Genomic DNA, 57,671 nt, shown 5'->3' with positions numbered 1-57,671 from the left:
CGGGGTCGAACCCGGCCGCGCGGATCAGTCGCTCGGCCGCCTTCGAATGCCTGATATGCCCTCACCCAGTCGACCGACTCCCAGTGCTCGACGATCAGCCCGTCCTCGACGCGGAAGAAGTCGAGGGTGGTGAAGTCGGCCGCACGGCCGGTCCCGGCGATGGTGCCGTCCCAGACGCTGCGGGAGGCGAGCCGGTTGTTCTCGGCGACCATGTGCGTCTGCAGGGCCTGCCCGTCGGGCATCGCGCCGCGGCTGATCGCAGCTCCGAGATCCCCGGCCGCGTCCTCGCCGGCGATCTGGACGTCGGAATCGCCCTCTTCCCCGAGCCGATGAAGGGGGTGCGCAGCGCTGTCGTGCGGTCGGAGCCGCTCGCCCTGCTGTGCGGCAAGGACCACCGCCTCGCCGGCACCGACCCCGTCCCGGTCGCAGACCTCGAGAACGAGTCGGTGCTCCTGTTCCCGCGCGAACTCGCGCCCGGCTCCTACGACCGCGTCGTTGCCGCCTGCGAGCAGTCCGGCTTCCAGCCCCGCATCCAGATCTTCGCCGACCCGCCTCCCCAGGCCATGGTCGCCCGGCTGCGGGCCAACCGGGAGATCGGCCTGCCGCCCGCCTCGTTCGCCTACCACACCGCCGCAGCCGATCGCGGCTATGCCGCGTGTCGGCTCGTCCGTCCGGAGATTCGCGTGGAGTGGTCGATCCTGTGGTCCGCGCGCACGCGGCCCGCCGCCGTGACACGCCTGCTGGGAAGCGCCCGGCGATGTGCCGAGGAGCAGGGCTGGCTGCTGTCCACGCCTGACGACACCTGGGACGACAGCCGGACTTCGAACCCTTCTCCGTAGTCGTCGAGGTAGTCGTCGAGGCCGGCGATGCGGATGCGCGCGCGGGCCCGGCGCGTGCGGGGGTGCGTTCCTAGCGCATCACCAGGCCGCCGTCGACGGTGATGACCTGGCCCGTCAGCGCGGCGGCGTCGTCGCCGACCAGCATCGCCACCACGGCCGCGGTGTCGTCGGGGGTGAGCGGCCGGGGCAGCGCCTGCTGCGCTGCGACGTCCTCGAACTCCTCCGCCGGCACCACGCCGGTCGCCGGAGTCCGCGTCAGCCCGGGGGCCACAGCCGTGACGGCGATCCCTTGGCTGCCCAGCCCGACGGCGAGGGTGCGCGTCATGCCGACCAGCGCCCCCTTGGACGCCACGTACGCGAGCATGTGCGCGCCTGACGGACGCCAGAACGTGTTGGACACGATGAAGACCACCCTGCCGAAACCTCGCTCGCGCATCCCCGGCGTGAACGCCTGGGTGAGCAGCAGCGCCGATTCCACATTCACCGCCTGGATCCGACGCCACAGGTCGAGTTCGAAATCCTCGAACGGCCCGAAGGTGGCCATCGCGGCCGAGTGGACCAGCACATCGCACCTGCCATAGCGATCCAGCACCGCCTGCGCCGCCCGGCGCACCTCGTCCGGATCACCCAGATCGACCGGGACGTCACCCGTCCGGTCGAGCACGACCACGGTGTGATCGGCAGCGAGCCGCGAGGCGATCGCACCGCCGATCGCACCGGCGCCCCCGGTCACGACGGCGACCCGACGGCCCCCGGCCACTTCACTAGACGCGGTAGACACTGCTCAGCGCTCCTCTCGGTGTTGTCCTGCGCTCTCAGCGACAAGCTGCCCAGAACCCATGAAGATCGCGATATGCCGCCGGAGTACCAGTGTCCTGCGCCGGAGAATCGTCGGCAGGGCGGGCGGCCGATCAGGATCGCCCGGACCGGGCTCGTCGGGGCGGGATCCCCACGAGCAGGGCTCGGATGCGACCGCATCCCATGTCGTCCTCGCCCTCTGGCGGGAATTGATATAGTCACTTGGTCAATTGCTGAATGGGGGATTCGGTCATGGCAACCGGTGGAGCGGATGACCAGGCGCGGCATCCGGCCGGCCTGGCGGAGCGGCTGGCAACCGGCGTGCTCGACCTGATCGCCGAGCAGGGGCTCGGCCCCGGCGACAGCCTGCCCACGGTGCGGGGCCTGGCCGAGCGGTTCGGGGTGACACCGCCCACGATCCGGGAGGCGCTGCGCAGGCTGCAGGCCACGGATGCCGTCCAACTGCGGCACGGCTCCGGGATCTTCGTCGGTCCCGGAGTGCGGCGGACGGTGCTGCCCAATCCCAACTCCGTGCCCATCCGGGACGAGCAGATCCTCCACCTCGTCGAGGCGCGGCTGGCGATCGAACCGAGCATCGCCGCGCTCGCCGCCCGGAACCGTACCGACGAGCAACTGGCCGAGCTGGCAGCCGCGGTGGAGATCGCGACGCAGTCGCGGGTGCCCCGAGGCCGCAACTTCCACCGGGAACTGGCCGCCGCGTCCGGGAATCCGATGCTGTTCGAGGTCGTCGACTCGCTGCTCGCGGCGCGGCGCGGGGAGCAGCGCACCCTGCGCGGACTCATCCAGGACCGGGTCCACGACCGCGACCAGCACCGGGCGATCTTCGAGGCGGTGCGGGACCGGAAGCCGGTCGCAGCCGAGGAGCTCACCAGGCAGCACCTGCGTGAGCTGTGTGCGAGCACCGCGACGCTGCTGCGCCGGCCGCGAGAAGACCGGCCGTCGACGGATGTCTGACGCACCGTCAACCAAAGAGAGGCGCACACTTTTGCGACACCAGATTCGACCTGAGGCGCGTCGGTACCTCCCGCTGCGCCGGTCGGCGTCCGGCCTGGCCGCCGGGCTCGTCGCCGCGCTGGCGGTCGGCTCGTCGGCGGGCTGCTCAGCCGGCTCGGCGTCCGCCAACTCGGCCTCCGCCGGCCCGTCGTCCGTCAGCCCGTCGTCCGCCGACTCGGCGTCCGCCGGCGCGACCCAGGCCGGCCCGACGGTGGCGGTGAGCGGTGGGTCGGCCTGTGCAGGCGCCCCGAACTCCGCGACCACCCGCACGATCCAAGTCGGCGGGCAGTCAAGGACGTTCATCGAGCACCTGCCGCCCGCCGCCACCGCCGCCACCGCCGCCACCGCCGCCGGCACCGCCGGCGCGAAGCTGCCCGCGATCATCGCCTTCCCCGGCCGGGGCGAGACCGACAGCGAGCTGGAGGCGTACTCGCGGCTCGACGGTGTCAACGCCGTTGTGCTGTATGCCCAGGGCCTGAACGGAGAGGGTGCGAAGTCGACTTGGGAGGCCACGCCCTATCTCGGGGACTCCGCGCACGACTATGAGTTCGCCAATGACCTGGTGCGATGGCTGGCGCAGGCACCTTGCGTCGACGCCACCCGGATCGACCTGACCGGCAAGTCGGACGGCGCCGGCTTCGCCGCGTCGGCCGCCTGCACCATCAGCGGTGTCGCGGCCGTCGCCACCATCTCCGGTGCGTTCTACCAGGACAGCAACCACTGCACCGCCACTGGGCACCCGCTGCCGGTCCTCAACCTGCACGGCAGCAGCGACTGGGTCATTCCCTACGACGGCAACCCGGCCCGCAGGCTGTACGGGACCGACGCGTGGCTCCAGTTGTGGCGCCGGCGCGACAAGTGCACGGGCGCGGGAGCCGAGCAGACCCTCACCGCCGACGTCACCCAGACCACGTGGTCGGGCTGTGCCGACGGGTCGGTGGTCGTCAACGACCGCATCGCCGGCGGCGGACACACCTGGACGGTTGCCACCGCACCGAGCGGTCCTGGCGCCAGCGTCGGCCCGATCGACTCCGCGCAGACGATCGCGGCCTTCTTCACCGCCCACCCCCTGCCCGAGGCCAAGCCGTAGCCGGACCGCCCACCCCCTGCCCGGGCCAGGACGTAGCCGACCGCTCGTCACCGGCCCGCGCAACGGGCCGTCCGGGTGATCCCGGAGCCATGGGCGGGCGTGGCACGGGCGATCGGCAAGGGTGCCGAAGACCGCGTCGGAGTGACAGGGGAGGGGGCGGCCGCGCGGTGGGAGCCGGGGCCGGGACCTGCGAACGCGGTGAGCCGAGACGGCTCTACCGGGCCCACCGTGGTGAACTGAACTGACACGGCGTCAGCTCCGGCGAGCCAAACCCGCAGAGCCGACCCGTGTTGAGGTGAAACATGTCACGGTCCAGACCCCTGCGCCGGCCGCGCCCGGACGTGTAGGTTCCTGCGGCCAAGGGGAGCACTCCCCCGATCGCGGATCCCCGTCAACAGCTCCTGCGACGAAGAGAGAGCCACGAGAGATGTCTGCACACGGCTCTGCACACCACCACTCCCCGCAGCGCATCGGAGTGGTCACCGAGTCCGCCCCGGGCGAGACCCGGGTCGCGGCCACCCCGTCGACCGTGCGCGGCCTGCTCGCCCTCGGCTATGAGGTCGTCGTCGAGTCCGGGGCCGGCTCGGCCTCCGGCTTCACCGACGAGGCCTATGCCGAGGCCGGAGCGAGCATCGGCGACGCCTGGGCGGCCGACACCGTCCTCAAGGTCAACGCGCCGTCAACCGGGGAGATCGCCCGGCTGGGCGATGGCGCGACCGTGGCCGGCCTGCTCGCCCCGGCGCAGCGGCCCGACCTCCTGGAGGAGCTGTCCTCCCGCCCGCTCACGGCACTGGCGCTGGACGCGGTGCCGCGGATCTCGCGGGCGCAGTCGATGGACGTGCTCAGTTCGATGGCGAACATCGCCGGCTACCGGGCGGTGATCGAGGCGGCCCACGTGTTCGGGCGCTTCTTCACCGGCCAGGTGACGGCCGCGGGCAAGGTCCCCCCGGCGAAGGTCCTGGTGGCCGGCGCCGGCGTGGCCGGCCTCGCCGCCATCGGCGCCGCCTCCAGTCTGGGCGCGATCGTCCGCGCGACCGACCCGCGGCCCGAAGCGCCGACCAGGTGCGTTCGTTGGGCGGCGAGTACCTCGCCGTCGACGTCACCCAGGAGGCCAGTACCGACGGCTACGCCAAGGCCACCTCCGCCGACTACGACCGCGCGGCCGCCGAGCTGTACCACGAGCAGGCCCGGGACGTGGACATCGTCGTCACCACCGCGCTGATCCCCGGCCGGCCGGCCCCGCGCCTGCTCACCGCCGCCGACGTGGCGGTGATGAAGCCCGGCAGCGTCATCGTCGACATGGCCGCCGCGCAGGGCGGCAACGTCGAGGGCACCGTGGCGGGCCGCGCGGTGGTCACCGACAACGGCGTCACCATCATCGGCTACACCGATCTCGCGTCCCGGCTGCCCGCCCAGGCCTCGCAGCTGTTCGGCACCAACCTGCTCAACCTGCTGAAGCTGCTGACGCCCGGCAAGGACGGCCGGCTGGTGCTGGACTTCGACGACGTGGTCCAGCGCGCGGTGACCGTGGTCCGGGCGGGGGAGCTCACCTGGCCGCCGCCACCGGTGGCCGTCTCGGCCGCCCCCGCCGCTGGGCCGACCGCCGCCGAGGTGCCGGTGGAGCCGAAACGGTCCCGGCTCACCCCGGTGGCCCGGTTCGGCCTGATCGGTGTGGGCCTGGCGGCGATGTTCGCCGTCGTCGGCCTCGCCCCGGCCCAACTGGCAGAGAACTTCACGGTGTTCGCACTCGCCGTGGTGATCGGCTACTACGTGATCGGCAAGGTCCACCACGCGCTGCACACCCCGCTGATGTCGGTCACCAACGCGATCTCCGGGATCGTGGTGATCGGCGCACTGCTGCAGATCGGGCACGAGAGCGTGGTCGTCACCGTGTTGTCCTTCGCGGCGATCCTGCTGACGAGCGTGAACATCTTCGGTGGCTTCGCCGTCACCCGCCGCATGCTGTCGATGTTCTCGACGTCCCCCGAAAGGCGCTGAGCTCCGATGACTTCCACCACAGCCTCGCACGCCGCGGACCTGGTGGCCGCCCTGCTGTTCATCCTCAGCCTGGCCGGGCTGTCCCAGCACCGCACCTCCCGCGCCGGCGTCGGCTACGGCATCGCCGGCATGGCCCTCGCGCTGGTCGCCACCATCGTGCTGGCCGCCCAGAGCATCACGGCCGGCGCGGTCGCCCTGATCATCATCGCGATGGCGCTGGGCGGCGCGATGGGCCTGTGGCGGGCGCGGCAGGTCGAGATGACGCAGATGCCCGAACTCATCGCCGTGCTGCACAGTTTCGTCGGCCTGGCGGCGGTGCTGGTCGGCTGGGACAGCTACCTGGAGGTCGAGTCGCACGGCTCGGCGCAGACCCGGATCGCCGCCGACCTGCTGGGCATCCACCACGCCGAGGTGTTCATCGGGATCTTCATCGGCGCGGTCACCTTCACCGGGTCCATCGTCGCCTTCCTCAAGCTGTCCGCCCGGATCGCCTCCCGCCCGCTGACCCTGCCCGGCAAGAACGCGCTCAACCTCGGTGCGCTGGCCGCGTTCGCGGCGCTGACGATCTGGTTCACCGTCAGCCCGGCCCTCGCGCTGATGGTCGCGGTCACCGTCCTGGCGCTCGCGCTGGGCTGGCACCTGGTCGCCTCGATCGGCGGCGGTGACATGCCCGTCGTCGTCTCCATGCTCAACAGCTACTCCGGCTGGGCCGCGGCGGCTGCCGGGTTCCTGCTCGACAACAACCTGCTGATCGTCACCGGCGCGCTGGTCGGCTCCTCGGGTGCCTACCTGTCGTACATCATGTGCAAGGCGATGAACCGTTCCTTCATCTCGGTCATCGCGGGCGGCTTCGGCATCGAAGCCCCGTCGCGCGGGGACGAGGAACAGGGCGAGCACCGCGAGATCCGGGCCCGGGAGGCGGCCGAACTGCTCGCCCAGGCCAGCTCGGTGGTGATCACCCCGGGCTACGGCATGGCGGTGGCGCAGGCCCAGCACCCGGTCGCCGAACTGACCCGGCGGCTGCGCGAACGCGGCGTCGAGGTCCGCTTCGGCGTGCACCCCGTCGCCGGGCGCCTGCCCGGGCACATGAACGTGCTGCTGGCGGAGGCGAAGGTGCCCTACGACATCGTCCTGGAGATGGACGAGATCAACGACGACTTCGCCGAGACCTCGGTGGTGCTCGTCATCGGCGCCAACGACACCGTCAACCCCGCCGCCACCGACGACCCGTCCAGCCCGATCGCCGGCATGCCGGTGCTGCGGGTCTGGGAGGCCGAGCACGTCGTCGTCTTCAAGCGGTCGATGGCCTCCGGCTATGCGGGTGTCCAGAACCCGCTGTTCTTCCGGGAGAACAGCAGCATGCTCTTCGGCGACGCCAAGCAGAGCGTCGACGCGATCCTCCAGGCACTCGTCGACGCCGGTCCGCACGCCTCCGGCCCGGCCGCCCAGCAGACGGCGGCGGCCGGCTAGCCGGTCCGCGCTGTAGGGTCGGGTCGTGGTGGGACACCCGACTCGAAACGGAGAGACGATGGCAATCGAGAAGGCGATCCTCGCCGGCGGCTGCTTCTGGGGCATGGAGGAGCTCTTCCGCCGGCAGCCCGGTGTGCTGTCCACCAGGGTGGGCTACACCGGCGGTGAGGTCCCCAACGCCACCTATCGCCACCACGACGGCCACGCCGAGGCCATCGAGGTGCTGTACGACCCGGCCCTGACCGACTACCGGGCGCTGCTGGAGTTCTTCTTCCAGATCCACGACCCCAGCACCAAGAACCGCCAGGGCAACGACATCGGCAGCAGCTACCGCTCCGGCATCTTCTACACCTCCGAGGAGCAGAAGAAGACGGCCGAGGACACCATCGCCGACGTCGACGCCTCGGGCCTGTGGCCGGGCAAGGTCGTCACCGAGGTCAGCCCCGCCGGCGCCTTCTGGGAGGCCGAACCGGAGCACCAGGACTACCTGCAGAAGTTCCCCGACGGTTACACCTGCCACTTCCCGCGCCCGGGCTGGAAGCTGCCGCGCCGAGCGGCGGGCTGACAGCACGCCGCTGGGCGGCAGCTCACGGGGTCGGACAGCACCTGCCGGCAGCGGCGCTGCGCTGGTGGGCTTCCGAGTCGTTGGGGGCTCGCTAGCGCTGCGCTGGCGGGCTTCCGAGTCGTTGGGGGCTCGCTAGCGCTGCGCTGGCGGGCTTCCGAGCCGCTGGGGGCTCGCTAGCGCTGCGCTGGCGGCCTTTTGCGCCGCTGGGGGGGCAGTGTGGTCCGCTGTGCGGCCTTCCCAGGGACCCGCGGGCCGGCCGAGGCGGCAGCCCGGTTGCCGCCCCGGCGACCTGGGCCGGCGTGTCCTGCCACCGCTACCGCGGCGAGGACGGCAGGGCTGGCGCAGTGGGCCGGGCGCGGAGGCCGTCCGTCAGTGCCGGTGGTCGTAGTCGGGTTGGGCCGGGTCGCCCGGGTGTTCCAGGCCGGGGACCAGAGTGAGGCGGATGGCCCGGGCCTGGTCCAGCCAGCGGACGAAGGCGATACGGCGGGCGCAGTCCAGGAGTTCGGCTGCCGGGTCGGGGACGGGGGCGGGAGGTGCCAGGCCGAGGAGGGTGGCGGTCCAGGGGCCCACGGTGACCGGCCGGCCGGGTCCTGCGGTGCGCAGGGCGTCGGCCAGGTCGGTGGGGAGGGTGGCCGGGTCGGCGGTGAAGTCGCCGTCGGGGGTGCTCAGTTGCCACTCGGGTAGGAGCGGCGGCGGGGCGGCGGCGGGCGGCTGCTCGGTGACCTGGACGTCGGCCGTGACCGCCTCGTACACCGCCCGGACGGCGGCGCTGCCCTCGAAGGCGGCCGCCGCGATCGAGCCGAGTTCGACTGCGGCTCGCTGGTCCAGGTGAACTGGTGAGGCTGTCGTGTAGTCCAGGCCCCGGGCGGCGGCCTCGGCGGCGCACAGCTCCTCGGTCAGCAGCACCTGGGCCACCCAACGGGTGAGTTGGCGGTCCTGCTGGGTGCCGGGGGCGGGGAGCGCCGAGGCACGCGGGCCGGCGCGCAGGGCGGCGAGCCGGGCGTCCAGCTCGGCGCGGGGGAGTGGGCGGCCGTCCAGCAGGCCCAGCAGCGGCTCATGGGTGTGCATCACGGTGCCGCCACCCGCAGTTCGACGGTGGGTGCGTACTGGCAGCGGCCGAACCACATCACCTTGGCCACCGCCCAGGAGTGCCCCGGTGCTGCGTCGGTGGGTACGGCCACCTCGAACGCGACCGTGGTCTGCTCCCCGGGCGCCACCGCGAAGCCCCGCACCGGTTCGGCGAGCAGCTCCCAACTGCCCCAGGGCGAGACCAGTTGCAGTTCGCCGCGGATCTCGCCACGGGTGCGGTTGGCCAGCCGCACCTCGATCGCCGTGCTGTCACCAGGGGTGAGGCGGAGGGTGGTTGAGGTGACGTCGACCGACAGGCCGGTGTCCCGGGCCTTGCCGGACTTGGTGCCCTGGGTCTGCCGCCCCTCGTCCATCGGCTTGCCAGGGACGGGGAGTTGGCCGCCCGGTACCTTGCCGACCGCGACCGTGGCGACGTCCTCGACCACCTGCCCGTCGTACTCGGTGCGCACGGCCACGAAGTACAGGCCCGGTTCGGCTCGGTGCGCCGGGGTGACGGTGATCGGCAGTTGCAGGTGGCCGTCGACGGCGAGGCGGTACGGGCGGCGCCGGACGGACACCTGCCAGCCGTCCGGGGCCAGGATGTCGAGGGTGCCCGTCACCTCGGTGTCGCGCAGCTGGGAGGAGAGCACGGCGGTCAACTCCACCGGCTCGCCGTTGGTGTGGCGCAGGGCGGGGCTGACGCCGACCGACAGCGGGAGGTAGCCGAGCGGTGCCGGGCCCCGGTTGTGCAGCCAGTAGCGGGCGTGCACCGGCTGGGCGCGCTCGGCCACCGGCCCGAGCACCTCGATGGCATCCGTGGCCGCGGCGGCTGTCGCCACCCCCACCACCGTGGCGATCCGCGCGCCCGTCAGCTCGATCGCGCCGTCGGTCACCTCTGCACCCGGCCGCTCCAGCAGGTCCGCCGAGTGCAGTCGGTCCAGGGCCAGCGCGCCACCGAGGCGGGCGGTGCTGCCCAGCCCGGTGGACTCCAACAGCCGGACCGTCACCCCGTTGCTGGCGTCGGCAAACGCGGCCGATCCGTGTGCGACCGGGTTCCCCTGCGGTTTCAGAGCGCCCAGCCGCACCGCGCGGGCCGGCTCGACGCGCAGCCAGGACAGCTCGGCGGGCAGCGGCCCGGCCTGCGCCAGAGTTACCCGCGAGTACAGCGGGTGGTTGAACTCCTGCCCCTGCGCGGGCAGTTCGAGGGACCGCCAGTCACCGTCCCCCGACACCAGGGCGTAGCTGAACTCATGTGTCCAGTGCTGCAGTTGGAAAGCGCTGCCGTCGGGGGCGGTGCGCCGCGGCGGGTCGATCCAGACGCCGGACGGCCAACCGGTGCAGGAGCGCATCAGGGACAGGTGGAGCGCACCGGTGGGGTCGACCGCGAAGCCGGGCAGGCCGTAGCTGAGCAGCGCCACCGTGTGGTCGGTCAACCGCTCGCTCTCGTCCAGCGGTTCGGGGCAGATGGCGTCAACCGCCGCGTCGGCCAGGTCGGCGGCGAGCGCGTCCCGGTCCAGCGCCACCAGCGCGGGCAGCGCCCGCAGGTCGCGCAGGTCGGCATTGGGCTGCCAGACCTCGCGTAGCGGCCGCTCGGCGGGGATCCACACCCGCCCGTGCTCGGCGAGCAGCTCCGCGTACGGCTCACCGGCCCGCCCCAGCAACTCCCGTACGGCCGGGCTGCGTTCCGGGCTGCCGAGCAGGATGCGGAAGTCCGGCAGGTTGGAGTCGACGTCCAGCCACCCGTACCGCGACCAATCGGCGCTCGCGGTGGTCGTGGTGACGCCGACCCGGGCCAGCGCCACCACCAACTCGCGGGCGTCAGCCGCCTCGTCGAGCTCGGGCACCACCAACTCGGCCACACCCAGTGCCCGTTCACCCAGGGAATCACCCTCGGGGGAGAACACCCGCACGCGTGCCGTAGCGCCCAGGCCGAACCAGGTGTTGGCGGGGTTGTCCAAGGTCCAGGGTGCCTCGGCGACATCGACGTCCGGCAGGGCGAAGCCGCGCCCCACCACGGCGTCGGCGACCTCGCTGATCGGCAGGGCGCCGGGCAGGTCGGCCGGGAACCGCACCCGGACCAGGCGGTCGGCGGCCGTGTAGTCGAGGACCCTGGTGCGGCAGTCCACCCGGTCGGCGCCGTGCCACAGGGTGACGGTCTGCTCGTAGGTGATGCCGTCCACCTGGCCGGTGGCGACCAGGCGTTCACCCAGCGGCCCGGTCTCCCGGTGCACCGTGGCGGCGTGCCCTCCCGAGCCGACGGCCGGGCCCTTGGGCAGCAGGTGCCAGGGGCCCTCGCCGAAGTCGGGGTGCTGCGGGTACTCCTGGTAGACCCGCAGCTCATTGCCGAGCTGGCCGGCGCGGAGCAACTCCCGATCGTGCCGCCGGTCGTACACACTGGACAGCGCGCCGCCCCGGGCTGGATCGGCGGTGACCCGGTAGCGGTGGTTGGCCACCGTCAGTCCATCGGTCCGCCGCCAAAGGGGATCTGACGAGCCGTCAACCAACCGCCAGGTGCGCCAGCCCAGTGACGGCACCCGGTCGGCGGCGAAGTGCAGCACCCCGTCGGCCACCGCACAGGGCACCGGTTCGCCGTCGTCGTCGAGGACTCGGGCATCCGTCAGCTGGTCGGGAAGTCGAAGGGAGGCCACGCCCGAGCGGTCGAAGGAGAGCGTGTTGGCCACCACCACGGCCGGCCCGTCCCCGCTGGTGTCGATCCGGGCCACCAGCGCCTCCAGTGAGCGGTCGCGGACCTCGGCGGCCAGGTCGTGCGCCTCCCGCCAGCCCCCGAGCAGGTCCAGATAGACCTGGTCCGACTCGGAGCCGGTGATCGCGTCATGGTGGGCGCCGTAGGCCAGATGCCGCCAGACCTTGTCCAGCGCGCCGTGCGGATACCGGCCCAGGCCCTGGAGCGCGGCCAGGGTGGCCAGCTTCTCGGCGTCCAACGCGGCCACCTCCGCCGCCCGCTGGGCCTGCTTGGTGTCGATGTAGGAGACGTCCTTGCCGGTGTAGATCGGGTTCATGTCCCGGCTGATCGGGCTGGGACGGCGACCTGAGGCCTGGAGTTCGGCCCGCACGGCGGTCAGGAAGTCGCGCGGGGTGCCGCAGACGAACCGCGGCCAGACGTACTTGGCCGCCCAGGAGCGGTGGATCTCGGTGACCCACTTGTTGGGCGGGGTGTAGTCGGTGCCGACCGGCAGCAGCAGGTTGCGGGTGGCGCCGACCGGCTTCAGCTTCTGGTAGAGCTGGTAGACGGCCTGCTCGGCGGTGGCCAGGTCGGGGGAGGAGTCCATCCACCAGCCGGCCGAGTAGTGGTGCGGCATGTAGTGCGTGAGCACCCCGTCGCCCGAGGGGGAGAGCCACTCGAACTCGCTGGGGAACTGCATCACCCGGGCGTCGTCCTTGGCCGTGCGGAAGTTCTTCTGGATCGGGCCCCACTGGTGGAACGGGCCGCGTGCCCAGGCGCTGGCGGTCAGCCCGGCGGCGGCCAACAGGCCCGGGAACTGCGGGTCGTGGCCGAACACGTCCAGCTGCCAGGCGGTCTGCGGGTCGCCGCCGAGGATGTCCCGCTGGTAGCCGATGCCGTGGATCAGATTGCGGATGGTGGTCTCGGAGCCGGTCAGATTGGTGTTGGGCTCGTTGTAGGTGCCGCCGACCAGCTCGACCCGGCCCTCGGCGAGCAGTCGGCGCAGGTCGGCGCGGCGCTCCGGGTGTTGGTCGAAGTAGGGCTTGAGGTAGTCGACTTCGGCCAGTACGAACCTGTAGTCCGGGTCGCGGAGGGCGAGCGCCAGATGGGCGTCGACCAGGGCGAAGCCGTTGCGCTCCCAGAGCGGCCGGGTGGTGGCGTCGCCGGAGAGCAGCTCCCACGGGGAGGTGTAGGCGGCCTGGGTGTTCCACCACACCGGGTCGTAGTGGAAGTGCGAGACCAGGAACATGGTCCAACCCGGCTCGGCGACCAGCACGGTGGCCTCGACCTGGGAGCGGCGGGTGGTGACGGTGACCGGCAGCTCGGTGCCGGGGGCCGCGCCGGTGATCTCCAGCGGTACCTCGACGGTGCCCGTGCCGCTCGCCTCGCCGTGCACCCCGGGGCCGCTGACGGTGACGGTGGTCGACCGATGGCCGCTCAACCTCACCCGCAGCACCTGGCGCGGGTCCTGTTCCGTGCCCACGAACAGGTCGGTGGACTCCACGGCGGTGATTTTGACCGACACGGGCGGTGCTCCTCTCTTCGTGGACTGACGCTACGTCAGTTCATCGCGTTCTGCGCCGCGGCGTACCAGGAGGCCGGTCCGCTGCCGTTCACTGGGACGGCGTTGAAGTACTCCCATCCGGCGACCCCGCCGAAACCGGGGTACTCGCCGACCAGCGCGGTCAGCGTCGAGCCGAGGGTGGCCGGGTCGACGTAGCCGTCGCAGTTGGCCGAGTTGGTCACCGCGCCGGCGACCACCCTGGACGGGGCGAAGCCGTTGGCCACCACCGAGTCGTAGTCGCTCGTGCTGCTCAGATCGCCCCAGCCGCAGTAGAACTGGGCGTTGTACCAGGAGATCCGGCTGCCCATGTCCTGGTCCAGCCGGGAGTAGTCGAAGCCGCCGGAGAAGCTGGAGTTACCCGAAAGGTCGCTGGCGACCGGCGCCAGGTTGACGATGAAGCCGCTGCCGAAGTCGGTGTGCAGCTGTTTGATCAGGTGTTCGGTGTCGGCGAGCGAGAAGGTCTCCTCGATGTCCAGGTCGACACCGTTGAAGTGGTGGGCGCGCAGGGTGTCGCGCAGCTGCGGGTAGTAGGTGGCGAAGTTGTTGTGCAGGTCGGCGTAGCTGCCCTGGGCTGCGCCGCCGAGCATCGCCTCGATCTTCAGGCCGCTCTGCTGCAGGGTGGCCAGGTCCTGCCACATCTGGTGGTACTTGGCGGCGGACGGCGGGTCGTCGTTGAGGGTGATGGTGGAGCCCGCGTTGAGGTGGAAGGCGGCCACATCGACGTCGGTGGCGGCACCGCGCAGCGGGAGCGGGGAGACGTAGCTGCCGTTGTCGTACTGCGTCTGGTAGTAGGCGACCACGTGGTGGGCCGGAGTGGTGCGGTGGGCGGGGTCGGCGGCGTGGGCGCCGGCCGGGGTGACGGACAGGGCCAGTGCGCCGACCGCGAGTAACGCGAGCGCGGCGGAGCTGCGGAGCCGGGGCATGAGGGGCACCTCCGTGCTGGGGGAGCGGACGCCGATCGGCATCCGCTTCGCCAGGGGACGCTAAAGCGATTTAGCTTCGGGAGTCAATGCCCGTGCACCGTCCGGAAGATGCGGATGGCAGCGTCGAGGAGTGCGGACGGCAACGTCAAGAAGTGCGCGCTTCACGCGAGTTGATCACCGGCGCGGCATCGCGGTGCTCTCCCGGACGGTCAGCCGGGGCGTCGCGGTCTTCAGCTCCACCTGGCTGAGCGGGTCCTCGATCGCGGCCAGCAGGGTGCGGGCCACCAACTCGCCCAGTGCGAAGGTGTCCCTGGTCAGCGCGGTCAGCGGGGGGTGGACGATCCGGGCGAGCACCGAGTCGTCGAAGGAGACCAGCGACAGCTCGCCCGGCACCGCCACACCCATCTCCGCGGCCACCCCCAGCCCGGCCACCGCCATCACATCGCTGTCGTAGACGATCGCCGTCGGCCGCTCCCGGCGGGCCAGCAGCGCCCGGGTGGCCGCCGCACCCTCCGCGTCGCTGAAGTCCGTGGGCACCGAGTACGCCTCGACCAGGTCGAGCCGGCGGGCCGCGTCCCGCAGCGCCCGGATCCGCCGCTGGGTGTGCAGGAAGGCGGGCAGCCCGGCCAGATGGGCGATCCGGCGGTGACCGAGCGCGGCCAGGTACTCGACGATCGACAGCATCGCCGCCCGGTCGTCGGCCCAGACGGTCGGCAGACTGCCCTGCCGGCGCGGGCCGCCCAGCACCACGGTGGGCATCCCCAGCTCCTCCAGCACCGCGATCCGCGGGTCGCGCACCTGCAGGTCGACCAGGACGAAGCCGTCCACCCGGTGCTCCGAGGACCAGCGCCGGTAGACCTCGATCTCGGCGGCGGTGTCCTCCACCACCAGCAGCTGAAGTGCCGTGGAGTGGGTGGAGAGTTCGGCCTGCAGCCCGGAGAGCAGCTGTGCGAAGAACGGTTCGACCCCGACGGTGCGGGCCGGACGGGCCAGCACCAGGCCGACCGCACCGGCCCGGGCCCCGCCCAGCGCCCGCGCCGCGCTGTGCGGGCGCCAGTTCATCTCCTGGGCGACCCGCAGGATCCGCTCCCTGGTCTGCTCGCTCACCCCCGGCCGCCCGTTCAGCGCGAACGACACCGCGCCCTTGGAGACGCCCGCCTGGCGGGCGATGTCGGCGATCGTGGGTCTGCCCATTCGTGCGTCCTCCCTTGACACCCGTTCCGGCGGCGAGCATAGTCCACCGCATCGCTGTACCGGTTTAGCAAACCGATGCAAGCTTCGCGGAGCGCTCCAGAACCACCCTCATCCAGCCGTGCAGGAGCGGAGACCCCCCCCATGCCCAGAATCCGCACGTTACTGGCCCTCGCCACCGCCGTCGCCGCCCTCGCCGGCTGCGGAGTCGGCGGCGGATCGGGCGACGCGGCCAAGCAGACGGTCGCCACCGACAGCCCGCTCAAGGGCGAGATCAGCTTCCAGACCTGGTCGTTGAAGAACGACAAGTTCACGCCGTACTTCACTGCCCTGATCAAGGACTTCGAGAACCAGCACCCCGGCACCACGGTCAACTGGACCGACCAGCCCGGCGATGGCTACGCCGACAAGGTGACCAGCCAGGTGACCAGCGGCTCGCTGCCCGACGTGGTCAACCTGCCGCCCGACATCGCGCACGCCGTCGCCAAGGCCGGCGGCCTGCTCGACCTGGGCCGCAACGTGCCGACGCTCAACCAGGATTACGTGCACAGCGGCCTGAAGACCTACACCTACGCCGACTTGGGGACCGCGACCTACGCCCTGCCGTGGTACCTGGGCACCGACGTGTCGTTCTGGAACAAGGCCATGCTGCAGCGCGACGGCCTGGATGCGGCCAAGCCGCCGAAGACCTTCGACGAACTGGTGGCCGCGGCAAAGGTGATGCACGACAGGTCGGGTGGCAAGGACTACCTGATGAGCCGCCCCCCGGGCCTCAGCGACATCGTCAACTCCGGTACCCAGCTGATGACTCCGGACGGTAAGAAGTTCGCCTTCAACACCGACGGCGCCGCCGCGATGCTCGACAAGTACACCGCCGCCTTCAAGGCCGGCTACTTGCCGTCCAATGTGCTCACCAGCACCTACGAAGGCAACTCGGCGCTGTTCGTCAAGCAGCAGGTCGCCTGGACCAACGCCGGCGGCAACTACATCCAGAGCCTCCAGCAGTCCGACCCCAGCCTGGCACCGCAGGTCGTGCCCTCGCCGGCGCTGGACACCGCCCCGCTCTACGTCCAGGGCGTCTCGGTCGCCGCCAAGAGCAAGAACCTGCCGCTGGCCCTGGCCTTCGCGCAGTTCGTCACCGACAACGCCAACCAGGTCGCCTTCATCAAGCTGGCTCCCGGCTACCTGCCCGGCACCACGGCCGCCGCCAGCGACCCGGCCTACAGCAAGAGCGACGGCACCCCGCAGGGCGACGCCTCGGTCTACGCCTACCAGGACATGCAGACGGCGGTGAACTTCACCCCGCCGCTGTGGACCGACGCCATGAACACCGCGCTCAACCAGCAGATCGCGCTTGCCATGACCGGAAAGGAGAGCTCCAGGCAGGCCCTGGACAACGCCGTCAACCAGGCCAACCAACTGCTCGCCCAGTAGCCCTGGAAGGTCGCCCGATGAGATCCCACCGCCCGTACACCCCGTGGCTGTTGGTCGCGCCGGCGCTGCTCTGGCTGGCGGTGTTCAACCTGTGGCCCGCGCTCAACACCTCGGTGCTGTCGTTCACCAATGTGCACACGCTCAGCGGTGGGTCCTTCATCGGGCTGCGCAACTACTCGCTGATGTGGCAGGACCCGCACCTGCGCGACGCCATCCTCAACACCCTGGTGTTCATGGCGGTCTGCGTGCCGCTGCTGACCTTCCTGCCACTGCTGCTCGCCCTGCTGGTGCAGCGCACCCTGCCGTTCATGGGCTTCTTCCGGACCGTCTTCTACTTCCCGGTGATCGCCTCCGCGGTGGTGGTGGCGATGATCTGGCAGTGGCTGCTGGACGACCGCGGCCTGGTCAACGGCCTTGCCCAGCAGGCCGGATGGATCCACTCGGCGCTGCCCTTCCTCACCGACCGCTGGCTGCTGCTGTTCAGCGCGATCGCGCTGACGGTGTGGAAGGGGCTGGGCTACTACATGGTGCTCTACCTGTCCGCGCTCGGGAACGTCCGCCGCGAGCTGCACGAGGCGGCCGCGGTGGACGGTGCGGGCACGGTACGCCGGTTCTGGTCGGTCACCGTGCCCGGGGTACGCGGCACCATGGCGCTGGTGGCGATGCTGATCGCGGTCAACGCCATGCGGGTCTTCGCCGAGCTCTACGTGCTCGGCGGGCGCACCGGCGGGATCGGCGGCCAGGACGTCTCGTTGGTGATGCTGATCCAGCAGGCGGCCTCCGGCGCCGACGGCCGGCTCGGCTACGCCTCGGCGCTGAGCGTGCTGCTCTTCTTCCTCACCGTCGGCCCGCTGCTGCTGCTCGCCCGCTGGAACCGCAGGGAGGACTGATGAACAGTCAACTCAAGCGCAGATCACCGGTCTTCGACGCCGTCACGCCCCTCGGGCTGACGGCCCGCTACCTCACCCTGCTGGTGGTGCTGGCGATCACCGTGGGGCCCATGCTGTGGGAGCTGTCCACCTCGCTGAAGAGCGCGACCGAGGACGTCTACACCGCCACCCCGCGGCTGCTTCCCGCGCACCCCAGCGCGGCCGCCTACGGCCAGGTGTCGCGGACCGTGCCGATCGCCAAGTTCGCGCTCAACTCGCTGATCGTGGCGGTGTTCTGCGTGGGCGGCAACCTGGTCGGCGCCACCGCCGCGGGCTATGCGCTGGCCCGGCTGAAGTTCCGCGGGCGGCGCCTGGTGCTCGGGCTGTTCCTGGCCACCCTGGTGCTGCCGGGGGAGGTCACGGTGATCTCGCAGTACCAGACGGTCACCCGGCTGGGCTTCGGCAACTCGCTGCTCGGGGTGGCGCTGCCGTCGATGATCGGCGCGCTGAACGTGCTGCTGATGCGCAACGCCTTCCTGGCGATCCCGGCCGAGCTGGAGGACGCGGCGGTGCTGGACGGTGCCAACGTCTGGCAGCGGCTTCGGTATCTGGGGCTGCCCAGCGCCAAGGGCACCCTCAGCGTGATCGCGATCCTCACCTTCATCGCCGCCTGGGACGACTTCCTGTGGCCGCTGCTGGTGCTGCAGAGTCCCGACAAGCTCACCCTGACGGTCGGCCTGTCCTATCTGCACAGTGTCTTCTCGGCCGACCCGCGCACCATGGCGGCCGGGACCATGATCGCGCTGGTTCCGGTGCTGGTGCTGTTCACGGCGTTGCAGCGGTTCTTCTTCAGGGGTGTCGGCGAAGGGGCGGTGAAGGGTTAATAATGGACAGCATTACTACGGCTCGCCAGGTCAGGTTCGGGGTCAACTACACGCCCAGCCGGGGCTGGTTCCACCACTGGCTGGACTTCGACCTGGACTCGGTGCGCGCCGACCTGGACGCGATCGCCGGGCTCGGCCTGGACCATCTGCGGGTCTTCCCGCTCTGGCCGCTCTTCCAGCCCAACCGCACGCTGATCCGGCCGCGCGCGCTCGAACAGCTCGGGGAGTTGGTGGACGCGGCCGGCGAGCGAGGGCTGGCCGTCGCGGTGGACGGGCTGCAGGGCCACCTCTCCAGCTTCGACTTCCTGCCCGCCTGGACCCAGACCTGGCACCGGCGCAACCTCTTCACCGACCCGGAGGTGGTGGACGGTCAGGCCGCCTACCTGTGGGCGCTCGGCGCGGCGCTGGCCGACCGGCCCAACTTCCTCGGCCTGACCATCGGCAACGAGTTCAACCAGTTCTCCGGCGAGCCGCACCCGGACCCGGATCGGATCACCCCCGGCCAGGCCGCCGACTGGCTGCACCGGCTGCTGGCCGCCTGCGAGTCGGGAGCACCGGGCCGGCTGCACCTGCACGCCGCATATGACGCCGCCTGGTACCAGGACGACCATCCCTTCACGCCCGCGCATGCCGCCACGATCGGTGCGGTGACCGCCGTGCACTCCTGGGTCTTCAACGGCACCGCGCAGCGCCACGGCCCGTACGCCACGGCCACCGCCCAGCACGCCGCCTACCTGGTGGAGCTGGCGAAGGCCTGGGCCGTCGACCCGCACCGGCCGGTCTGGCTGCAGGAGGTCGGCGCGCCCGCCCCGCACATCGCGCCCGAGGACGCCGGCCGCTTCACCGAGGCCACCGTGGCGGCGGTGCTGGACTGCCCCGACCTGTGGGGCGTCACCTGGTGGTGCTCGCACGACGTGGACCGCGCTCTGGCCGACTTCCCGGAGTTGGAGTACGGGCTGGGCCTGTTCACCAACGAGGGCCGGGTCAAGCCGGCCGGCCGGGTGCTCGCCGAGCTGGTGGCGGCGGCCCGGACCGAGCCGCCCCGCCCGCGCCCGCGTGCCGTCGCGCTGGTGCTCGACCTGCCGGTGGAGGTGAGCAAGCGCTCGGTCACCGCCCCCGGCGGCGCGTTCTTCGAGGCCTTCATGGACCTGGCCGCCACCGGCGAGCGACCCGCCGTGGTGCTGGCCGACCGCGCGTCGGACCGCGACTACCTCGGCGCACGGAGTATCACCGACCTGATCACCGTCGACACCGCCCACCGCTGACGTCCCGCCGACCGCTGACGCCCCGCCAGCTCGCCCGCCACCGCAGCCGCCGCCCCGCCAGCTCGCCCCGACCACATCCCTCAGCCACGGATTTGGAGTCCAGCCCATGCACGATGACCGCTCCCTGGTCGAGGCCCGCCTCAAGCGGGTGCTGGACGAGCGGATCCGCCCCGCCGTCTACCCCGAGTCGGTGCCACTCCAGGTCGGCATCTGGACCGCTCCCGGTGAGCCCGTCCCGGTCGCCGAGGGCCTGGCCGCCCCGCGCACCCCGCTCACCGTCGGCCAGGCCTGGGGCGCGCCCTGGGGCACCAGCTGGCTGACCGTCAGCGGCACGGTGCCCGTCGGCTGGGCGGGCCGCACCGTCGAGGCACTGCTCGACCTGGGCTTCGACGAGAACATGCCCGGCTTCCAGTGCGAGGGCCTGGTCTACCGCTCGGACGGCACACCGGTGAAGGGCCTCAACCCGCGCAACCAGTGGGTGCGGATCGCCGATTCGGCCGCCGGTGGCGAGGCGGTGGAACTGCACATCGAGGCGGCCGCCAACCCGGTGATCCTCGACTACCACCCGTTCCTGCCCACCGACCTCGGCGACAAGGCGACCGCCGGCAGTGCTCCGCAGTACAAGATCACCCGGATGGACCTCGCTGTCTTCGACCCGGTGGTGTACGAGCTGGTGCTCGACCTGGAGGTGCTCGGCGAGCTGATGGCCGAACTGCCCACCGACGGTGCCCGTCGCTGGGAACTGCTGCGCGCCGTCGAACGCGCCCTCGACGCGGTCGATCTGCAGGACGTCAACGGCACGGCCCCGGCGGCCCGAACCGAGCTGGCGGGAGTGCTGGCGGCCCCCGCCGTGCCGTCCGCCCACCGGATCAGCGCCGTCGGCCACGCGCACATCGACTCCGCCTGGCTCTGGCCGCTCCGCGAGACCGTCCGCAAAGTGGCCAGGACCTGCGCCAACATGACCGCGCTGGTCGCCGAGCACGCCGAGTTCATCTACACCATGTCCCAGGCCCAGCAGTACGCCTGGATCAAGGAGCACCGCCCCGAGGTCTACGCCGAGGTCAAGAAGGCCGTGGCCGAGGGCCGGTTCGTGCCCGCCGGCGGCATGTGGGTGGAGTCCGACACCAACATGCCGGGCTCGGAGGCGATGGCCCGGCAGTTCGTCCACGGCAAGCGGTTCTTCCTCGACGAGTTCGGCGTGGAGAACGAGGAGGCCTGGCTGCCCGACACCTTCGGCTTCACCGCAGGCCTGCCGCAGATCATCAAGGCCGCCGGCAGCAAGTGGCTGCTCACCCAGAAGATCTCCTGGAGCCAGGTCAACACCTTTCCGCACCACACCTTCTGGTGGGAGGGCATCGACGGCACCCGGATCTTCACCCACTTCCCTCCGATCGACACCTACAACTGCTCCATGAAGGGCAGCGAAATCGCCCATGCCGCCCGCAACTTCAAGGAGAAGGGACGGGCTTCGCACTCGCTCGCCCCGACCGGGTGGGGCGACGGCGGTGGCGGCACCACCCGCGAGATGGTCGGCAAGGCGGCCCGGCTGCGCGACCTGGAGGGCTCGGCCACCGTGCGCTGGGAGCGGCCCGCCGAGTTCTTCGCCAAGGCCCAGGCGGAGTACCCCGAACCGCCGGTCTGGGTCGGCGAACTGTACCTCGAACTCCACCGGGCCACCCTCACCAGCCAGGCCCGCACCAAGCAGGGCAACCGGCGCAGCGAGAACCTGCTGCGGGAGGCGGAGCTGTGGGCCGCCACAGCGGCGGTGCGGTGCGGGCTCCCTTACCCCTACCAGCAGTTGGACCGGATCTGGAAGACCGTGCTGCTGCACCAGTTCCATGACATCCTGCCCGGATCGTCGATCGCCTGGGTGCACCGGGAGGCGGAGGCGACCTACGCCACGGTCGCGGAGGAGCTGGAAGAGCTGATCGGCGCGTCCCAGCGTGCGCTGGCTGGTGACGGATCGTCAGAAATCGCCTTCAATGCGGCCCCGCACGACCGCGGCGCAGTGCCGGCCGGCGGGGCTGACACCGTCGCGCCCGCAAAGGGGAGTTGCACCGCCGAGCCGTCCCCCGACGGCGGCTTCACCCTCTCCAACGGCCTGGTGCGCGTGGTGGTGGACGCGCGCGGCCTGGTGGTCTCGCTGTACGACATGGCCGCCGAGCGGGAGGCCGTGGCCCCCGGAACAGCCGCCAACCTGCTGCAACTGCACCCCGATTTCCCCAACATGTGGGACGCCTGGGACGTGGACCAGTTCTACCGCAACACCGGCACCGACCTCACGGACGCCGACTCGGTGGTGCTGGCCGCCGACGGCCCCCAGGCGGTCGCCGTCAAGGTGACCCGGTCGTTCGGCAAGTCAACGGTGCTGCAGACCCTCACGCTCACCGCCGGCGCCAAGCGGCTGGACCTGGACACCGAGGTGGACTGGTACGAGACCGAGAAGTTCCTCAAGGTCGCCTTCCCACTCGACCTGCACACCGACCGGTACGCGGCCGAGACCCAGTTCGGCCACCTGCACCGGCCCACCCACACCAACACCAGTTGGGAGGCCGCCAAGTTCGAGGCCTGCAACCACCGCTTCGTCCATCTCACCGAACCCGACTGGGGCGTGGCCCTGGTCACCGCCTCCACCTACGGCCACGATGTCACCCGCACCGTGCGCACCGCCGACCGCGGCACCACGACCACGGTGCGCGCCTCCCTGCTGCGCGCACCGCGGTTCCCCGACCCGCACACCGACCAGGGGCGGCACGTCTTCCACCACGCCCTGGTCCCAGGCGCGACCCTCGCCGACGCGGTGCGCGAGGGCTACCGGATCAACCTGCCGGAGCGGCGAGTCAGCGGCTCCAACGCGGTGGAGCCGCTGGTGACGGTGGACCAGGACGCGGTAGTGGTGAGCGCCGTGAAGCTGGCCGACGACCAGAGCGGCGATCTGGTGGTACGGCTCTACGAGGCGCACGGCGCCAGGTCGCGGGCGCGGCTGCGGACGTCATTCCCCGTCGCCCGCATCGACGGATGCGACCTCCTGGAGCGCCCGCAGCACCAACTGCCGCTGGATGCCCGCGGGATCGAACTGACCCTGCGCCCGTTCGAGCTGGTCACGCTGCGGCTGGCTCGCACCAACGGCGGTTGAACCACCGCCTGTTGAGCACGCTCCCGCTCAACAGGCGACCACCAGAGGCGAAAGCCGCCCGGGTAGGCTCCCCGGGCGGCCGCGAGTCGAACTCAGGTCCACTGATCCGAGGCCTTGACGCCCGGCAGGGGCTTGCCGATCAGGGCGAGCGGGATGAAGAAGTTGACGTGGCCGATCGCGAGAGCGAGGGTGACCAGGGCCTTCTCGTCGTAGTGCGCGGCCGCGCGGGCGAAGAGCGCGGCGGGGACGCGCTCGCCGTGGGTGGTGGGCTGCAGCACGGCCCACCAGGGCGAGCGCGACGGCCTCGGCCTCGGTGAAGTACGGGGCGTCCTGCCAGGAGGCGACGGCGTCGATGCGCTCCTAGGACTCCCCGGCCGCACGCAGGCTCTCGGTGTGCAGCGCGGTCAGGTGAGTGTTGCCGACGATCTGACCGGCCCGCAGTTGGATCAGGTCGATGGTGCCCTGCGGCACCGAACCGTTGCTGACGGCCTTGTACAACGCGCCGGCCGCCGCGCCCAGTTCGGGAACCAGCTTGACCGGGTTGGACAGCCGGGAGGCGGTCACGGTGGGGGCGGTGGTGGCCTCGGTGCCGTTGGTCTCGGTGATGGTGGTCTCGGTGATGGTGGTCTCGATCGCCATGGTGCTGGTCTCCTTCGCCCGGTGCGGTTGTCGTTGCCTTCACTGCCTCGACGGACCGCGGCGACCGGATGTGACAGCCGATCGGAAAACCTTTCGAGCGAGGGATGACGGACCGTCAGGGGCGCAGCGCCAATGGCACGAGGGTGTCCGTTCTCGGCCAGCCGTGCGGGGGCTCCTGGGCCGCGTGACGTGCGGGGAGGCGGTCGAGCCCCTGCAATGGCAGCTCGAACCAGACGCGTTTGCCGCCGCCGCACGGGTCCGGCTCGCACCCATGGGCCGCGGCGAGTTCCGCGACCAGTTGCATGCCGCGCCCGTGCTCGTCGTCCGTGTCGAACGGGCCGAGCACCGGCCGACCGAGCCCGGGGTCACTGACGGAGACCCGCAGGCGGTGGGTGTCGTGGTGCACATCGGCCTCGATGGTGAGCCACTGAGCCGGGTTCCCGCCGCCGGCGCCGTGCAGCACGCCGTTGGTCGCCACCTCGGAGATCAGCAGCCGCAGTGTGAAGTCCTCGTCGTCGGAGAGCGGCACACCGGCCGTGCGCAGATCGGCGGCCAACCTGGCCCGGATCGCACGGACTTCCGAGCTGGTAGCAGTGGTCGTGAACTTCACCATGGGCATCGCGGTCCTCCCAGGGGCGTACCAGTTGACCCGGGCAGGGTCCGCTGCGGATTCGGCAAGGTTGACCGCGGCATGGCCTGCTCGGCAACCGCAAGAAATTGGGGGTTTCGCCGCGAAGTTGGGGGTTCTCCTGGTAAGACGTCAAAATCCCCGATTTTCCCGGGATTTAGCATGATCCCTCGGGGCATCTCACTACTCTGGAGAGTCATTCGGTCACACAAGGTGGTGAAGACGGGTTGGTGCACAGCCTGTCCTGCTCCCGGGAGATCCGCCGTCGCGCGGTTGTCGAGGAGTGGGGCGTCGAACGGATCGTCGAGGCGATCGCCGCGTGCTGCGGCATCAGCCGGCTGCGTGCGCACCGGCTCGGCCGGGGGTGGACGCTGACCGAGGCGATCAGCGAACTGCGCGTGCTCTGCCGCGCGACCGGCCTCTCCGCGCCCGGCACCAACGAGGAGCAGCTCCGGGCCTGGGAGACGTCGGCGCGCCAACCGCGCGCCCGCACCGTCGATCTGCTCTGCCGGCTCTACGCCACGGATCCGGCCGGACTGGGCCTGATCGGCGACTACCGGCCCGAGGACCGCCCGGCCGCGCCAGCCACGGCCGACAGCTGCCTGCCGCCCTGTCCGCCGCCGGTCACGGCCGCGCCGCCACCGGCGGGTGATGCGATCGAGGTGGTCGTGGACGCCGTCCGCCGCTCGGTCGAGCGGACTCTCGCGCTCACCACGGTCAGCGCGACCCAGCTGGAGGTGCTGGACGAACGCCTGCTCGGACTGCGCCAGGCCTATGTGTACACGCCGCCGACCGAGATGCTCGCCCAACTGCTGGGCGACCTGGAGGAGATCAGAACGCTCGCCGAGGAGCGCCAGCCGGCCGGCGTGCAGGTGCGCTTGTCGGAGATGACGGCACTGGTCGCCACGCTGGTCGCGGACGCCCTGATGAAGCTCGGGCGGGTGCAGCAGGCGCAACGGTGGTACGGCACGGCGCGAACCGCGGCCGATGACTCCGGCAACTGCGAGTTGCGCGCCCGCGTGCGCGCCCAGGCGGCCATGCTCCCCTACTACTACGGTCCGTTGGACAGCGCCGTCGACCTGGCCCGGCAGGCCCGGCTGCTCAACCGCAACCGTCCGACCGCGACCGGCGTCCTGGCGGCCGCCGCCGAGGCGCGGGCGCTGGCCCGGCGCGGCAGCGCGGACGAGGCGCGGGCGGCGATCCGCCAGGCGCAGGACCTCTTCGAGCGCTGCCGGCACGGCCAGGTGGACGACGCCTGGGCCTTTCCCGAGCGCCGCCTCTACCTCTATCTGAGCGGCACCTACACCTACCTCGGCGCGGCAGCCCAGGCGCGCGCTGCCCAGCAGCAGGCACTGCGCCTCTACCCGGGCCAGGCCGGCATCGATCCGGCGCTGCTGCGCCTGGAGGAGGCGATCTGCCTCGCACAGGAGCGAAGTCTGGCCGAGGCGTGCGAACTTGCTAGCCACACCTATCTGCAGGTCCCCGCCGCACATCGGACGGATATCCTCGGCTCGCGTGCCAACGATGTGATCGAGATGGTTCCGCAACAGTTCCGATCTGTTCGGGTGGTGCGGGAGTTGGGCGAGATCCTGATGTTGCCTGCCGGTACGAGGTGACAGTGGAGTGGCTCATCGGCCAGCCTTACCCCCATGAGCGCACTCGCCTCGTTGAGCGCACCGCCCCTGGTGGGCGGTTTCGCCGAGCTCGACGTCCATCGCATCCTCGACACCGCCTGTCGCCGTGCCGGCCTCGATCCAACGGGCGCAACTCTGCTACGTGGTCACACCAATGCGGTCTTCCGGCTGCGCACGGCCCCGGTGGTGGTGAAGATCGCCCGACGCGGGTCCTGCCCGACCCAGGTCCAACGAAGCGTCCAACTGGTCGAGTGGCTGGCCGGTTTGGACTTCCCGACCGTTCCGCTCCATCCGGTCCGCCAGCCGGTCGTGATCGACGGCCAGGCAACGACCTTCTGGAGACACCTACCGCAGCCCGACCAGCCCGTCCACGCGGAACAGCTCGCCGCCCCGCTCCGCATGCTCCACCAACTCCCGCATCCGCCGTTCCGGATCCCCGAGCTGGACACGGTCGGTGCCATCCGGCGCTCCCTCGACGTGATCACCGTGCTGCCCGCCGAGGACGTGGACTTCCTCGCCCGCCGGCTGCGGCACCTCGAAAGGCAGCTTGCCGACCTGGTGTTCGTGCTTCCGTCCGGGCTGCTGCAGGGCGACCCGCAGCACCGCAACGCCCTGCACGACGGCGGCCGCGCCGTCCTCTGCGACTGGGACACCATCTGCTACGGCACGCCGGAGCTGGACCTGGTCACCATCGAGATCCACTGCCGCCGCTTCGGCTACGGCCGCGCCCACTACGAGGCGTTCGCCAGGGCCTATGGCTTCAACGTCACCCATTGGGACGGCTACCCGGTGCTGCGGGACCTGCGCGAGCTGCGGATGATCACCACCAACGCCAAGCGGGCGGCGATCGGCTCGTTCACCCAGGAGGAGGTGATCCGGCGCGTCGACGGGCTGCGGCGCGACGATTACGGGCTCCGCTGGCGGATCCTCTAGCAACGGCCCCACCCGGAACCCCGCCCGCCCTCGGGCCGGGGTTCCTTGGCATTACCCGCCATTTCTCGCATCGTATGACTGTATATCGCCAGCCAATCTGACCATCTGTCATTTGAATATCTCTGGCTGGCCCGGTGGTGTTCGTGGAAATTATTTCCATGCCGGTGCAACACGCCGATTTTCAACGGAGTCCGACCTTGTGAAGCTGCCATGATGATGCCAATCCTGAAGTCGGGAAGGGTACATGAGGTCAGTGACAGCACCCGCCGCTGCCGGTCGGGCCGACGGCCGGCACGAGGTCGTGGTGACGCGACACCAATGGCGCGGCCATTCCTATGAGGCGCGGTATGTCCGCGGTGCCTCGTCGCGGACCGCACCCCTGGTGCTGGTGGGTGGCGCATTCCAGACCAAGGAGGGCTGGGGCCGACTGGAACGCGAGTTCCTGGCCTTCGCCGATGTGCTCGCCGTCGACCTGCCGGGGTGGGGGAGCAGCCCCGTCCTTCCCGAGCAGTACGGCACCGACTTCCTCTCGGACGCCCTCAGCCAGATCCTCGACGACCTCGAACTGCCCGAGGTGAACCTGCTCGGCGGCTCCTACGGCAGCGCGGTCGTCTACCGGCTCGCGCAGCGGCAACCCGACCGAGTGGCCAAGACGGTGCTGGCCGGCACCATGATGCGGATCCCCGAGCAGGCGCACGCCCCCATCCGCCGCAGCCTCGAACTGCTGGCGACGGGGGAGATGGACGAGTTCGCCGAGGTGACGCTCGGCATGCTGATCAACGCCGACACCGTCGCCTCGGTGGTCGCCGGCGCCCGGGTGCGGCGGTTCCTGCAGCGCCGGCTGCTGAACATGACGCCCCGCGACAAGCAGCAGTTCATCGCCAACAGCCGCCGCCTGCTCCAGCACGAAGGCCTCGACCTGCGCCACCCGCCGACCATGCCCGTACTCGCGATCGTCGGCGAGCACGACAACTTCACCACCCCCGAGCGCTGCCGAGCCCTCGCACGGACCTGCCCCGACAGCCGGTTCGCCGTGGTGGCCGATGCCGACCACATGCTCCCGGTCGAACGGCCCGTTGAACTCGCCGACCTGGTCCGGCGGTTCCTCCTCGGCGAGCCGCTGGACGATGTCGGCTACTGCCGAACCGTCGAGCGCATCGCGCCGCTGGTGCTGGTCTGACCGGATGAGGATCCAGCTCGTCACGGTCGGCACCACCGGCTCAGTGGCCCCCTACAGCGGCCTGGCGCACCGACTGCTGGCCGACGGCCATGACGTCGAACTGGCAACCCACGCCCGCTTCGAGAGCCTGGTGTCCTGCTGCGGGCTGCGCATCCGGCCGATCGACGCGGATCCGTTCGAGGCACTGCTCGGCGCGCACAGCCGGCGGGGCAGCGGCCCGCCCGCCCTGCGCGCATTGCGGGGCGCCGGCCAACGGGCCGCACTCGACCTGGTCGACGGGATCCTGGCCGCCATCGACCCCAAAGCGGACCTGATCCTGCTCTCGACCCTCGCGGCCCCGATCGGCTCGGTGGTGGCCCGCTACCACCGGATCCGGACTGTCGGAGCCTTCCTGCAACCGGACGTGCCCAGCCGGGAGTTCGCCCCCTGCTCGATGGCCTGGCGAGGACCCGCCCGCGCCAACCCGCTGCGGGCGCGGCTCGCGAACGCCGCCTTCGACTCCCTCTACGACGCGGCCGTCCGCGCAGTGCACCAGCGGCTCGGCCTGGCGCCGGCCGGCAGCCACCGGCTGCGCACGACCAGGGAACGCGACAACTGGCCGATCTGGCACGGCTACAGCCCCACGGTGCTGCCCCGGCCCTCGGACTGGCGGTCCGGACTGCGGGTGGCGGGCTACTGGTGGCCGCACGAGTGTCCGAGGTGGCAACCACCCGCCCTGCTCGCCGACTTCCTGGCGGCCGGCCCGCCACCCGTGCTGATCGGCTTCGGCAGCATGATGCCCGGCGACCCGGAGCAGCTGAGCCACCTCGCCGCCGGTGCCCTGCGCCGGGCCGGGCTGCGGGGCATCGTCCAGTCGGGCTGGGCCGGTCTGGACGTGATCGACGACGACATCATCACCGTCGACGCCGTCCCGCACGGCTGGTTGATGCCCCGCACCGCCGCCGTGGTCCACCATGCCGGTGCGGGCACCACGGCTGCCGGCCTGCGCGCCGGGGTGCCGGCCGTACCCGTGCCGGTGATGACCGACCAACCCTGGTGGGCGGCGCGGCTGGTGGAGCTGGGAGTAAGCGAACAGGCGATCTCCTACCGCGAGTTGACCGAGAGCCGATTGGCCGACGCGCTGCTGGCGGCGACCCGGGACGGAGCGCTGCGGCGCAGCGCGGCGGGCCTCGCGCGCGTCCTGCAACGGGAGGACGGAGCCGGCGGTGTCGCGGACGCCATCGCACGACTCGGCTGAGCCGGCCGGCGGCAGGGGGGCGGTGGAGTCGGCAGCGATGCCGCCGCTGGATGCGTGGTTCCACCGACAGCAGAGCAGCGGTGCGGCGTGCATGACGGTCGGATACGCGGCTTGGTTCGACGGTCCGCCGCCCACGCTGACCCAGTTGCGGGCGCGGGTGCGGCAACGGCTCGGTGGGTTCCGGCGGTTGCGCGCCGTACCAGTGGCCGAGGGCGACAACTGGCCGCACTGGCAAGAGGGTCCGGCATTCGAGGCCGACCACCACCTGACGGCCTCCGGTGAACTGATCCCTCTGCTGACTGAGCCGCTCCCCGCCGGACGGCCGCCCTGGCAACTGCATCTGCTTCCGGACGCCGATGGGTTCGCACTGCTGCTGCGCGCCCACCACGCCCTGCTGGACGGGCAGTCGCTCAGCATCATGCTGAACGTGCTGCTGGACCCCGCCCCTGAGCACCGCCCACGGCCGCAGGCCCCCCCGCCCTCACTCGCCCGGAAGGTGGCCTGGGCGCTGGACGACCTCCTCCCCAAGGCCCGGCCACTCCCGTTCCACGGCCGGCTGGGCCCGGGCCGCCACCTCGCCTTCACCGGACTGCCGAGCGAGCTGCTGACCGCCGCACGCCACGCACTCGGCGCCCGGAAGACCTCGAACACGGCTGTGCTCCTCACCGCGATCGCGGGCGCCCTCCGGGAGTCGGGCCTGACCGGCTCACCCGCCTGTGCCATGGTCCCGGTCGACGTCCGCACCGCCGACCAGCCCACCCTGCTCGGCAACCACTACGCCACCGTGCGCCTGCCGCTCCCGGCCCACCCCGACCCGGGGCGGCGCCTGGCCGCCCTTGAGCACCGGATCCGCCGCACCGACTTACGCCAACGCGCCTTGTTCCAGGCTGACTTGGTCGCCGCCCGCCCTCGCCGCGTCACCGCCTTCGGCACCGCAGCCGGCCGCTACGTCGACTCCCCCCACTACTTCTCCCTCCTCTGCACCAGCCTCCCCGCCGCGCCCGGTGCCGCCGCCACCCTCGACACCGCCCGCCTCACCGCCGCCGCCCTCCTCCCGCCCCTCGGCCCCTCCCACCCACTCGCCGTCTCCCTGACCCACCACCCCGCCGGCGCCGTCCTGACCACCCTCACCGACCGCACCCGCGCCGCCCTGGCCGCCCCGTTCAACGCCGCCGTCACCGACCAGCTGCGGCACCTGGCGAAGTGAGGGCGCTCAGGGCGGAGCGATCGTCAACGCGCCCGGCGTGACGCGGCGGGCCGGCCGCTGGTGCCGTCGCTCATCGGGTGACCCGGGCCATCGAGGCCCGGACGGCCTCCAGGGCGCCCTCGGGGAAGTCCACGGCGCCGCCGAGCGCCCGCGCGGCGAGCTCCGCCTCGGCGCTCTCCTCGATCGCGACCACCAGGTGGGCGGCTGCCGCGGCATCCGGGCCGAACGCCAGCAGACCGTGGTTGGCCAGCAGGACGGCGGACGTCGTCGGCCGCTCGGCCAGGATCGCGGCGATGCCCCGCACCGAGACGTCCGACCCGCGCGGCCCCCACGGCACCACCGGCACCTCCTCGGCCTGGCCGAACCGCAGCAGCGGCTCGGTGCGGCACGGCAGCGGCCGGTGGGCGACGGCGAAGGCCGTCGCGGCGGGCGAGTGGGTGTGGATGACGGCCCCCACCTGCGGGCGGGCCCGGTAGACCACGCTGTGCATCGCGATCACCTCCGCTGCGGAGGGGCTCATCTCTCCGGTCAGGACCTGCCCGTCCAGGCTGATGGTCGCCAACTGGTCGGCCGCCAGGTCGTGGACGGACCCCGGGCTCATCAGGAAGCGCTCGCCGTCCAGCCGGGCGCTCAGGTTGGCGTGCCCGGAGTGCGACATCACTCCCGCCGCGAACAGCTGCCGGGCGGCCGCGACGACCTGGTCGGCCCGCTCCTGGGCCATGCCTGCGCTGGTCATCCCATCATCTCCTCGTGCTCTGCCGGCGGCCGCTCCAGTGCTGCCGCCGTGCGCACAAGCAACTGTGTGACTTGAACTATGGTTCAAGTCAAGCGACACACGAGGAGGCGCGGTGCGATGCGGATGACGATCGGTCAGCTCGCCGAGATCACCGAGGTGCCCGCGTCGGCCATCCGCTTCTGGGAGCGCCACGGCCTGCTGCCCGCGCCCGAACGGCAGGGCGGCCAGCGGCGGTATCCACCGGAGGCCGCCCTGCGCATAGTGATCCTGCGCAAGTTCCAGCAGGCCGGGCTGACCCTGGCCGAGATCGGCGAGTTCCAGCAGGACCGCCCCCGCCGGCAGGCCATGATCCGCGCCAAGGTCGCCGAGGTCGAGCAGCGCATGCTCGACCTCGAGCACGCGCACCAGCTGCTGACGCACGCCCTCCAGTGCGGCGAGCAGGACATCGTCAGCTGCCCGACCTTCCGGGAGCAGCTGGCGACCTGGTAGCCGTGGTCAGTCGCGGCGGGTCGACGCCGTCCGATGGGGAATCGGCGCGCGACGCTCCGCCTTCTTCGGTGGCTCGGTGAGCCGGGCGGCGACCTCGGGGGTCTGTGCGGCCCAGGCGGCGGTGAGGGCCAGGGCGCCGACCAGGGTGAACGCGACCACGCTGTAGCCCCAGTACGGCACCAGCCACCTGGGGGCGATCGTGAGCACCGCCGGAACGGCCGCGGTGAGGACCGCGGCGACCCGGATCTTCATCCTGGCGTCGACCTCACGGCGGCGCCACGATGCCAGCGCCCACCACCAGAGGAGAGGCGGCAGCACGCTGCCGAGCAGCAGCGGAAAGAACATGATCAGCGCCAGTTCGCCGGCGAACCGCCCCTCCCCCTCGTGGTGGGCGTAGGTGTTCTCGACCAACCAGCAGTAGAGCGCGAGCACGCCGACCGTGAAGGCTGACCAGAGCACCAGTTGGCCGACCGTCAGCCACCTGGTGATCCGGACCGTCCCGAGCGACCTCATGTGTCCCCCCATCTGTGCGAACTGACCGGGATCACCCTAGGTCAGCGCGGCGACGTCAGGGCTTCTGCTGACCGATCCCGAACGCAGCTGTGGCGATTCCGTACCAGTACGGCGCCTCGGCGCCGTCCAGGCCCGTCGGGTTGACGGAGTAGACCACGGTGCGGCTGAGGTCGCGGGTGGCGAAGACGCCGCTGGTCCAGCCGGGACGGGAGCCGGTCTTGCCCCAGACCACCAGGCCGTTCAGCTCGGCGCGCTCCAGACCCATGCTCATGCAGGCGCGGCCGGCGGTGGGGCCGGTGTTGCAGTGGCTGCTCTGGTAGTCGGGGACGTCGGGGACGGTGAACAGCAGCTCCTCCTGGGCGGGCGGGAGCAGCCGGCCGCGGAAGAGCGCGTCGAAGAGGCGGGACAGGTCGGGGGCGCTGGAGATCAAGCCGCCCTCGGCCCACGGCCACGGGCTCTGCTCGGTCACGTCCACCTGGTGCGAGCCGCCGTCGGCGTCCTGCACGGTCAGGTAGGGGTGGGCCGCGGCGTCCGGCAGGCGCGGGTCGTCGGCCTTCGGGACGGAGGTGTCGTGCAGGCCGAGGGGCTGGATGATGCGCCGATGCACCTCCTGGGCATAGCTGTGGCCGGTGACCTTCTCGATGATCATCCCGGCCACGAAGGTGTTCATCCCGTTGTACTGCTGCGCGGTGCCGGGCTGGAAGCTCATCTGCTCACCGGCCATCCCGGCGACGATCTGCTGCGGCGTCCAGCTGTCGAACCGGTGGTCGGCGAACCAGCCGGTGCCCCCGTTGCCCCAGCCGACCGAACCGCCGGGCAACCCGCTGGTGTGGTTGAGCAGTTGACCCACCTTGATCGGCGGGAAGCCGGCGGGCAGCACGCCGGGCAGGTACTGCTGGACGGTGCCGTCCAGGTCCACCTTGCCCTCGGCGGCCAGCTGCAGCATCACGGTGGCTGTGAACACCTTGGAGATCGAGCCGATCCGGAACCGGCCGTCCGGGTTGATGCCCGGGCCCGATGCGCCGGTGAACTTCCCCGCACTGCCGGTGACTTGGACGAACCCGCCGGAGACATCCGCCGCCGGGCGGTCGGCCAGCGCCTGCCGGATCGCCGCCGGGTCCAGCGGCGGCAGCGCGGTGGTCGACGCACTCACCGACGCGCTCACCGACGCACTCGGGGAAGCACCCGCGGACGCAGTCGCGCCGAGCGGCGCGGCGCTCGCCGGGGAGGTCACGCCGACGGCGAGTGCGGCGGTGAGGGCAGCGGCGGCGGCCGCGGTGGTCCAACGAGTACGGGTGACGGGGCTCTTCACAGCGGATTCTCTCCGAGTCAGGGATGAGGGCCGGTGGCGTTCCGGCTCGTCGAAGAGTCTGCCGGTCAACGATGCGTCAGCCATCGGGGATCCGCCCTGATCGGACCCCGGCTTCAAGATCAGGGTTTTCCCTCACGAACGGCTGACCAGGCGTCAGGGTGCTCGGAACCGCGACCCCGCCCGCAACTCGCCCGCCTCGCCCTGCCAGACGACCCGGCCGCGCTCCAGCACATGGACCAGCGCGCTCGGCGGTGCCCAGGCGGGGAGCGTGCGGGCGGTCAACAGGGCGGTGCGGGTGGCGAGTTGGTCATGCAGTCGGGCGCTGACCGCCGGGGCCAGGCCGCGGTCCGGCTCGTCCAGCAGCAGCACGGCCGGGTCGGTGAGCAATGCACGGGCCAGGGCCAGGAGTTGCTGCTGCCCGCCGGAGAGCACGGTGGCCCGGCGGGGGAGCAGCGGAGCCAACTCGGGGAAGACGTCGAGGATCGGCTGCGGTGGCCGACCGGTCAGGGCCAGGGTCTCGGCCACCGTGAGAGCGGGGAAGACCGCGCGGCGGGCCGGCACCAGCACCACCCCGAGGGCGGCCCGCCGGTGCGGGGGCAGTGAGCCGATGTTGCGCCCGTCGAGCAGCACCGCGCCACCGCTGGGCCGCACCAGCCCGGCCAGCGTCTCCAGCACGGCGGTGCGACCGGACCCGTTGCGCCCGATCAGGAAGCCGAGCCGGTCGGCCGGGCAGCTGATGTCCACCCCGGCCAGACGCACCGCCGAGCCCTGGTGCACGGTGACCCCGAGGAGCGCGAGCCGCAGCGGCGTGGTCACCAGAGCCTCCGCACCCGCTCGTCGGCCAGCACCTCGGCGATCGTGCCGGTGGTCACCACCCGGCCGGTGTCCAGTACATACGCCCGGTGCGCGAGCCGGGCCACCAGGGCCAGATCGTGCTCGACCAGCAGCACCGCGGCACCCTCCTCCGCCGTCATCGCCAACACCTGTGCCACCCAGGCGACTTGGGCTGCATCAAGGCCCACCGACACCTCGTCCACCAGCAGCACCCGGGGTCCGCCGGCCAGCGCCCGCCCCAGCTCCACCAGCCGCAGCACCCCGAGCGGCAGCCCGGCGACCGGACGCGCGGCCAGCTCGGCCAGCCCGAGCAGCCGCAGCACCCCCGTGACCCGGGTGCGCCCGACGGCCCCCGTGGCACCGTGGTGCTCCGCGCCGACCAGTACGTTCTGCGCCACCGTCAGCCCCGGGAAGACGGCCACCTGCTGGAAGGTCCTGGCCAGCCCGAGCCGGGCCCGCCGATGGCAGGGCGCCCGGGTGACGTCACGAGCGCCGAGCAGGATCCGGCCGCCATCGGGCCGGGCCACCCCGCTGAGGCAGTCCAGCAGCACGCTCTTGCCCGCGCCGTTGGGGCCGACCAGCGCGGTGACCTGACCGGGCGCCAGGTCCAGGTCGACACCGTCCACCACCGCGACACCGCCGAGCCGGCGGGTCACGGACCGGACCCTCAGAACGGACCGGGCACTCAAGACGGGCCCTGAGGGCGGAGCGGTCACGACGACGCCCCCAGCCGGCTGCGCGCCCACCCGGTGAGCCCGCCCGGCAGGTGCCCGGTGGCGGTGGCCAGCGCCCCGACCGCCACCGCCGACATGCCCGGGACCGTGGCGGCGTCCAGCCCGACCAGCACGAACGGGGCCAGCACCGCCCCGGCCGCGCTGTCCACCCCGGTCACCACCACCGTGGCGAACCAGAGCAGCCCCTGCACCGGGTCGAACGTCGCCGCGTCGAACGCACCGCCCGCCAGCGCCAGCAGCACCCCGCCGGCCCCGGCCAGCCCGGCGCCGAGGGCGAACACCAGCAGCTTGAGCCGCGGCACCGCCACCCCGGCCGCCCAGGCGCCCGCCTCATGGTCGCGGGTGGCCAGCAGGGCCCGGCCCAGCCGCCCCCGCCGCACGGCCGCCACCAGCAGCGCGCCCACCGCCAGCACCGCCAGCTCGGCACTGTAGAGCGCCCGGTCGCTGCGCAGGAACGACGGCCGGATCGCCGTCAACCCAGCAGTGGCATACGGCTGTTGGAAGACGAAGCGACTCAGTCCGACGGCCAGCGCGAAGGTCACCAGGGCCAGCACCAGGCCCCGCCGGTGCACTACCGGCCAGCCGATCAGCACCCCGGCGGCGGCCAGCCCGAGCACCGCCACCACCAGCGCCGCCCCGCCCGGCACCTGCCCGGAGGCGAGCTGCGCGGTGCCGAGCGCGCCCAGCCCGGCGAACGCGCCCTGGGCCAGCGAGACCAGCCCGCCGCTCCCGGTGACCAGCACCACCGAGAGCAGCACCAGCGCGATCCCGGGCACGGTCAGCAGCGCGCGCACCCCGCCACCGCGCAGCGCCAGCGGGGTGAGCAGCACCACCGCGCACAGCAGCGGCGTCCACCCGTCCCGATGGCGCCGAGCCCCCGTGCCGGCCAGCAGCGCCCCGCCCCCGACCAGCCCCTGCTCCGCCGCTCCCCACGGCACCAGGGCCGCCACCAGCAGGGCCACCGCGAACAGGTTGGACTGCGCGGCGTCCACCACGGCCGTCAGCGTGCCGGGCGGGTGCAGCCAGGCCAGCTCCGCCTGCGCGATGCCGAGCGCCAGCCCGGTGGCCACCGCCACCGGCAGGCTGTGGAACCGGGCGGCCACCGCCACCGCCAGGGTCTCCAGCACCAGCAGCGGCAGACCGTACGGGTCGAGCAGCACCAGCGGAGCCAGCAGCACCCCGACCAGGCCCGCCGTCAGCGCCCCGAACGCCCAGCCGATCGCGCCGACCGCCTCGGCGTTCACCCCCGCCAGTTCGGCCAGCACCGGGTCGTCCGCGACCGCCCGGCTGCGCACCCCGAACCGGGTGAACCGGCCCACCGCCCAGACCGCGCACGTCACCGCCAGCACCGCGCCCAGCTGGGCCACCGTGTCCAGGCGCAGCAGCCGCCCACCCGGCAGCGTGAAGGTGCGCGCCGGGACCAGCGACGGCACGTCGGCCAGCGGCGCGGTGCCCCAGATCGCCGCCACCAGCCCGATCAGCAGCACCAGCACCCCGACGGTCGCCACCACCTGCTCGCCGACCCCGGCCGCCCGCCGCCGCAGCGGTCCGAAGACGCCGAACTGCAGCAGCACCCCGAGCCCGGGCGCGACCAGCAGCAGGCAGGCGGCCGCCGCGAGCCACAGCGGCCAGCCGCGCACCACGGCCAGCTCGCGCAGCAGGTACGCGATGAACACGGCGATCCCGCCCTGCGCCAGATTGAGTACCCCGGTCAGCCGGTAGCAGACCACCAGCCCGACCCCGCTGAGCGCCGCCGCGCTCCCGACCGCCACGCCCGCGAGCGCGAAGTCGATCGCCAGTCCGGGTGCGGCCATCAGGGGGAAGTTCCGGGGGAGGGGAGGATGTCGGGCTCGCAGACCGGGCAGGGGGCCAGGCCGCGCTGCCGCACCGCGGCGGCGTCGACCGGCACGGCCTGCTCCTTGCCGGCCACCAGCGGGCAGCCCGGCCGGTGGCAGAGGGTGCCGCCCGGGACGGCGACCAGCCCGCCGCCGAGCACCCCCGGCTCCCCGGCCGCCTCGGGTGCCTGCCACTCGACGGCCGCCGCGGGCCGGTCGGCTGTGACACCGGCGGCGGTGTGGACGGCCAGCCAGACCAGCCCGCCGGTGAGCAGGGCGACGCCGGGCGCGGTGGCCGACGCCAGGTAGGGCAGCTGGCGGGCCGTCACGGACTCGCCGGAGACCGCGTACCAGCCGAGGACGCAGAGCGCCCCGCCGACCACGGCGAGCAGCAGGCCGGGGCCCGGCCCGGTGAACAGGCGCCCGGCGGCCGACCGGCCAGGTCCCCGCCGGCTCGGCGAGGAGGCGCCCGCGCCGGGGTCGTCCATCCGTTGCCTCCTGTTGCGTGCGGTTCGCCGATCGGCCTACATGGTCAGTGTTACCCGTGTCGCACGCTGACGCAGTGTCACCACGACCGAGAACCGGTACCACCGGGCGGAGAGAGACCCCATGCGCAAGGACCTCGTGATCAGAGCGGCCGGTGCCGTCCTCGGCGCCGCGCTGCTGGTGACCTCCTGCTCCAGCAGCACCAAGAGCACGACGACGCCGAGCCCCACACCGAGCCCCACGTCGGCCGGCCTTTCGCCCAGCCCGTCCGCCGGCCCCACCGGGACCGCACCCGCCGACACCGCGGCGGCCACCCAGCAGATCACCCAGAACTGGCAGAACTTCTTCTCGCCCAGCACCTCGATCACCGCCAAGGCCGGCCTCCTGCAGAACGGCACCCAACTGCTGCCGCTGCTGCAGAGCTTCGCCAACGACCCCCGGGTGGGCCAGATCAGCGCACAGGTGACCAATGTGCAGTTCACCTCCGCGACCATGGCGACCGTCACCTACAACCTCTCGCTCCAGGGGCAGACCGTTCAGCCCAACGCGGCCGGGCAGGCGGTGCTGGAGAACGGCACCTGGAAGGTCTCCGACTCGACGCTGTGCGCCCTGGTCGCCCAGGCCGGTGCCAGCGCGGTGCCCGGTTGCAGCAGCTGACCCGTCGCGCCCGCCTCGCCGCGGCCGTCCTGCTCCTGCTGGTCGGCTGCGGCACCCGGCTGCCCGCCAAGGACTTCGCCGCCCCCACCGGCCCACCGGCCAGTGGTGGCGACACGGCCAGCGACACCGGGGTGACGGCCGGCCAGATCAAGGTCGGGATCATCACCTCCCTCACCAGCCCGCTGGGCACCGAGGTGCTCTCCGGGCCGCGGTACGGGGCGCTGGCGTTCTTCCAGGCGCTGAACGCCGCCGGCGGGCTGCACGGGCGAACCGTGCAGGTGGTCACCTGCGACGACGGCGGCAGCGGCATCGGCAACCAGGACTGCGTGCACCAACTGATCGACCACGACCAGGTGTTCGCGCTCACGGCGGGAAGCTCGCTGGACTACGCGGGGGCGTCCTATGTGAGCGGCAAAGCGGTGCCGGACGTCGGCGGGCAGCCGATCGGGACGGAGTACGACCGCTGGCCGCACCTGTTCGAGATCTACGGCAACAGCGCTCCCCGGGACGGGCGCAGCGTCGGCTGGGACGGCACGCTCTACCAGACCACCGAGGTCTACCGGTTCTTCAAGCAGCGACTGAACGCCGACCGCGCCGCCGTGGTCGCCTACAACCAGGCCGAGTCGCTCTCCTACGCGCACCAGATCGAGCAGGGCCTCGCCGCCGAGGGCTACCACGTGCTGACCCAGACGGTGGACCTGGCGCTGCCCGCCTTCCAGGCCGTGGCCACGGCACTGTCGGCCGACCACACCCAGCTGCTCTTCGACGCCATGGACACCCGGGGCAACACCGCGCTCTGCCAGGCCCTGGACACCGCCGGGGTGAAGCTGGCCGCCAAGGTGACCAATGTGCAGAACTGGACCCAGACGGTGGCCCGCGACTACCAGTCGGCACCCGGCTGCCGCGCCGTGCTGTGGGCGACCTCGTCCAGCCGCAACTACGCGGACACCCAGTACCCGGCCGTGCAGGACTTCCGCACCGCGATGCAGCGCTACTACCCGGATCGTCAACCTGTCATGTCCGCCTGGGAGTTGGAGGGCTGGGCGGCGGCGCAGTGGCTGACCGACGCGATGGCCTCGTGCGGCGCCGCACTGACCCGGGCCTGCGCGGAGCGCTTCATGAACCGCGCTCAGCCGTATGACGCGCACGGGCTGCTGATCCCCACCGACTTCGTCCGCCGGCCACGCCCCAGCGGTCCGACCCGCGCCTGCCTGGACGTGGCCCGCTGGCAGGACGGCACTCCGGCGGGCGGGCCCGGCTGGGTCACCCAGGTGCCGGACATGGACACCAACTGCTTCGAGGTCCCGCAGCTGCCCTACCAGCCATGACGGCGGGCGTCGCCCGAACGGCGGCCAGCTGTTGCCGGGCCGTCGAGCCCCGCGTTGACTGGCTGACATGCTCTCAGCTCGCACTCTGTTCCAGGAGATCCACGCCAACGACGAGGCGTTCGGGCTGTTCTGCTCCATCGCGGCCAAGGGTGAGGACCAGGGCGGATGGGAGAACGGCCGGATCGCCGCACTGGTGGCGGACCAGGAACTCGCCCCCAAGATCGCGCGACACGGCGCCGACGAGGACAAGCACGGGCGGATCTTCAACGCCCTGCTGCACAAGCGCGGCCTCACCCCCGTCGCGGTGCCCGACGAGACCGACTACACGATGATCCTGGAGCGCCAGGGCATCGGGCTGGCGCACTCCCGGCTGCGCCGCGACGAGCCGCTGACCGAGGCGGACGTGATCGTCTACCTGGCGCACAGCCGGGTCACCGAGCAGCGCGCCTCCGAGCAGATGCGGCTGCTCTGCAAGGTGTTCGGCAACCACCCGGAGCTCGGCCGGGCGGTGCGGATGATCTCCGCCGACGAGGACAACCACCTCGCCTACTGCCACGAGGAACTGCTGCGGCTGGCCGCGGCCGGCCACGGGCGGCGGATCCTCGACACCCTGCGGGAGACCGCCAAGGCGGAGATCCGCACGTATCGCGACGTCAGCCTGGCCGTGACGGCCCACATGGGGGCCATCCTGCGCTGGCCCAAGGCCAAGTCGGCGGCGCTGGCCGCGGGCATCCAGGCGGTCTACCTGTACGAGCTGCTCGGCGGCTGGCAGCGGATGACCACCCTGAAGATGCCGGCCAAGCGCAACGCCCTGGGCGGTCCGGCGACGGCCGACGCCGTCGACTGATGGCCCAGACCGAACCGTCGCGGCCGAGCGGGGCGCTGACCCGGCTCGGCCGCTTCTGCTACGGGCGGCGCCGCCTGGTGCTGGTCGGCTGGGTGATCGGGCTGGTGGTGCTGCTGGTCGTCGGCTTCGGCTTCAAGGCCCGGGCCGACAACGACTTCACCGGCGGACGATCGGAGTCCGCCCACGCGCAGAACCTGCTCAAACAGCACTTCCCGGAGCGCAAGGGCAGCTCGCTGACCCTGGCGATCCAGGCCCCGGCGGGGCTGAACGATCCCGCGGTGCGCCAGCGGGTGGACGCGATGGTCGCCACCCTGGAGCACTCGCCGCACATCACCGCCGTCGGCTCGCCGTACGACGTCCCCGGGCAGATCTCGCACGACGGCACCGCGGGCTTCGCCACCACCCAGTCGGAGCAGAACCCGATGGATACCAGCGAGGTCAAGCACCTGATCTCGCAGGCCAAGGCGGCGAGCGGGTCGGGCGTCACCTTCGCGCTCGGCGGCGCCGACGTGGTCACCGCGGAGACCCCGTACGGCGGGTCCTCGGACGCGATCGGCGGGCTGGCCGCGATGCTGGTGATCCTGATCGCCTTCGGCTCGCTGCTGGCGATGGGGCTGACCATGCTGGCCGCCCTGTTCGGCATCGGCAGCGGACTGGCGCTCATCTTCCTCCTGGGGCATCCCATTCCGGCGCCCTCGTTCAGTCCGCTGGTGGCCACCCTGCTCGGCCTGGGCGTCGGCATCGACTACGCCCTCTTCATCGTCACCCGCTACCGGGAGGGACTGGCCGAGGGCGACCAGCCGGAACAGGCGGTGGTGTTCGCGACCGCCCGGGCCGGCCGCTCGGTGCTGTTCGCGGGCGCCACCGTGGTGATCGCCATGCTCGGCCTCGTCGTGGTGCAGCAGCGGCTGCTGACCGCCACCGCGGTGGCCGCCTCGGTGACGGTGCTGATGACCATGATCACCGCCGTCACCCTGCTCCCGGCGCTGCTGGCTTTCGCCGGGCACGGCATCGACCGGTTCAAGTTGCCCTATCTGGGCCGGACCGGATCCCGCAGCCCGATGGCCGAGCGCTGGGCCCGGGTGATCCAGCGGCGACCCGTCACCGGGTTGGTGACCGGTGCGTCGGTGATGATCCTGCTCGCCGTGCCCGCCCTGTCGATGCGGCTGAGCTTCGAGGACAACAGCACCGAACCGCACGGCACCAGCGGCTACACCGCCCACCAGATCCTCAAGCAGGGCTTCGGGCCGGGCTTCGACGCGCCGTTCGTGGTGGTCGCCGAGCTGCCCTCGCCGGGGGCGGCGGCCGCCATCGGGCCGCTGGTCAACGCGGTGGCGAGCGCGCCCGGGGTGGCGCAGACCGTGCCGCCGGAGCGCAGCGCGGACGGCGCGGCGGAACTGTTCATCGCGTACCCGACCACCGCGCACCAGGACCCGGCGACGCCCAACCTGCTGGACCGGCTGCGCGGCCAGGTGATCCCGCCCGCGATCGCCGGCACCGGGCTGGTGGTGTACGTCGGCGGGCCGACCGCGGGGGACACCGACTTCGCCTCCGAGGTCAGCGCCCGGCTGCCGTGGCTGATCGCGACGGTGATCGGGCTGGCGCTGATCCTGCTGCTGGTGCTGGTCCGCTCGGTGGCGATCGCGATCAAGGCGGCCGTGATGACACTGCTGTCGGTGGGGGCCGCGTTCGGCGTGCTGGTGATGATCGTGCAGTGGGGGTGGCTCAACTCGTTCCTCGGCTTCCCGACCACGGCGCCGGTGACCGCCTGGGTGCCGCTGTTCATCTTCCCGATCCTGTTCGGGCTCTCCACCGACTACGAGGTTTTCCTGGTCTCCCGGATCCGCGAGGAGTACGACGCGGGCAACGACACCCGGGAGGCGGTGGCCCGCGGCCTCAGCCGGACCGCCCGGGTGATCACCGCGGCGGCGGCGATCATGGTGACGGTCTTCCTCTCGGTGCTCGCCACCCCCGACATCGCGGTCAAGGAGTTCGGGCTCGGCCTGGCGGTCGCGGTCTTCCTGGACGCCACCCTGGTCCGGATGGTGCTGGTGCCGGCGATCATGGAGCTGCTGGGCAAGGTCAACTGGTGGCTGCCGCGCTGGCTCGACCGGATCCTGCCGCAGGTCTGACGGCCGGTCAGGCCGGGCGTCCCATCCACCCACGGCGTCGAGGGCGGCGCCACGCCTGACGGACGGTCACGCCGGGGGGTCCGGCTCCCGGCGGGCCAGCAGCAGCGCCACGTCGTCCGGCCGGTTCGGGGAGCGGTGGGCGGCGGACAGCAGCCGGTCGGCCAGCAGTTCGAGATTCGTCGGGTCCGCCTCGGCCAGGGTGTCCCGCAACCGCGCGATGCCCGGGTCGACGCCGATGCCGGGCTCCTCCACCAGGCCGTCGGTGTAGAGGGCGAGCACCGAGCCGACCGGCAGCGACACCGGGACGGCCGGGAAGTCGGCCGGCGTGGCCACCCCGAGCAGCGGCCCGCCCGGCAGCTCCAGCACCTCGGTCCGCCCGTCCGGATGCCGCAGCAGCGGCGGCACGTGGCCGGCCCGCACCATCAGGGCCGGCCCGTCCCCCGGGTCCAGCCGCACCAGCAGGCAACTCGCCAGAAGTCCCGGGTCCAGCTCCATCAGCAGCTGGTTGGTGCGCGCCAGCACATCCTGCGGCCGGTCCGAGCTGCTGGTGAACGCCCGTACCACGCTCCGGAGTTGGCCCATCGTCGCGGCCGCCGCCACGCTGTGCCCCTCGACGTCCCCGATCACCAGGGTCAGGCCCGGGCCGGTTGTCAGCACGTCGTACCAGTCACCGCCGATCTCCATGCCGCTGGTGCCGGGCAGATAGCGGGCGGCCACCGCCAACCCGGGGAACGGGGGCAGCCGGTGCGGCAGCAGCGCGTGCTGCAGACCGCGGGCCAGCGCGAACTCGGTGTCGTAGAGCCGGGCCCGCTCCAGCGCCTGGGCGATCAGTCCGCCCAGCGCCGTCAGCACCCCGCGCTCCTCGGCGGTGAACCGGCGGACCTCCTGGAAGCCCAGGATGCAGCTGCCGACCGGGCGTCCGGAGGCGATCAGCGGCAGGAAGGCCCAGGCCGCGCGGTCGTCCAGCGGGATCCCGGGATAGGCCGCGGCCAGCTCCTCGGCCGTCTCGTAGAAGATCGGTGAGCCGCTGATCAGGGCGTCCACGCCGGGCAGCCGGGCCCGCAGGTCGATGCCCTCGAAGCGGTCCAGGAAACCGTCCGGATAGCCGGTCTGCAGCGCCAGGTGCAGCCGGTTCTCCCGCACCACGTAGAGCGCCAACTGCTGACCGCCGAACGCCGGCAGGATCTGCTCGGCCACCGTGGCGCAGACCTCACGCACCGTGACCGCCTGGGTGAGCAGGCTGGCCAGCTGCATCAGGTGGTAGATCGCCCCGGGCTCGGTCGGCATCGCCGGCGGCCGACCCGCCACCGCCACCGGCCGGCCCGGCCCCGCGCTGCGGGCCGGTGCGGCCGCCGGCACCACCGTGCCGGTCACCCCGTGCGCGTCCGGGTAGAGCGAGAAGGCCAGCCAGTGCTCGGGCGGGCGGCAGGCCAGGAACGAGACCGCGGTCTGGGAGAGCATCGCCGCCCGGTAGCGGTCCGGATAGCCGGGATCGGCCAGCCACGGCAGCGCCTCCCACGGCTGACGGCCCAGCAGCTCGCCCCGTCCGGCGCCGAGCAGCAGTTCGCCGGCCCGGTTGAGATAGCTGAGCCAGCCGTCCGGATCCAGGGCGAACACCCCCTGCGGCAGCCGCTCCACCGCGCCCGCCGCCGCCGAGCCGACCGCCGGGGACACCACGCCGACCAGATGGTCCGGCGCCCCCGTCGCCGGCCGGGCCCACAGCCGCACCTCCCCGGCGCGTCCGTCCGGCTCGGCCGGCGTCAGCCGCAGCCGCATCGCCAGGGGCCCCGGTCGGTGCCCCGGCGTGGCCCACAACGGCCGTACGGCGGCGTGCAGCGCGGCCAGGTCCGAAGGGTGTACCCGGTCGGCCAGGTCCGCCCAGGTCGACTCCCGGTCCGGCGGCAGCTGGAGGATGGCCCGGGCCGAGTCGTCGGCGTCGAACACATCGGCGGCCAGATCCCAGTCGAAGAGCCCCACCGAGGTCGCGACTCCGGCGGGCTCCGGCAGGTCGACCAGCAGCGGCTCGCCATCGGCGGTCTGCGGTTCCCCCTGCTCCGCCAGCGCGGCCAGGCCCGCGCCGAGCCGGTTGGCCAGCGTCCGCAGGTGCCGCCGGGCCGTCGCCGGCACCCCGTGCGTGGCAGTCGGCCAGAGCGCGAACAGCGCCCCGAAGGTCTGCCCGGCACCGATCACCGGCACCGAGACCGAGGCGAACGCGTACGGCAGCCCCATCAGGAGCTCCGGGAACCGCCGCATGGTCTCCTCGGGCCCGCCCAGCGTCACCGTGCGGCCGCTGCGGAACGCCGCCGGCACCGGATGCGCGGCCGGCACGGGCAGCCGGGCGAACCCGCTCAGCAGCGAGGCCGGCACCCCGGCGACCGCGCTGAGCTGCAAGGATCGCCGGTCGGCGGAGGCGAGGTAGAGCAGGCAGCCGTACGCCTCGGTGGAGAGCACGGCCTTGCGCAGGCAACCGGTCACCAGCTCGGCGCGCGAACGGTCGACGCCGCCCGGGCCTGGCCCGGTGCGCCTCGCCCTCTCACCGCCGACCGGTGTGTCCTGGCGCACCCTCCCTCTCTAACCCGGGGCGCCAGAGGTGTCAACAGCAGAGCCGAGCACCCCCTTCGCCCCTTGGGGTGGGTGCTGACCTGGGCTTTCGTCAGATTCCGGACGCCGCACGGCCGATGGCCGCTTGATGCCACAATGATCATTGTGCGGATTGACCTCCTTGGGCCGTTGGCCGTGCGGGCCGGCGACGGCAGATCGATCGAGATCGGCAGTGCCACGCTGCGTGCGCTGCTGGCCCGGCTGGCACTGGTGGCGGGGCAGGCGGTGACCGCCGAGGCACTGGTGGACGACCTGTGGGGCGCCGAGCTGCCCGCCGGGGCGGCCAACGCGCTGCAGCGCCGGGTCTCCCGCCTACGCCGCGTACTGGCGAGCGGCGGCGAGCCGGACGCGCTGCACCTGGAGGCCGGCGGCTACCGGCTGGCGTTCGAGCCGGACGCGGTGGACGCCCTGCGCTTCCAGCGGCTGGCCGAGCAGGGCCGGGCCGCCCTCGCCGCCGGGCACACCGCGCAGGCGGCCGAGCTGCTGCGCGCCGCCGACCGGCTGTGGCGCGGGCCGGCCGCGCTCACCGGCCTGGGCGAGGCGCCGTTCGCCGCCCCCGCCGCCGACCGGCTGGGCGCCACCCGGCTGCTCGCCGCCGAGGACCGCCACGACGCCGAACTGGCGCTCGGTCGGGCCGCCGCCCTGCTCCCCGAGCTGGAGCAGCTGGCCGCCGCGCACCCCTGGCGGGAGCGCCTGCAGGGCCAGCTGATGCGCGCCCTGCAGGCGACCGGTCGGCAGGCCGAGGCACTCGCCGTCTACCAGCGGGTACGAACCGAGCTGGCCGAGCAGCTCGGCGTGGAACCGTCCGCCGAACTGGCCGCCGTCCAGCTCGACGTGCTGCGCCGGATCCCGCAGCCCCGAGCGGCCGTGGCCGCCCCGGCGCCCCGCTCCGCGATACCCGCCGGCAGCACCAGCTTCGTCGGCCGCGCCGCGGAGCTGCGGCAGGTGTACCGGCTGCTGACCACGGCCCGGCTGGTCACCGTGGTCGGCCCCGGTGGCGCCGGCAAGACCAGGTTCGTCCGGGAACTGCTCGCCCGGCACCCCGAGCAGCCGTTCGGCGAAGCCTGGTTCGTCGACCTGGCCGCAGTCGCCGACCCCGGCTACGTGGCCCAGACCGTCCTGGTCACCGTCGGCCCCCAGGAGCAGCTCCAGCCCGCCCTGGCCGACTCGGGCACCACGTCCGCCGGCGGCATCGCCGAGCGGATCGTCGCCGCCCTGCGCCACCGGCCCGTGCTGCTGGTGCTCGACAACTGCGAGCACCTGGCCGCCGCCGTCGCGCTGCTGGCCGGGCGGCTGCTGGCCGACTGCCCCGAGCTGCGGATCCTGGCCACCAGCCGGGAGGTGCTGGGGCTCACCGGCGAGCAGCAGTTCCCGCTGCCGCCACTGAGCCTGCCCGCACCCGGCAGCCCGACCGCCGCCGCGCCCGGCTACCCGGCCGTGCGGCTCTTCCTGGACCGGGCCGCCGCCGTCCGGCCCGGCTTCAGCCTCGGCCCCGAGTCCGCGCCGGCCGTGATCGAGATCTGCCGCCGCCTCGACGGCCTGCCACTGGCCATCGAACTGGCCGCGGCCCGGATCCGGATCCTCGACCCGCAGGAGCTGGCCCGGCGCCTCGACGACCGGTTCCAGCTGCTCGCCAACTCCGACCGCACCGCCCCCGCCCGCCACCAGACGCTGCGCGCGGTGGTCGACTGGAGCTGGTCGATGCTGGAGCAGCCGGAGCGGGTGCTGGCCCGCCGCTTCACCGTCTTCGCCGGCGGCGCCACGCTGGAGGACATCGAGCAGCTCTGCGGCACCGGTCCCGAACTGCCGCGCGCCGCCGTGCTCGACATCCTGGCGGCGCTGGTCGACAAGTCGCTGGTGGAGGTCGGCGAGCCGGCCGTGCCCGGCACCGGCACCCGCTACCGGATGCTCGACACCATCCGCGCCTACGGCGCCGAGCGACTGGCCGAGGCCGGCGAGACCGACCAGCTCCAGCAGGCCCACGCGCTGCACTGGACGGCCTTCGCGCAGACCGCCGAACCGCGGCTGCGCACCGGCGAACAGCTGCCCTGGCTGGCCCGGTTGCGCGCCGAACACCCCAACCTCTTCGCGGCGCTGCGCCGTTCACTGGACGCCGGGCAGAACGGGACCGCGCTACGGCTGTGCGCTGCGCTGATGTGGCCGTGGCTGGTCCAAGGGGCCCGCTACGACTACCAGTTGGTGGACCGGGTGCTGGCGCTGCCCGGCGCCGGGCTGCCCACCGAGCGCACCGTGATCGCGACGGCGCACGCCCTGGTGCTCTCCTCGGCCTTCGCGGGCGGCGCCCCGGAGCTCGGCCGCCGGGCCGTGGCGCGGGCCCGCGAGCATGCCGAGCGGGCGGAGCGCGGGGCGCACCCGGTGCTCGTCTTCCTGGCACCGATCGATGCGCTGCTGGCGCACGACCGGGCCCGGGCCCGGCAGGAGCTGACCGCGGTGATGCCCGAAGCCGAGCCGTGGACCGAGGCGTTGGCGCTCATGCTCCGCGGCCTCGTGCTGGTCGGCGAGAGCGAGCTGACCCAAGCGCGGTCGGACGTCGCGCGGGCCCGGGACATCTTCGCGGTGCTCGGTGATCGATGGGGCCGCTACGTGGCCGCCCAGTCGCTGGCGTCCATCATCGGCGAACCGGCCACCGCCGCCGCCTGCTACCGGGAGGCGCTGGCCTGCCTGGCCGAGCTCGGCATGGACCAGCACGTGCCGGTGGTGGTCGCGCAGCTCGGCTATGAACTGGTCCGGGCCGGCGAACCCGCTGCCGCCCAGGCCGAACTGACCAGGGCTCTGGCCCTGGCGGAACACTCCACGGACCAGCTGGCCGCGGTCTGGGCCACCGGAGGCCTGGTCGAACTGGCCAACCGCTCCGGGCACTTCGCCGAGGCGCGGCGTCGCTTCGAGCAGCTGCGCCGGGCCCTGGCGCAGGGCGCCGGCGCCGCGCTGCTGCCGACGATGCTCTCCCGGATCGCCGGTGCGATGCTGCGTCAGGGCGAGGTGGCCGGGGCCCGGGACAACCTGCGGCAGGCTGTGGACCTCACCATGGCCGCCACCGACGCCCCCGACCGGCGGGCCGCCCTGCGGATCCTGGCCGACCGTGCCTGCGCCAACCGGGACTTCGCACTCGCCGCCATGCTGTTGGGCATCGCCGCCGCCGACCCCGGCCCGGCAGGGCCGACCGCCGACCTGCGCGGCCACCTGGGCGACGAAGCCTTCGAAACCGCCTACCACCGCGGAGCCGCCCTCGACCTGGACGCCGTCTCCGCATTAGCCACCCCCGCACCTTAGGCCGCCGCCGCACCCGGGCCCGGCTCCGCGCCGGAGCGCGCCGCTGCGCCGGAGGTCGTGCTCGCGCCCGAGCCTGCTGCTGCGCCCAGGCCGGTCCTCGCAGCCGAACCCGGTCCTGCGCCGGAGTCTGCTGCCGTGTCCGAGCCCGGCTCCGGGCCGGGGTCTGCTGTCGCGCCCGCGCCTGCCACCGTGCCGGGGCCTTCCGCTGCGCCGGAGTCTGCTGCCGTGTCCGAGCCCAGCCCCGCGCCCGAGTCTGCTGCCGCACCCGGGCTTGCCAGTGAACCCGGGCCCGCCGCCGCACCCAGCCCCACCACCACCCCCGGTTCGCTGTCAGGGTCCGGTCAGCGTGCGGTCCGTGGCCGGTCAGCGGGCTGAGGGACGCTGGACCATGGCAGCGGGCGGCGGGCAGAATGACGGCAGGGCGGGGGACCAGGGCAATGCGCTTCGGGTTGTTGGGGCCGATCGAGTCCAGCGATGGCGACGGTCGGTTACACGTCGTCCCGGCGCCCAAGCAGCGGGCGCTGCTGGCCTGCCTGCTGGTGCGGCCGAACCAGCACGTCACCATGGACACCCTGATCGACATGCTCTGGGATGGCGACGCCCCGCCCAGCGCCAGGGCTGCCGTGCTCAACTACGTGACCCGGCTGCGCAGGCAGCTGGGCCCTGAGCTGGCCGCCCGAGTGCGCACCGAGGCCGGCGGCTACCGGCTGGAGCTGCGCGCCGCCGAGGAGGCCGACCATCTGCATGCGGGCGCGCTGGAGCAGCGGGCGCGCCGTGCGGTGGCCGCCGGCGACTGGCCGATGGCGTTGGAACTGGCTGGCCAGGCAGTGGAGTTGTGGCGCGGCGAGCCCCTGCAGGACGTGCCCTTCGACCGGCTGCGGGCGGAGCACCTACCGCCGTTGAGCGGGCTGCAGCTGCGCCTGGAGGAGTTACGGATCGACGCGGCGCTGGGTGCGGCCCGGTTCGACCAGGCGACGCAGTGGCTGGCCGAGCTGCTCATCCGTCACCCGCTCCGGGAGCCCTTGCAGTTGCGCAAGCTGGTCGCGCTGCACTCCGCCGGGCAGCGGGCCGAGGCGCTGGCCGACTACCACCGGTTCTGCGGTCTGCTGCGTGAGGAGTTGGGCGTCGGCCCGTCCCAACCGCTACAGGCAGCCCATGAGTTGATCCTGCGAGACGCCGCCACGGCCGCCGTGATCGAGGTCTGGCGCTCGGCGCAGCGGCTGCCGGCCGCTGCGGCCGGCCCGGTGGCGGCGGAGCGGTTCGAGCCGCCGCCGCGCCAACTGCCCAGGGCGCCGCGCCTGCTGGTCGGCCGGGAGGCGGAGTCCAAGGAGCTGGGCCGCCTGCTGGCCCCCGCCACCGACTGCCAGGTGGCGCTGCTGACCGGACCGGCCGGGGTTGGCAAGACCACCCTGGCGCTGGCCTGGGCGCACCACGCGGCCGACCGGTTCCCGGACGGCCAGCTGTTCGTCGACCTCAAGGGGCATGCCGCGGACGGCCCGGTCGATCCGCGGCGCGCGGTCAGCGTGCTGCTGGACTGCCTGGGGGTGCCGTCGGACCGCCAGCCGGTCACCTTCGAGGGCCGCGCGGCGCTCTACCGCAGTACGGTGGCCGGGCGCCGGCTGCTCTTCGTCTTCGACGACGCCCGGGACGCCGAGCAGGTGCGGCCGCTGCTGCCGCCCGGCACCAGCTGCCGCACCGTGGTGACCAGTCGGCAGCCGTTGGCGGCGCTGGTGGTGGCGGACGGCGCCGAGCCGCTGCCGCTGGAGCGGCTCAGCTCGGACGGCGCCCGGGAGTTGCTGGTGCACCGGCTGGGCGCGGCCCGCAGCAGCGGTCAGGAGGCCGCGCTGGCCCGGCTGGTGGAGCGGTGCGGACGGCTGCCGCTGGCACTGGCGGTGGTCGCGGCCGACGCGGCGACCATGCCGCAGCTCTCCTTGGAGGCCCTGGCGGCCGACACCGCGCACCTCAACCGGCTGCTGACGCAGGGCCGGAGCGCCGGCCGGCCGGCCGACGCCGCGCGATAGTGCCGCGTTGTCGCCCGTCCGTACGGTCACTGCCAGAACTGGAAGGTGGAGTGATGGACGGAACCCGTCGTCTTGTGGTGGGGATCAGCGGCGCGACCGGGTTGGTGTACGGGACGAGAGTGCTGGAACTGGCCCGCAAGGCCGGGCTGGAGACCCATCTGGTGGTCACCCCCGCCGGGCAGCAGACCCGCGCCCATGAGACCGACCTGACGGCCCGTGATCTGGCGGCGATGGCCGACGTGGTGTACCGGCCGGCCGACATCGGCGCCGCGATCGCCTCCGGCTCGTTCCGCACCGCCGGAATGATCGTGGCGCCCTGCTCGATCCGGACCCTGTCGGCGATCGCCCACTCCAACGGGGACAACCTGCTGACCCGGGCCGCGGACGTCACCCTCAAGGAGCGCCGCCGCCTGGTGCTGCTGGTCCGGGAGACCCCGCTGACTCTGGGCCATCTGCGGGCGATGACCGCCGTCACCGAGTGCGGCGGCATCGTGATGCCGCCGGTGCCCGCCTTCTACCTGCGCCCGCGCACGGTCGAGGAGATCGTCGACCACACCGCGGGCCGCGCGCTCGACCTGCTCGGCGTGGACGTCCCGGACCTGCCGCGCTGGGGCGAGTAGCCGACCTTCAAGCACGACCTTCAAGCACGACCTTCAAGCACGACCTTCAAGCACGACCTTCAAGCACGACCTGTTGTGCACGACTTGTGGTGAGAGGCCGAACCGTTGAAACACCTGAAGAGCCTGCGCGAGTTCATCGAGGAGCTGGCCAAGATCGGCGAAGTCCAGGAGATCGACAAGGAGGTCGACTGGAACCTGGAGATCGGCGCCGTCGCCCGTCGGTCCTATGAACTGCGGGCCCCGGCACCGCTGTTCAACACCATCAAGGGGATCGACAAGGGATTCCGGGTGCTCTCCGCGCCCGCCGGCCTCTCCGCTCAGCCGGGGCTCGCCTACAGCCGGATCGCGCTGGCCCTGGGCCTGCCGGCCGACGCCAAGGGCGCCGACATCGTCACGGCGCTGGCCGACGCCCGGCAGCGCGAGCCGATCCCGCCGAAGGTGCTGGCGACCGGCCCGTGCAAGGAGAACATCATGAAGGGCGACGAGGTCGACCTGCTGAAGTTCCCCACCCCGCTGATCCACGACGGCGACGGCGGCCGCTACATCCAGTCCTTCGGCATGAACATCGTCCGCACCCCGGACGGTTCCTGGACCAACTGGTCGATCAACCGGATGATGCTGGTCGACCGCAACCGGCTGGCGTGCCTGATCCCGCCGCCGCAGCACCTGGGCATCATCCGGGCGCTCTGGGAGCGGCAGGGCGAGCCGATGCCGATCGCGGTGGCGCTGGGCGTCGAGCCGGGCCTGCCGTTCGTCGGCGGGATGCCGATCCCGGAGGGCGAGGACGAGTCGCACTTCATGGGCGCCTACTTCGGCGAGCCGCTGGAGATGGTGCAGGCGGAGACCGTCGACCTGCTGGTGCCGGCCACCGCGGAGATCGTGATCGAGGGCTATGTCTCGCTCACCGACACCGTGGAGGAGGGCCCGATGGGGGAGTACCCCGGTTACCTGGACCGGGGCAGCCACTCGCCCAAGCCGGTGCTGCACGTCACCGCCGTGACCCACCGCAATGACCCGATCCTGCCGGTGGCGGTGGCCGGCGCGCCGGTCGAGGAGGACCACACCGGCTGGGGCCTGCCGCACGCCGCCGAGATGATGCACGTGCTGCGCCAGGCCGAACTGCCGGTCTCGGCCTGCTGGGGAGTGTTGGAGTCGGCCTGCCACTGGTGGGTGGTGGCGCTCCCTGTGGACTGGCACGAGCGCTCCGGCCTGAGCTCGCAGGAGATGGCCCAGCGGGTCGGCGAAGTGGTGTTCGGCGCGGGCAAGTTGGCCTTCGGCGTGCCCAAGCTGCTGCTGGTCGAGCACGACTTCGACATCGCCGACCCGAACCAGCTGATCTGGGCGTTCGCCAGCCGCTCGCACCCCGAGCACGGCGAGGCGCACTTCCCCAACCAGTCGCAGAACATCATCCCGATCTACCTGGACGAGCACGAGCGGCTCAGCTACCACGCCACCAAGGTGGTCTACAACTGCCTGCTGGCGGACCGCTTCCCGGTCGGCGAGCGGCCGGTGGCCTCGGACTTCGCCCACAACTGGCCGACCGACCTCCAGCAGTACGTTCTGGACAACTGGCAGTCCTACGGCTACCGCTGACGAATCGTCGGAAAGGAGCTCAGTCATGCCCATGTACTCAGTGGCGTTTCCGGTCGATGGCCTGACGTCTGATCAGAAGCGTGAGATCGCGGGGGCGGTGACCCGGATCCATGCTGCGGTGACCGGTGCCCCCGAGTCATTCGTGCACACCTCGTTCGAGGCGTTCGCGGCGGGGGACTACTTCGTCGGCGGCGAGCCGGCCGGGCCGATCGTGATCACCGGCCGGATCCGGGCCGGCCGGTCGGACGGCGACAAGCAGCGGATCCTGCGCGAGCTCGCCGCGGCGGTGGCCGACATCACCGGCCGCCCCCTGGCGGAGGTCGCCACCATCGTGCGCGACGTGCCGTCCAAATACATCTTCGAGGGTGGGCAGTTGATGCCGGAGCCGGGCCAGGAGGACGCCTGGCTGGCCCGGCTCGGCGGCGGCCCGACCACCGAGGAGCTGGCCGTGCGGCACTTCGAGGCCTGGAAGAAGGGTGACGTCGAGGCGATCGCCGCCGACTACGCGCCGGACGCCGTGCTGGTCAACGGGTTCGGCGCGATCACCGGGCGGGAGGCGATCGCCGACTTCTACCGCCGGGTGTTCACCGAGTGGTTCCCGGCCGAGGTCCGCGAAGCCATCGAGTTCGGCCGCCCGCTGGTGGACGGCGACACCGCCTTCCTGGAGTGGCACGGCGGCCCGGCCAGCTATGCGGCGGACACCCTCGTGATCCGCGACGGCCGCAAGCAGTACCAGTCCTTCGCCGCAGTCTTCACTTCCTGAGGAACTCCCAGATGACAACGGGCAACACCCCCAACGCCGCACCGCTGAGCGCCGACTCGCGCACCGTCGCCCCCGGCCGGCTGCTGATCGGCGGCAGCTGGCGCGAGGCGCTCTCCGGCGCCCGCCAGGAGACCGTCAACCCGGCCACCGAACAGGTCACCACCACGGTGGCGCGGGCCGGTGCCGAGGACGCGGCGCTGGCCGCGGCCGCCGCCAAGGAGGCCTTCGACGACGGCCGGTGGAGCGCGATGCCGGGCTCCCAGCGGGCCAAGGTTCTCAACCGGGTCGCCGACCTGATCGAGGAGCGGGCCGAGGAACTGGCCTTCCGCGAGGTCGTGGACATGGGCAAGCTGTGGCGGGACGCCATGACCATCGACATCCCGCACATCGCCAACATGTTCCGCTACTTCGCCGGTTGGACCACCAAGCTGGAGGGCGCGGTCAAGACCGTCGAGCCGGTCGGCGCGCTGGGCCGGGTGATGGCCTTCACCAACCGGCAGCCGCTGGGCACGGTGGCGGCCGTCACGCCGTTCAACTTCCCGCTGATCCTGACCGTCAGCAAGATCGCCCCGGCGCTGGCGGCCGGCAACTCCTTCATCCACAAGCCGTCCTCGGACACCCCGCTCTCCTCGATCACGCTGGCCGAGATCATGATGGATGCCGGGGTGCCGGAGGGCGCGTACAACCTGCTGACCGGCGGCGGCTCCGAGGTGGGCCGGGCCCTGGTGACAGACCCGCGGATCGACAAGATCGCGCTCACCGGCTCCACCGGCACCGGAAAGTCGATCATCCGCGACTCGGCCGACACCCTCAAGCACCTCACCATGGAACTGGGCGGCAAGAGCCCGAACATCATCTTCGCCGACGCCGACCTGGACCAGGCGGTCACCACCGCGTTCTACGCGATCTTCTGGAACAAGGGCGAGGTCTGCGTGGCCGGCTCGCGCCTGCTGGTGCAGCGGGAGGTCTACGACGAGGTGGTCGAGCGACTGACCGCGCTGTGCGCGGGCGCCCGCACCGGCGACCCGTTCGACCCCGCCACCGACTTCGGACCGATCGCCACCAGGCGCGAGTTCGACAAGGTGATGGACTACGTCCGGATCGGCCGGGACGAGGACAAGGCCCGGCTGGTCACCGGCGGCGACTCGCTGACCGTCGACGGCCGCGGCTGGTACATCCGGCCGACCGTCTTCGCGGACGCCCGCAACGACATGCGGATCGCCCAGGAGGAGATCTTCGGTCCGGTGCTGCCGGTCATCCCGTTCGACACCGAGGAGGAGGCGGTGGCGCTCGGCAACGACACCCCGTACGGCCTCGCCGCGGGCGTCCAGACCCGGGACGTGGCCAAGGCGCTGCGGGTGGCGCAGCGGCTGGACGCCGGCACCGTCTGGATCAACACCTGGCACCTCTACGATCCGTCGGCGCCGTTCGGCGGCTTCAAGGCCAGCGGCTACGGCCGTGAGAACGGCCCGGAGGCGTTCGAGAACTACACCCAGTACAAGACGACCTGGCTGAGCCTGGAGTCCTGACCGGGTGTCATGGTGGATCCCCCGCCGGTTGTGCTGCTTCCCCTTCCCCCGCCGGTTTGAGATCGCCGCCGACTTCGAACCGCGCGGGGGGAAGCACCGTGATCGAACTGAGCTCGACGAGCTCTGACTCGACGGGCCCTGAGCCGACGGCCCCGACCCGGCGGGCCCCGACCAAGCGGGCCCCGACCCGGCGGGCCCCGACCCGACGAGCTCTGAGCCGACGGGCCCCGACCCGACGAGCTCTGAGCCGACGGGTCCCGACCCGACGAGCCCTGACATCACGGGCTCGGGCTCTGAGCGACCCTCAGCTCCCGCCGGCCCGGACCAGGCCCGACTGGTAGGCGATCACCACCAGTTGGGCCCGGTCCCGGGCGTCCAGCTTGGCCATCGCCCGGTTGACGTGGGTCTTCGCGGTGAGCGGGGTGATGAACAGCCGCCCGGCGATGTCGTCATTGGACAGGCCCGCCGCGACCAGGGTGACCACCTCGAGCTCCCGGGCGGTGAGCGAGGAGAGCCGCTCCGGCACCCCGCCCGGCACGGCCGGCTGGGCCAGGAAGCGCCCGATCAGCGCCCGGGTGGCGGCCGGTGAGAGCAGCGCGTCACCGGCCGCCACCACCCGGATCGCGGTCAGCAACTCCTCGGGGTCGATGCCCTTGCCGAGGAACCCGCCGGCGCCGGCCCGCAGCGCCTCCGCCACGTACTCGTCGTTCTCGAAGGTGGTCAGCACCAGCACCTTCACCGCGGCCAGCGCCGGATCGGCGGTGATCTCCCGGGTGGCGGCCACGCCGTCCAGCTCGGGCATCCGAATGTCCATCAGCACCAGGTCGGGCCGCAGCGCCCGGGTCATGGCCACCGCCTGGCGGCCGGTGCCGGCCTCGCCGACCACCTCCAGGTCGTCGGTGGAGTCGATCAGCAGCCGGAAGGTGCCGCGCAGCAGGGCCTGGTCGTCGGCGAGCAGCACGCGGATGGTCATGGATCAGCCCTTGGGTCGCAGGGGGAGTTCGGCATGCACCCGGAAGCCGCCGCCCGGGCGGGAACCGGCGTGCAGGGTGCCGCCGGCGGAGCGGGCGCGCTCGTGCATCCCGATCATCCCGTGACCGGTTCCGGGCCCGCCACCGCTGCCGTTGCCGTCGTCGGTGACGGTGACGCTCAGCACCGAGGCGCCGGTCTCCAACCGCACCACGGCGGCGCCGGCCTCGGCGTGCTTGTGGGTGTTGGTCAGCGCCTCCTGGATGATCCGATAGGCGGTCAGCTCGGTCAGCTCGGTCAGCTGCGGCAGCTCGCTCTCGGGGCCGGTGCGTTCCAGGCCGACGGTCAACCCGGCGTGCCGGAACGAATCCAGCAGCGCCGGCAGGTCGGCCAGGCCGGGCGTCGGCTCGCGCGGCTCCTCGCCGTCGTCCCGGCCGCGCAGCAGACCCACCGTGGCGCGCAGCTCGTCCAGTGCGGCCCGGCTGGTGTCGCGGATCCGCTCCAGCGCCTGGTAGGCGTGCTCCGGGTCACGGCGCATCAGATGGTGCGCCACCCCGGCCTGCGCGTTGACCAGGGTGATGTGATGGGCCACCACGTCGTGCAGCTCGCGGGCGATCCGGATCCGCTCCTCGGTGACCCGGCGCTGCGCCTCCGCCTCCTTGGTGCGCTCGGCGCGCTCGGCCCGCTCCCGGTAGGAGACCAGCAGCTCGCGGCGGCTGCGCAGGGCGTCGCCCAGTGCTACGGCGGCGCCGGTCCAGCCGAGCACCCCCAGGTTCTCCGCCAGCCGGTCCACGCCGGGGCGGAAGGTCAGCCCGGAGACCAGCAGGATCGCCGCGGCGCAGCCGCCGGTGCGCCAGGCGGTGACCCGGTCGGTGGTCAGCGCCACCCAGTACAGCGCGAAGATCACGGAGACCGGCGCGGTGGCCACCGCCGAGGACAGCGCGAAGCCGAGCTCGCAGATCAGCACGGTGGCCGCGGCCACCGGGATCGGCCAGCGGCTGCGGACCAGCAGCGGCAGGCAGGAGACCGCCAGCAGCAGCATCGTCACCGACACCGACTTGTGCTGCTGATAGGCGGAGGTCAGTGCGATCGGCACGCCGATCGCCAGGCAGATGAGGGTGGCGATGACGTCGTTCGCCGCCGGCCGCACCCGCAGCCAGCCCCGGAACCGCTCGATCATCGCCACCCCTCCACCTTAGGTGTGCTGGTCAGGGCCGTCCGACCACGGTCAGCTCTGGCGGCCGCACCGGCTCCGGGTCCGGCTCGCCCTCCACCGACACGTGCGGCAGCACCCGGTCGAGCCAGCGCGGCAGCCACCAGTTGGCCCGCCCGAACCGGTGCATCAGCGCCGGCACCAGCACCAGGCGCACCAGCAGCACGTCCAGCAGCACCGCCACCGCGAGGCCCAGACCGAACTCCGCGATCATCCGCTGCCCGCCGAAGATGAAGCTGGCGAACACCGACCCCATGATCAGCGCGGCGGCCGTGATCACCAGCCCGGTCTCGCCGTGCCCCACCCGCACCGACCGGTGGTTGTCCCCGGTGCGGTGCCACTCCTCGTGCATCCGGCTGATCAGGAAGACCTGGTAGTCCATCGAGAGGCCGAACAGGATCGCGATGATCATCGTGGGGGCGAACGCCTCCACCGGCCCGGCCGCGCCGGCACCCAGCGCCTCCGAGCCCCAGCCCCACTGGAAGACCGCGATGATCGCGCCGAACGCCGCGCCCATGGTGAGCAGGTTCATCACGGCACCGAGCAGCGGCACCAGCAGGCTGCGGAAGGCGATCATCATCAGCAGGCAGCCCAGACCCACGATGATCGCCACGAACATCGGCAGCTTCCCGGTGAGCACGTCGGCGAAGTCCGCGGACGTCGCGGTCGAACCGCCGACCAGCACCTTCAGGTCGGTGCCCTGCTCGGCCGCCGGGATCACGTCATGGCGCAGGTGGGTGATCAGGTCCGAGGTCTGCGCGGACTGCGGCGAGCTGGTCGGCACCACGCTGATCGGGGTGACCTGCTGGCCCGGCTTGGTCGGCAGCGCCGCCACCCGGGCCACGCCCGGTGTCGACTTCAGCTCGGTGACCAAGTGCTCCACCGCCTGCTGGTCCTGCGGCCCGCCGGTCTGCGCGAC

At 72.4% G+C, this 57,671-nt stretch carries 45 protein-coding genes and 1 pseudogene (1 of these 46 only partly in view); 27 read left to right on the top strand and 19 right to left on the bottom strand.

Translation table 11 applies throughout. From position 1 onward, the window contains the following. The first annotated feature begins 83 nt into the window (after positions 1-83). Entirely contained in the window at positions 84-839 is a 756-nt protein-coding gene (locus P3T35_RS24330) for a LysR family substrate-binding domain-containing protein (protein WP_280707706.1), read from the top strand. A 70-nt stretch (positions 840-909) separates the two neighbouring features. On the opposite strand, the gene P3T35_RS24325 is transcribed toward P3T35_RS24330, so the two are convergent. Further along, a complete protein-coding gene (locus P3T35_RS24325) occupies positions 910-1,572 on the bottom strand; it encodes an SDR family oxidoreductase (protein ID WP_280707705.1) in 663 nt (220 codons plus the stop codon). A 317-nt stretch (positions 1,573-1,889) separates the two neighbouring features. Here P3T35_RS24325 and P3T35_RS24320 point away from each other — a divergent pair, with 317 nt between their 5' ends. The 5 genes and pseudogenes from P3T35_RS24320 (at position 1,890) to msrA (ending at position 7,774) form a co-directional block, all read left to right on the top strand. Continuing rightward, positions 1,890-2,612: an FCD domain-containing protein gene (locus tag P3T35_RS24320; RefSeq protein ID WP_101384211.1), complete on the top strand. Its 723-nt coding sequence runs from the start codon at positions 1,890-1,892 to the stop codon at positions 2,610-2,612. 31 nt (positions 2,613-2,643) lie between these two features. Continuing rightward, positions 2,644-3,741: an acyl-CoA thioester hydrolase/BAAT C-terminal domain-containing protein gene (locus tag P3T35_RS24315; protein WP_107503378.1), complete on the top strand. Its 1,098-nt coding sequence runs from the start codon at positions 2,644-2,646 to the stop codon at positions 3,739-3,741. 427 nt (positions 3,742-4,168) lie between these two features. Then, positions 4,169-5,739: pseudogene (locus P3T35_RS24310) on the top strand (Re/Si-specific NAD(P)(+) transhydrogenase subunit alpha). Positions 5,740-5,745: 6 nt separating this feature from the next. Then, complete coding sequence (gene pntB, locus P3T35_RS24305) at positions 5,746-7,209, top strand: Re/Si-specific NAD(P)(+) transhydrogenase subunit beta (protein WP_101384214.1); 1,464 nt, start codon at positions 5,746-5,748, stop codon at positions 7,207-7,209. A 58-nt stretch (positions 7,210-7,267) separates the two neighbouring features. Further along, a complete protein-coding gene (gene msrA, locus P3T35_RS24300) occupies positions 7,268-7,774 on the top strand; it encodes a peptide-methionine (S)-S-oxide reductase MsrA (RefSeq protein WP_101384215.1) in 507 nt (168 codons plus the stop codon). A 369-nt stretch (positions 7,775-8,143) separates the two neighbouring features. Here the strand turns inward: msrA and P3T35_RS24295 are convergent, their stop codons facing one another. From P3T35_RS24295 to P3T35_RS24280, 4 genes are all read right to left on the bottom strand, one after another. Next, a complete protein-coding gene (locus P3T35_RS24295) occupies positions 8,144-8,842 on the bottom strand; it encodes a hypothetical protein (RefSeq protein WP_101384216.1) in 699 nt (232 codons plus the stop codon). After that, positions 8,842-13,050 carry an NEW3 domain-containing protein gene (locus P3T35_RS24290; RefSeq protein WP_101384217.1) on the bottom strand — a complete coding sequence of 1,403 codons (4,209 nt, stop codon included), beginning with the start codon at positions 13,048-13,050 and terminating at the stop codon, positions 8,842-8,844. Before P3T35_RS24290 ends, P3T35_RS24295 begins: the two co-directional genes overlap by 1 nt. A 35-nt stretch (positions 13,051-13,085) precedes the next feature. Continuing rightward, a complete protein-coding gene (locus P3T35_RS24285; protein WP_180356791.1) occupies positions 13,086-14,012 on the bottom strand; it encodes a glycosyl hydrolase family 18 protein in 927 nt (308 codons plus the stop codon). 174 nt (positions 14,013-14,186) lie between these two features. Further along, positions 14,187-15,206 (bottom strand): LacI family DNA-binding transcriptional regulator, encoded by a 1,020-nt coding sequence (locus P3T35_RS24280; RefSeq protein ID WP_101384219.1) that lies wholly within the window; start codon positions 15,204-15,206, stop codon positions 14,187-14,189. 141 nt (positions 15,207-15,347) lie between these two features. On the opposite strand from P3T35_RS24280, the gene P3T35_RS24275 reads away from it, so the two are divergent. The 5 genes from P3T35_RS24275 to P3T35_RS24255 all read left to right on the top strand — a co-directional run bounded on the left by P3T35_RS24275 (position 15,348) and on the right by P3T35_RS24255 (position 22,791). Further along, positions 15,348-16,637, top strand: coding sequence for an extracellular solute-binding protein (locus P3T35_RS24275; RefSeq protein WP_101384220.1), 1,290 nt, complete (start codon positions 15,348-15,350; stop codon positions 16,635-16,637). A 17-nt stretch (positions 16,638-16,654) separates the two neighbouring features. Next, positions 16,655-17,527: a sugar ABC transporter permease gene (locus tag P3T35_RS24270; protein WP_101384221.1), complete on the top strand. Its 873-nt coding sequence runs from the start codon at positions 16,655-16,657 to the stop codon at positions 17,525-17,527. Further along, positions 17,527-18,390: a carbohydrate ABC transporter permease gene (locus tag P3T35_RS24265; protein ID WP_101384222.1), complete on the top strand. Its 864-nt coding sequence runs from the start codon at positions 17,527-17,529 to the stop codon at positions 18,388-18,390. The genes P3T35_RS24270 and P3T35_RS24265 overlap by 1 nt, the downstream gene beginning before the upstream one ends. A gap of 2 nt (positions 18,391-18,392) precedes the next feature. Beyond that, positions 18,393-19,655, top strand: a complete 1,263-nt coding sequence (locus P3T35_RS24260) for a glycosyl hydrolase (RefSeq protein ID WP_101384223.1) — start codon at positions 18,393-18,395, stop codon at positions 19,653-19,655. Between the two features lie 106 nt (positions 19,656-19,761). Further along, positions 19,762-22,791, top strand: a complete 3,030-nt coding sequence (locus P3T35_RS24255; RefSeq protein WP_101384224.1) for a glycoside hydrolase family 38 C-terminal domain-containing protein — start codon at positions 19,762-19,764, stop codon at positions 22,789-22,791. 92 nt (positions 22,792-22,883) lie between these two features. Here P3T35_RS24255 and P3T35_RS40455 read toward each other — a convergent pair whose 3' ends face one another. The 3 genes from P3T35_RS40455 to P3T35_RS24245 all read right to left on the bottom strand — a co-directional run bounded on the left by P3T35_RS40455 (position 22,884) and on the right by P3T35_RS24245 (position 24,043). Further along, on the bottom strand, positions 22,884-23,069 hold the full coding sequence (locus P3T35_RS40455; RefSeq protein ID WP_348533435.1) for a hypothetical protein: 186 nt from the start codon (positions 23,067-23,069) through the stop codon (positions 22,884-22,886). Between the two features lie 82 nt (positions 23,070-23,151). Next, positions 23,152-23,430 (bottom strand): hypothetical protein, encoded by a 279-nt coding sequence (locus P3T35_RS40450; RefSeq protein ID WP_348533434.1) that lies wholly within the window; start codon positions 23,428-23,430, stop codon positions 23,152-23,154. Positions 23,431-23,545: 115 nt separating this feature from the next. Further along, positions 23,546-24,043: an ATP-binding protein gene (locus tag P3T35_RS24245; RefSeq protein ID WP_101385535.1), complete on the bottom strand. Its 498-nt coding sequence runs from the start codon at positions 24,041-24,043 to the stop codon at positions 23,546-23,548. Positions 24,044-24,288: 245 nt separating this feature from the next. Between P3T35_RS24245 and P3T35_RS24240 the strand changes: the two genes are divergently transcribed. The 5 genes from P3T35_RS24240 (at position 24,289) to P3T35_RS24220 (ending at position 30,249) form a co-directional block, all read left to right on the top strand. Next, positions 24,289-25,674 carry a hypothetical protein gene (locus P3T35_RS24240; RefSeq protein WP_280707709.1) on the top strand — a complete coding sequence of 462 codons (1,386 nt, stop codon included), beginning with the start codon at positions 24,289-24,291 and terminating at the stop codon, positions 25,672-25,674. A gap of 33 nt (positions 25,675-25,707) precedes the next feature. Then, the gene (locus tag P3T35_RS24235; protein WP_101384225.1) at positions 25,708-26,625 is read left to right on the top strand and encodes a phosphotransferase; all 918 of its coding nucleotides are present in this window, start codon (positions 25,708-25,710) and stop codon (positions 26,623-26,625) included. A gap of 244 nt (positions 26,626-26,869) precedes the next feature. Beyond that, a complete protein-coding gene (locus P3T35_RS24230) occupies positions 26,870-27,805 on the top strand; it encodes an alpha/beta hydrolase (RefSeq protein ID WP_101384226.1) in 936 nt (311 codons plus the stop codon). Positions 27,806-27,809: 4 nt separating this feature from the next. Then, positions 27,810-29,042, top strand: a complete 1,233-nt coding sequence (locus P3T35_RS24225; protein WP_101384227.1) for a glycosyltransferase — start codon at positions 27,810-27,812, stop codon at positions 29,040-29,042. 37 nt (positions 29,043-29,079) lie between these two features. Further along, positions 29,080-30,249, top strand: coding sequence for a wax ester/triacylglycerol synthase domain-containing protein (locus tag P3T35_RS24220; protein WP_101384228.1), 1,170 nt, complete (start codon positions 29,080-29,082; stop codon positions 30,247-30,249). A gap of 70 nt (positions 30,250-30,319) precedes the next feature. Here the strand turns inward: P3T35_RS24220 and P3T35_RS24215 are convergent, their stop codons facing one another. Next, on the bottom strand, positions 30,320-30,985 hold the full coding sequence (locus P3T35_RS24215; protein WP_101384229.1) for a class II aldolase/adducin family protein: 666 nt from the start codon (positions 30,983-30,985) through the stop codon (positions 30,320-30,322). Positions 30,986-31,102: 117 nt separating this feature from the next. Here P3T35_RS24215 and P3T35_RS24210 point away from each other — a divergent pair, with 117 nt between their 5' ends. Then, entirely contained in the window at positions 31,103-31,474 is a 372-nt protein-coding gene (locus tag P3T35_RS24210; RefSeq protein ID WP_101384230.1) for a MerR family transcriptional regulator, read from the top strand. A gap of 6 nt (positions 31,475-31,480) precedes the next feature. On the opposite strand, the gene P3T35_RS24205 is transcribed toward P3T35_RS24210, so the two are convergent. The 6 genes from P3T35_RS24205 to P3T35_RS24180 all read right to left on the bottom strand — a co-directional run bounded on the left by P3T35_RS24205 (position 31,481) and on the right by P3T35_RS24180 (position 37,190). Beyond that, positions 31,481-31,987 (bottom strand): hypothetical protein, encoded by a 507-nt coding sequence (locus tag P3T35_RS24205; RefSeq protein WP_101384231.1) that lies wholly within the window; start codon positions 31,985-31,987, stop codon positions 31,481-31,483. A 55-nt stretch (positions 31,988-32,042) separates the two neighbouring features. Continuing rightward, positions 32,043-33,299 (bottom strand): serine hydrolase domain-containing protein, encoded by a 1,257-nt coding sequence (locus P3T35_RS24200; RefSeq protein WP_280707697.1) that lies wholly within the window; start codon positions 33,297-33,299, stop codon positions 32,043-32,045. A gap of 153 nt (positions 33,300-33,452) precedes the next feature. Next, on the bottom strand, positions 33,453-34,115 hold the full coding sequence (locus tag P3T35_RS24195; RefSeq protein ID WP_280707694.1) for an ATP-binding cassette domain-containing protein: 663 nt from the start codon (positions 34,113-34,115) through the stop codon (positions 33,453-33,455). Continuing rightward, entirely contained in the window at positions 34,112-34,789 is a 678-nt protein-coding gene (locus P3T35_RS24190) for an ATP-binding cassette domain-containing protein (protein WP_280707692.1), read from the bottom strand. The genes P3T35_RS24195 and P3T35_RS24190 overlap by 4 nt, the downstream gene beginning before the upstream one ends. Positions 34,790-34,845: 56 nt before the next feature. Then, entirely contained in the window at positions 34,846-36,681 is a 1,836-nt protein-coding gene (locus P3T35_RS24185) for a hypothetical protein (protein WP_280707690.1), read from the bottom strand. After that, entirely contained in the window at positions 36,681-37,190 is a 510-nt protein-coding gene (locus tag P3T35_RS24180) for a hypothetical protein (RefSeq protein WP_280707688.1), read from the bottom strand. The genes P3T35_RS24185 and P3T35_RS24180 overlap by 1 nt, the downstream gene beginning before the upstream one ends. A 121-nt stretch (positions 37,191-37,311) precedes the next feature. Between P3T35_RS24180 and P3T35_RS24175 the strand changes: the two genes are divergently transcribed. The 4 genes from P3T35_RS24175 to P3T35_RS24160 all read left to right on the top strand — a co-directional run bounded on the left by P3T35_RS24175 (position 37,312) and on the right by P3T35_RS24160 (position 42,152). Continuing rightward, positions 37,312-37,845 (top strand): hypothetical protein, encoded by a 534-nt coding sequence (locus tag P3T35_RS24175; protein WP_101384233.1) that lies wholly within the window; start codon positions 37,312-37,314, stop codon positions 37,843-37,845. After that, entirely contained in the window at positions 37,833-39,173 is a 1,341-nt protein-coding gene (locus tag P3T35_RS24170; RefSeq protein WP_101384234.1) for an ABC transporter substrate-binding protein, read from the top strand. The genes P3T35_RS24175 and P3T35_RS24170 overlap by 13 nt, the downstream gene beginning before the upstream one ends. A 67-nt stretch (positions 39,174-39,240) precedes the next feature. Beyond that, positions 39,241-40,020: a ferritin-like domain-containing protein gene (locus P3T35_RS24165; protein WP_101384235.1), complete on the top strand. Its 780-nt coding sequence runs from the start codon at positions 39,241-39,243 to the stop codon at positions 40,018-40,020. Beyond that, positions 40,020-42,152 (top strand): MMPL family transporter, encoded by a 2,133-nt coding sequence (locus P3T35_RS24160; protein WP_101384236.1) that lies wholly within the window; start codon positions 40,020-40,022, stop codon positions 42,150-42,152. The genes P3T35_RS24165 and P3T35_RS24160 overlap by 1 nt, the downstream gene beginning before the upstream one ends. Positions 42,153-42,218: 66 nt before the next feature. On the opposite strand, the gene P3T35_RS24155 is transcribed toward P3T35_RS24160, so the two are convergent. Next, positions 42,219-44,714 (bottom strand): SpoIIE family protein phosphatase, encoded by a 2,496-nt coding sequence (locus tag P3T35_RS24155; protein ID WP_101384237.1) that lies wholly within the window; start codon positions 44,712-44,714, stop codon positions 42,219-42,221. Positions 44,715-44,858: 144 nt separating this feature from the next. Between P3T35_RS24155 and P3T35_RS24150 the strand changes: the two genes are divergently transcribed. The 6 genes from P3T35_RS24150 to P3T35_RS24125 all read left to right on the top strand — a co-directional run bounded on the left by P3T35_RS24150 (position 44,859) and on the right by P3T35_RS24125 (position 54,570). Next, entirely contained in the window at positions 44,859-48,044 is a 3,186-nt protein-coding gene (locus P3T35_RS24150; RefSeq protein ID WP_180356792.1) for a BTAD domain-containing putative transcriptional regulator, read from the top strand. Between the two features lie 437 nt (positions 48,045-48,481). Next, positions 48,482-50,065: a BTAD domain-containing putative transcriptional regulator gene (locus P3T35_RS24145; protein WP_180356793.1), complete on the top strand. Its 1,584-nt coding sequence runs from the start codon at positions 48,482-48,484 to the stop codon at positions 50,063-50,065. Between the two features lie 53 nt (positions 50,066-50,118). Further along, positions 50,119-50,685, top strand: a complete 567-nt coding sequence (locus P3T35_RS24140) for a UbiX family flavin prenyltransferase (RefSeq protein WP_101384240.1) — start codon at positions 50,119-50,121, stop codon at positions 50,683-50,685. 105 nt (positions 50,686-50,790) lie between these two features. Then, the gene (locus P3T35_RS24135) at positions 50,791-52,278 is read left to right on the top strand and encodes a UbiD family decarboxylase (RefSeq protein WP_101384241.1); all 1,488 of its coding nucleotides are present in this window, start codon (positions 50,791-50,793) and stop codon (positions 52,276-52,278) included. A gap of 25 nt (positions 52,279-52,303) precedes the next feature. Then, complete coding sequence (locus P3T35_RS24130; RefSeq protein WP_101384242.1) at positions 52,304-53,041, top strand: nuclear transport factor 2 family protein; 738 nt, start codon at positions 52,304-52,306, stop codon at positions 53,039-53,041. A gap of 11 nt (positions 53,042-53,052) precedes the next feature. Beyond that, entirely contained in the window at positions 53,053-54,570 is a 1,518-nt protein-coding gene (locus P3T35_RS24125; RefSeq protein WP_101384243.1) for an aldehyde dehydrogenase family protein, read from the top strand. 304 nt (positions 54,571-54,874) lie between these two features. Here the strand turns inward: P3T35_RS24125 and P3T35_RS24120 are convergent, their stop codons facing one another. The 3 genes in view from P3T35_RS24120 to P3T35_RS24110 are tightly spaced (at most 28 nt apart) and all read right to left on the bottom strand, a layout consistent with a single transcriptional unit that may run on beyond the window. Then, entirely contained in the window at positions 54,875-55,543 is a 669-nt protein-coding gene (locus P3T35_RS24120) for a response regulator transcription factor (RefSeq protein ID WP_101384244.1), read from the bottom strand. A 3-nt stretch (positions 55,544-55,546) separates the two neighbouring features. Beyond that, a complete protein-coding gene (locus P3T35_RS24115; protein WP_180356921.1) occupies positions 55,547-56,719 on the bottom strand; it encodes a histidine kinase in 1,173 nt (390 codons plus the stop codon). A gap of 28 nt (positions 56,720-56,747) precedes the next feature. Beyond that, positions 56,748-57,671 carry the 3' end of an MMPL family transporter gene (locus P3T35_RS24110; RefSeq protein ID WP_101384246.1) on the bottom strand. It continues 1,269 nt past the right edge of the window, so the window shows 924 of its 2,193 coding nt (coding positions 1,270-2,193); its start codon lies off the right edge, out of view — the gene reads right to left on this strand; the stop codon is at positions 56,748-56,750.

It is taken from the genome of Kitasatospora sp. GP30, assembly GCF_029892145.1.
Taxonomy (GTDB): Bacteria; Actinomycetota; Actinomycetes; order Streptomycetales; family Streptomycetaceae; genus Kitasatospora; species Kitasatospora acidiphila.
This window is presented reverse-complemented; position numbering and strand designations above follow the sequence as displayed.

What these genes read in the sequence shown, in the direction of transcription:
- P3T35_RS24160 (WP_101384236.1), top strand. Translation starts at nt 40,020, where the DNA reads ATGGCCCAGACCGAACCGTCGCGGCCGAGCGGGGCGCTGACCCGGCTC.
- P3T35_RS24165 (WP_101384235.1), top strand. Translation starts at nt 39,241, where the DNA reads ATGCTCTCAGCTCGCACTCTGTTCCAGGAGATCCACGCCAACGACGAG.
- P3T35_RS24125 (WP_101384243.1), top strand. Translation starts at nt 53,053, where the DNA reads ATGACAACGGGCAACACCCCCAACGCCGCACCGCTGAGCGCCGACTCG.
- P3T35_RS24180 (WP_280707688.1), bottom strand. Translation starts at nt 37,190, where the DNA reads ATGGACGACCCCGGCGCGGGCGCCTCCTCGCCGAGCCGGCGGGGACCT.
- P3T35_RS24185 (WP_280707690.1), bottom strand. Translation starts at nt 36,681, where the DNA reads ATGGCCGCACCCGGACTGGCGATCGACTTCGCGCTCGCGGGCGTGGCG.
- P3T35_RS24260 (WP_101384223.1), top strand. Translation starts at nt 18,393, where the DNA reads ATGGACAGCATTACTACGGCTCGCCAGGTCAGGTTCGGGGTCAACTAC.
- P3T35_RS24175 (WP_101384233.1), top strand. Translation starts at nt 37,312, where the DNA reads ATGCGCAAGGACCTCGTGATCAGAGCGGCCGGTGCCGTCCTCGGCGCC.
- P3T35_RS24215 (WP_101384229.1), bottom strand. Translation starts at nt 30,985, where the DNA reads ATGACCAGCGCAGGCATGGCCCAGGAGCGGGCCGACCAGGTCGTCGCG.
- P3T35_RS24270 (WP_101384221.1), top strand. Translation starts at nt 16,655, where the DNA reads ATGAGATCCCACCGCCCGTACACCCCGTGGCTGTTGGTCGCGCCGGCG.
- P3T35_RS24295 (WP_101384216.1), bottom strand. Translation starts at nt 8,842, where the DNA reads ATGCACACCCATGAGCCGCTGCTGGGCCTGCTGGACGGCCGCCCACTC.
- P3T35_RS24120 (WP_101384244.1), bottom strand. Translation starts at nt 55,543, where the DNA reads ATGACCATCCGCGTGCTGCTCGCCGACGACCAGGCCCTGCTGCGCGGC.
- P3T35_RS24230 (WP_101384226.1), top strand. Translation starts at nt 26,870, where the DNA reads ATGAGGTCAGTGACAGCACCCGCCGCTGCCGGTCGGGCCGACGGCCGG.
- P3T35_RS24285 (WP_180356791.1), bottom strand. Translation starts at nt 14,012, where the DNA reads ATGCCCCGGCTCCGCAGCTCCGCCGCGCTCGCGTTACTCGCGGTCGGC.
- P3T35_RS24115 (WP_180356921.1), bottom strand. Translation starts at nt 56,719, where the DNA reads ATGATCGAGCGGTTCCGGGGCTGGCTGCGGGTGCGGCCGGCGGCGAAC.
- P3T35_RS24145 (WP_180356793.1), top strand. Translation starts at nt 48,482, where the DNA reads ATGCGCTTCGGGTTGTTGGGGCCGATCGAGTCCAGCGATGGCGACGGT.
- P3T35_RS24235 (WP_101384225.1), top strand. Translation starts at nt 25,708, where the DNA reads ATGAGCGCACTCGCCTCGTTGAGCGCACCGCCCCTGGTGGGCGGTTTC.
- P3T35_RS24205 (WP_101384231.1), bottom strand. Translation starts at nt 31,987, where the DNA reads ATGAGGTCGCTCGGGACGGTCCGGATCACCAGGTGGCTGACGGTCGGC.
- P3T35_RS24140 (WP_101384240.1), top strand. Translation starts at nt 50,119, where the DNA reads ATGGACGGAACCCGTCGTCTTGTGGTGGGGATCAGCGGCGCGACCGGG.
- P3T35_RS24265 (WP_101384222.1), top strand. Translation starts at nt 17,527, where the DNA reads ATGAACAGTCAACTCAAGCGCAGATCACCGGTCTTCGACGCCGTCACG.
- P3T35_RS24245 (WP_101385535.1), bottom strand. Translation starts at nt 24,043, where the DNA reads ATGGTGAAGTTCACGACCACTGCTACCAGCTCGGAAGTCCGTGCGATC.
- P3T35_RS24255 (WP_101384224.1), top strand. Translation starts at nt 19,762, where the DNA reads ATGCACGATGACCGCTCCCTGGTCGAGGCCCGCCTCAAGCGGGTGCTG.
- P3T35_RS24320 (WP_101384211.1), top strand. Translation starts at nt 1,890, where the DNA reads ATGGCAACCGGTGGAGCGGATGACCAGGCGCGGCATCCGGCCGGCCTG.
- P3T35_RS24220 (WP_101384228.1), top strand. Translation starts at nt 29,080, where the DNA reads ATGCCGCCGCTGGATGCGTGGTTCCACCGACAGCAGAGCAGCGGTGCG.
- pntB (WP_101384214.1), top strand. Translation starts at nt 5,746, where the DNA reads ATGACTTCCACCACAGCCTCGCACGCCGCGGACCTGGTGGCCGCCCTG.
- msrA (WP_101384215.1), top strand. Translation starts at nt 7,268, where the DNA reads ATGGCAATCGAGAAGGCGATCCTCGCCGGCGGCTGCTTCTGGGGCATG.
- P3T35_RS24225 (WP_101384227.1), top strand. Translation starts at nt 27,810, where the DNA reads ATGAGGATCCAGCTCGTCACGGTCGGCACCACCGGCTCAGTGGCCCCC.
- P3T35_RS24275 (WP_101384220.1), top strand. Translation starts at nt 15,348, where the DNA reads ATGCCCAGAATCCGCACGTTACTGGCCCTCGCCACCGCCGTCGCCGCC.
- P3T35_RS24280 (WP_101384219.1), bottom strand. Translation starts at nt 15,206, where the DNA reads ATGGGCAGACCCACGATCGCCGACATCGCCCGCCAGGCGGGCGTCTCC.
- P3T35_RS24210 (WP_101384230.1), top strand. Translation starts at nt 31,103, where the DNA reads ATGCGGATGACGATCGGTCAGCTCGCCGAGATCACCGAGGTGCCCGCG.
- P3T35_RS40450 (WP_348533434.1), bottom strand. Translation starts at nt 23,430, where the DNA reads ATGGCGATCGAGACCACCATCACCGAGACCACCATCACCGAGACCAAC.
- P3T35_RS24130 (WP_101384242.1), top strand. Translation starts at nt 52,304, where the DNA reads ATGCCCATGTACTCAGTGGCGTTTCCGGTCGATGGCCTGACGTCTGAT.